At 58.4% G+C, this 57,084-nt stretch carries 55 protein-coding genes and 1 other annotated feature (2 of these 56 only partly in view); of the genes, 9 read left to right on the top strand and 46 right to left on the bottom strand.

Annotated elements, in window-relative coordinates; genetic code table 11:
* The 16 genes from metK to kdsB form a co-directional block, all read right to left on the bottom strand.
* Window positions 1–1,024, bottom strand: the 5' portion of a protein-coding gene (gene metK / locus GPICK_RS06205) for a methionine adenosyltransferase (RefSeq protein ID WP_039741384.1). It extends 146 nt beyond the left edge of the window; the window shows 1,024 of its 1,170 coding nt (coding positions 1–1,024); the start codon lies at window positions 1,022–1,024; its stop codon lies off the left edge, out of view.
* Window positions 1,025–1,123: 99 nt separating this feature from the next.
* A complete protein-coding gene (gene ptsP / locus GPICK_RS06200; protein ID WP_039741383.1) occupies window positions 1,124–2,890 on the bottom strand; it encodes a phosphoenolpyruvate--protein phosphotransferase in 1,767 nt (588 codons plus the stop codon).
* The gene (locus GPICK_RS06195) at window positions 2,871–3,137 is read right to left on the bottom strand and encodes an HPr family phosphocarrier protein (protein ID WP_039741381.1); all 267 of its coding nucleotides are present in this window, start codon (window positions 3,135–3,137) and stop codon (window positions 2,871–2,873) included. The genes ptsP and GPICK_RS06195 overlap by 20 nt, the downstream gene beginning before the upstream one ends.
* 19 nt (window positions 3,138–3,156) lie before the next feature.
* Window positions 3,157–3,549 (bottom strand): PTS sugar transporter subunit IIA, encoded by a 393-nt coding sequence (locus GPICK_RS06190; protein ID WP_039741379.1) that lies wholly within the window; start codon window positions 3,547–3,549, stop codon window positions 3,157–3,159.
* 2 nt (window positions 3,550–3,551) lie between these two features.
* Entirely contained in the window at window positions 3,552–4,409 is an 858-nt protein-coding gene (gene rapZ / locus GPICK_RS06185) for an RNase adapter RapZ (protein ID WP_039741377.1), read from the bottom strand.
* 3 nt (window positions 4,410–4,412) lie between these two features.
* On the bottom strand, window positions 4,413–5,372 hold the full coding sequence (gene hprK / locus GPICK_RS06180) for an HPr(Ser) kinase/phosphatase (RefSeq protein ID WP_039741375.1): 960 nt from the start codon (window positions 5,370–5,372) through the stop codon (window positions 4,413–4,415).
* A gap of 88 nt (window positions 5,373–5,460) precedes the next feature.
* Window positions 5,461–6,006 carry a ribosome hibernation-promoting factor, HPF/YfiA family gene (gene hpf, locus GPICK_RS06175; protein ID WP_039741374.1) on the bottom strand — a complete coding sequence of 182 codons (546 nt, stop codon included), beginning with the start codon at window positions 6,004–6,006 and terminating at the stop codon, window positions 5,461–5,463.
* A 116-nt stretch (window positions 6,007–6,122) separates the two neighbouring features.
* On the bottom strand, window positions 6,123–7,574 hold the full coding sequence (gene rpoN, locus GPICK_RS06170) for an RNA polymerase factor sigma-54 (RefSeq protein ID WP_039741372.1): 1,452 nt from the start codon (window positions 7,572–7,574) through the stop codon (window positions 6,123–6,125).
* 79 nt (window positions 7,575–7,653) lie between these two features.
* The gene (lptB, locus tag GPICK_RS06165; RefSeq protein WP_039741370.1) at window positions 7,654–8,394 is read right to left on the bottom strand and encodes an LPS export ABC transporter ATP-binding protein; all 741 of its coding nucleotides are present in this window, start codon (window positions 8,392–8,394) and stop codon (window positions 7,654–7,656) included.
* Window positions 8,375–8,878, bottom strand: coding sequence for a lipopolysaccharide transport periplasmic protein LptA (gene lptA, locus GPICK_RS06160; RefSeq protein ID WP_039741368.1), 504 nt, complete (start codon window positions 8,876–8,878; stop codon window positions 8,375–8,377). Before lptA ends, lptB begins: the two co-directional genes overlap by 20 nt.
* 1 nt (window position 8,879) lies before the next feature.
* Window positions 8,880–9,455: an LPS export ABC transporter periplasmic protein LptC gene (gene lptC / locus GPICK_RS06155; RefSeq protein WP_039741366.1), complete on the bottom strand. Its 576-nt coding sequence runs from the start codon at window positions 9,453–9,455 to the stop codon at window positions 8,880–8,882.
* A 281-nt stretch (window positions 9,456–9,736) separates the two neighbouring features.
* On the bottom strand, window positions 9,737–10,252 hold the full coding sequence (locus GPICK_RS06150) for a KdsC family phosphatase (RefSeq protein WP_039741364.1): 516 nt from the start codon (window positions 10,250–10,252) through the stop codon (window positions 9,737–9,739).
* Complete coding sequence (locus GPICK_RS06145; protein ID WP_039741363.1) at window positions 10,252–11,217, bottom strand: KpsF/GutQ family sugar-phosphate isomerase; 966 nt, start codon at window positions 11,215–11,217, stop codon at window positions 10,252–10,254. The genes GPICK_RS06150 and GPICK_RS06145 overlap by 1 nt, the downstream gene beginning before the upstream one ends.
* A 65-nt stretch (window positions 11,218–11,282) precedes the next feature.
* A complete protein-coding gene (gene kdsA / locus GPICK_RS06140; RefSeq protein WP_039745404.1) occupies window positions 11,283–12,101 on the bottom strand; it encodes a 3-deoxy-8-phosphooctulonate synthase in 819 nt (272 codons plus the stop codon).
* 25 nt (window positions 12,102–12,126) lie between these two features.
* Entirely contained in the window at window positions 12,127–13,737 is a 1,611-nt protein-coding gene (locus tag GPICK_RS06135) for a CTP synthase (protein WP_039741361.1), read from the bottom strand.
* Window positions 13,738–13,741: 4 nt separating this feature from the next.
* Window positions 13,742–14,500, bottom strand: coding sequence for a 3-deoxy-manno-octulosonate cytidylyltransferase (gene kdsB / locus GPICK_RS06130; protein WP_039741360.1), 759 nt, complete (start codon window positions 14,498–14,500; stop codon window positions 13,742–13,744).
* 273 nt (window positions 14,501–14,773) lie between these two features.
* Between kdsB and GPICK_RS06125 the strand changes: the two genes are divergently transcribed.
* A complete protein-coding gene (locus tag GPICK_RS06125; protein WP_039741358.1) occupies window positions 14,774–15,541 on the top strand; it encodes a phosphorylase family protein in 768 nt (255 codons plus the stop codon).
* A gap of 7 nt (window positions 15,542–15,548) precedes the next feature.
* On the opposite strand, the gene GPICK_RS06120 is transcribed toward GPICK_RS06125, so the two are convergent.
* The 6 genes from GPICK_RS06120 to GPICK_RS06095 all read right to left on the bottom strand — a co-directional run bounded on the left by GPICK_RS06120 (window position 15,549) and on the right by GPICK_RS06095 (window position 21,938).
* Window positions 15,549–16,415 carry a carotenoid biosynthesis protein gene (locus GPICK_RS06120; RefSeq protein WP_039741356.1) on the bottom strand — a complete coding sequence of 289 codons (867 nt, stop codon included), beginning with the start codon at window positions 16,413–16,415 and terminating at the stop codon, window positions 15,549–15,551.
* A gap of 89 nt (window positions 16,416–16,504) precedes the next feature.
* A complete protein-coding gene (locus GPICK_RS06115; protein ID WP_039741354.1) occupies window positions 16,505–17,554 on the bottom strand; it encodes an MlaD family protein in 1,050 nt (349 codons plus the stop codon).
* Between the two features lie 58 nt (window positions 17,555–17,612).
* On the bottom strand, window positions 17,613–18,386 hold the full coding sequence (locus tag GPICK_RS06110; RefSeq protein WP_039741352.1) for an MlaE family ABC transporter permease: 774 nt from the start codon (window positions 18,384–18,386) through the stop codon (window positions 17,613–17,615).
* Window positions 18,386–19,891 (bottom strand): hypothetical protein, encoded by a 1,506-nt coding sequence (locus GPICK_RS06105; protein ID WP_179944515.1) that lies wholly within the window; start codon window positions 19,889–19,891, stop codon window positions 18,386–18,388. The genes GPICK_RS06110 and GPICK_RS06105 overlap by 1 nt, the downstream gene beginning before the upstream one ends.
* A 186-nt stretch (window positions 19,892–20,077) precedes the next feature.
* A complete protein-coding gene (locus tag GPICK_RS06100; protein ID WP_039741351.1) occupies window positions 20,078–20,605 on the bottom strand; it encodes a 3-isopropylmalate dehydratase small subunit in 528 nt (175 codons plus the stop codon).
* Window positions 20,606–20,654: 49 nt separating this feature from the next.
* Window positions 20,655–21,938: a 3-isopropylmalate dehydratase large subunit gene (locus GPICK_RS06095; protein ID WP_039741349.1), complete on the bottom strand. Its 1,284-nt coding sequence runs from the start codon at window positions 21,936–21,938 to the stop codon at window positions 20,655–20,657.
* Between the two features lie 161 nt (window positions 21,939–22,099).
* On the opposite strand from GPICK_RS06095, the gene GPICK_RS06090 reads away from it, so the two are divergent.
* Both GPICK_RS06090 and GPICK_RS06085 read left to right on the top strand, forming a co-directional pair.
* The gene (locus GPICK_RS06090) at window positions 22,100–23,128 is read left to right on the top strand and encodes an LOG family protein (RefSeq protein WP_039741347.1); all 1,029 of its coding nucleotides are present in this window, start codon (window positions 22,100–22,102) and stop codon (window positions 23,126–23,128) included.
* Between the two features lie 218 nt (window positions 23,129–23,346).
* Window positions 23,347–23,547: a cold-shock protein gene (locus GPICK_RS06085; protein ID WP_039741345.1), complete on the top strand. Its 201-nt coding sequence runs from the start codon at window positions 23,347–23,349 to the stop codon at window positions 23,545–23,547.
* A 108-nt stretch (window positions 23,548–23,655) separates the two neighbouring features.
* Here the strand turns inward: GPICK_RS06085 and GPICK_RS06080 are convergent, their stop codons facing one another.
* The 16 genes from GPICK_RS06080 to rpsB all read right to left on the bottom strand — a co-directional run bounded on the left by GPICK_RS06080 (window position 23,656) and on the right by rpsB (window position 40,013).
* Complete coding sequence (locus tag GPICK_RS06080) at window positions 23,656–25,194, bottom strand: 2-isopropylmalate synthase (protein ID WP_039741343.1); 1,539 nt, start codon at window positions 25,192–25,194, stop codon at window positions 23,656–23,658.
* A 104-nt stretch (window positions 25,195–25,298) separates the two neighbouring features.
* Window positions 25,299–25,550, bottom strand: a binding site (T-box leader).
* Window positions 25,551–25,674: 124 nt separating this feature from the next.
* The gene (pssA, locus tag GPICK_RS06075; protein WP_039741342.1) at window positions 25,675–26,454 is read right to left on the bottom strand and encodes a CDP-diacylglycerol--serine O-phosphatidyltransferase; all 780 of its coding nucleotides are present in this window, start codon (window positions 26,452–26,454) and stop codon (window positions 25,675–25,677) included.
* Entirely contained in the window at window positions 26,451–27,107 is a 657-nt protein-coding gene (locus GPICK_RS06070; RefSeq protein ID WP_039741340.1) for a phosphatidylserine decarboxylase family protein, read from the bottom strand. Before GPICK_RS06070 ends, pssA begins: the two co-directional genes overlap by 4 nt.
* A gap of 148 nt (window positions 27,108–27,255) precedes the next feature.
* Window positions 27,256–28,272, bottom strand: coding sequence for a ketol-acid reductoisomerase (gene ilvC / locus GPICK_RS06065; RefSeq protein WP_039741338.1), 1,017 nt, complete (start codon window positions 28,270–28,272; stop codon window positions 27,256–27,258).
* A gap of 68 nt (window positions 28,273–28,340) precedes the next feature.
* Window positions 28,341–28,832 (bottom strand): acetolactate synthase small subunit, encoded by a 492-nt coding sequence (gene ilvN / locus GPICK_RS06060; protein ID WP_039741337.1) that lies wholly within the window; start codon window positions 28,830–28,832, stop codon window positions 28,341–28,343.
* A 38-nt stretch (window positions 28,833–28,870) separates the two neighbouring features.
* On the bottom strand, window positions 28,871–30,571 hold the full coding sequence (ilvB, locus tag GPICK_RS06055) for a biosynthetic-type acetolactate synthase large subunit (protein WP_039741334.1): 1,701 nt from the start codon (window positions 30,569–30,571) through the stop codon (window positions 28,871–28,873).
* 38 nt (window positions 30,572–30,609) lie between these two features.
* Window positions 30,610–32,271 carry a dihydroxy-acid dehydratase gene (gene ilvD, locus GPICK_RS06050; protein ID WP_039741332.1) on the bottom strand — a complete coding sequence of 554 codons (1,662 nt, stop codon included), beginning with the start codon at window positions 32,269–32,271 and terminating at the stop codon, window positions 30,610–30,612.
* Between the two features lie 178 nt (window positions 32,272–32,449).
* Window positions 32,450–33,142 (bottom strand): tRNA (adenosine(37)-N6)-threonylcarbamoyltransferase complex dimerization subunit type 1 TsaB, encoded by a 693-nt coding sequence (gene tsaB / locus GPICK_RS06045; RefSeq protein ID WP_039741330.1) that lies wholly within the window; start codon window positions 33,140–33,142, stop codon window positions 32,450–32,452.
* A 1-nt stretch (window position 33,143) separates the two neighbouring features.
* Entirely contained in the window at window positions 33,144–34,211 is a 1,068-nt protein-coding gene (gene rseP, locus GPICK_RS06040) for an RIP metalloprotease RseP (protein ID WP_039741327.1), read from the bottom strand.
* 45 nt (window positions 34,212–34,256) lie between these two features.
* Window positions 34,257–35,411, bottom strand: coding sequence for a 1-deoxy-D-xylulose-5-phosphate reductoisomerase (locus GPICK_RS06035; protein ID WP_039741325.1), 1,155 nt, complete (start codon window positions 35,409–35,411; stop codon window positions 34,257–34,259).
* Window positions 35,412–35,430: 19 nt separating this feature from the next.
* Complete coding sequence (locus GPICK_RS06030) at window positions 35,431–36,237, bottom strand: phosphatidate cytidylyltransferase (RefSeq protein WP_236685663.1); 807 nt, start codon at window positions 36,235–36,237, stop codon at window positions 35,431–35,433.
* Window positions 36,238–36,263: 26 nt separating this feature from the next.
* Complete coding sequence (locus tag GPICK_RS06025; protein WP_039741321.1) at window positions 36,264–37,004, bottom strand: isoprenyl transferase; 741 nt, start codon at window positions 37,002–37,004, stop codon at window positions 36,264–36,266.
* A 124-nt stretch (window positions 37,005–37,128) separates the two neighbouring features.
* Window positions 37,129–37,686 carry a ribosome recycling factor gene (frr, locus tag GPICK_RS06020; RefSeq protein WP_039741319.1) on the bottom strand — a complete coding sequence of 186 codons (558 nt, stop codon included), beginning with the start codon at window positions 37,684–37,686 and terminating at the stop codon, window positions 37,129–37,131.
* A 1-nt stretch (window position 37,687) separates the two neighbouring features.
* Window positions 37,688–38,407, bottom strand: coding sequence for a UMP kinase (pyrH, locus tag GPICK_RS06015; RefSeq protein WP_039741317.1), 720 nt, complete (start codon window positions 38,405–38,407; stop codon window positions 37,688–37,690).
* 97 nt (window positions 38,408–38,504) lie between these two features.
* Window positions 38,505–39,155: a translation elongation factor Ts gene (tsf, locus tag GPICK_RS06010; RefSeq protein ID WP_039741315.1), complete on the bottom strand. Its 651-nt coding sequence runs from the start codon at window positions 39,153–39,155 to the stop codon at window positions 38,505–38,507.
* A 93-nt stretch (window positions 39,156–39,248) separates the two neighbouring features.
* Window positions 39,249–40,013 (bottom strand): 30S ribosomal protein S2, encoded by a 765-nt coding sequence (gene rpsB, locus GPICK_RS06005; protein WP_039741313.1) that lies wholly within the window; start codon window positions 40,011–40,013, stop codon window positions 39,249–39,251.
* A gap of 207 nt (window positions 40,014–40,220) precedes the next feature.
* Here rpsB and lptF point away from each other — a divergent pair, with 207 nt between their 5' ends.
* The 3 genes from lptF to GPICK_RS05990 all read left to right on the top strand — a co-directional run bounded on the left by lptF (window position 40,221) and on the right by GPICK_RS05990 (window position 43,509).
* Window positions 40,221–41,393: an LPS export ABC transporter permease LptF gene (gene lptF / locus GPICK_RS06000; RefSeq protein WP_039745399.1), complete on the top strand. Its 1,173-nt coding sequence runs from the start codon at window positions 40,221–40,223 to the stop codon at window positions 41,391–41,393.
* On the top strand, window positions 41,390–42,469 hold the full coding sequence (gene lptG, locus GPICK_RS05995) for an LPS export ABC transporter permease LptG (RefSeq protein ID WP_039741312.1): 1,080 nt from the start codon (window positions 41,390–41,392) through the stop codon (window positions 42,467–42,469). The genes lptF and lptG overlap by 4 nt, the downstream gene beginning before the upstream one ends.
* A gap of 77 nt (window positions 42,470–42,546) precedes the next feature.
* Window positions 42,547–43,509: an IPT/TIG domain-containing protein gene (locus tag GPICK_RS05990; RefSeq protein WP_039741311.1), complete on the top strand. Its 963-nt coding sequence runs from the start codon at window positions 42,547–42,549 to the stop codon at window positions 43,507–43,509.
* 81 nt (window positions 43,510–43,590) lie between these two features.
* On the opposite strand, the gene gptM is transcribed toward GPICK_RS05990, so the two are convergent.
* From gptM to GPICK_RS05980, 3 genes are all read right to left on the bottom strand, one after another.
* A complete protein-coding gene (gptM, locus tag GPICK_RS05985; protein WP_039741309.1) occupies window positions 43,591–44,895 on the bottom strand; it encodes a geopeptide radical SAM maturase in 1,305 nt (434 codons plus the stop codon).
* A 132-nt stretch (window positions 44,896–45,027) separates the two neighbouring features.
* Complete coding sequence (locus GPICK_RS18015; protein ID WP_269078673.1) at window positions 45,028–45,150, bottom strand: hypothetical protein; 123 nt, start codon at window positions 45,148–45,150, stop codon at window positions 45,028–45,030.
* A gap of 139 nt (window positions 45,151–45,289) precedes the next feature.
* Window positions 45,290–47,089: a TonB-dependent receptor plug domain-containing protein gene (locus tag GPICK_RS05980; protein ID WP_052263318.1), complete on the bottom strand. Its 1,800-nt coding sequence runs from the start codon at window positions 47,087–47,089 to the stop codon at window positions 45,290–45,292.
* A gap of 566 nt (window positions 47,090–47,655) precedes the next feature.
* Between GPICK_RS05980 and GPICK_RS05975 the strand changes: the two genes are divergently transcribed.
* Together GPICK_RS05975 and GPICK_RS05970 are read left to right on the top strand one after the other, a co-directional pair.
* Window positions 47,656–48,552, top strand: a complete 897-nt coding sequence (locus GPICK_RS05975) for an ABC transporter substrate-binding protein (RefSeq protein WP_039741307.1) — start codon at window positions 47,656–47,658, stop codon at window positions 48,550–48,552.
* A 3-nt stretch (window positions 48,553–48,555) separates the two neighbouring features.
* Window positions 48,556–50,526, top strand: a complete 1,971-nt coding sequence (locus tag GPICK_RS05970; RefSeq protein WP_236685662.1) for an ATP-binding protein — start codon at window positions 48,556–48,558, stop codon at window positions 50,524–50,526.
* 331 nt (window positions 50,527–50,857) lie between these two features.
* On the opposite strand, the gene GPICK_RS05965 is transcribed toward GPICK_RS05970, so the two are convergent.
* From GPICK_RS05965 to malQ, 3 genes are all read right to left on the bottom strand, one after another.
* On the bottom strand, window positions 50,858–51,436 hold the full coding sequence (locus GPICK_RS05965) for an acyl carrier protein phosphodiesterase (RefSeq protein ID WP_039741305.1): 579 nt from the start codon (window positions 51,434–51,436) through the stop codon (window positions 50,858–50,860).
* A 123-nt stretch (window positions 51,437–51,559) separates the two neighbouring features.
* On the bottom strand, window positions 51,560–52,846 hold the full coding sequence (locus tag GPICK_RS05960) for an O-acetylhomoserine aminocarboxypropyltransferase/cysteine synthase family protein (RefSeq protein WP_039741304.1): 1,287 nt from the start codon (window positions 52,844–52,846) through the stop codon (window positions 51,560–51,562).
* Between the two features lie 131 nt (window positions 52,847–52,977).
* Complete coding sequence (gene malQ / locus GPICK_RS05955) at window positions 52,978–54,456, bottom strand: 4-alpha-glucanotransferase (protein WP_039741303.1); 1,479 nt, start codon at window positions 54,454–54,456, stop codon at window positions 52,978–52,980.
* 160 nt (window positions 54,457–54,616) lie between these two features.
* On the opposite strand from malQ, the gene GPICK_RS17550 reads away from it, so the two are divergent.
* The gene (locus GPICK_RS17550) at window positions 54,617–54,781 is read left to right on the top strand and encodes a hypothetical protein (protein ID WP_144400049.1); all 165 of its coding nucleotides are present in this window, start codon (window positions 54,617–54,619) and stop codon (window positions 54,779–54,781) included.
* On the opposite strand, the gene ftsH is transcribed toward GPICK_RS17550, so the two are convergent.
* Entirely contained in the window at window positions 54,778–56,631 is a 1,854-nt protein-coding gene (gene ftsH / locus GPICK_RS05950) for an ATP-dependent zinc metalloprotease FtsH (protein ID WP_039741301.1), read from the bottom strand. The two genes, GPICK_RS17550 and ftsH, sit on opposite strands and share 4 nt — an antisense overlap.
* Window positions 56,632–56,732: 101 nt before the next feature.
* Window positions 56,733–57,084, bottom strand: the end of a protein-coding gene (cas6, locus tag GPICK_RS05945) for a CRISPR system precrRNA processing endoribonuclease RAMP protein Cas6 (protein ID WP_158414158.1). The gene runs 545 nt beyond the window's last position; only the last 352 of its 897 coding nucleotides appear in the window; its start codon lies beyond the right edge, outside the window; its stop codon occupies window positions 56,733–56,735.

Below are 57,084 nucleotides of genomic sequence, written 5' to 3'. Positions count from 1 at the left end.
GGCGCAGGTCGAAGACTTCGCGAACGATCTCGGCGATGCGCTGCGAAGGAATCTTGCCCGTTCCCGAGGTGTCGACCATGACCGACACCGGCTCGGCCACGCCGATGGCGTACGCCACCTGAACTTCGCACTTCTCGCAGAGGCCGGCGGCCACGAGGTTCTTGGCAACGTAGCGCCCCATGTAGGCGGCGGAACGGTCGACCTTGGAGGGATCCTTGCCGGAAAACGCACCGCCACCGTGGGCACCGTGCCCACCGTAGCTGTCGACGATGATCTTGCGCCCGGTGAGTCCGCAGTCTCCCATGGGGCCGCCGACGACGAACCGTCCGGTGGGGTTGATGAGGAAGCGGGTCTTCTCGTCCAGGAGCTCGGCAGGAATGATCTTCTTGATTACTTCCTCGACGATCCCTTCCCTGATCGCCTCATGGGAGGCTTCCGGCGAATGCTGCGAGGAGATGACCACCGTATCGACCCGGACCGGTTTGTCGTTCACATACTGGATGGATACCTGGGACTTGGAGTCGGGACGGAGGAAGGGGAGCACCCCGTTTTTCCTGACTTCGGCCAGCTTCTGGGTCAGCTTGTGCGCATAGATGATGGACATCGGCATCAGTTCCGGGGTCTCGGTGCAGGCATAGCCGAACATGAGCCCCTGGTCGCCCGCCCCCTGCTCCTTGTAAAGCCCTTCTCCCTCGGTGACCCCTTGGGAGATGTCGGGGGACTGCTTGTCAATGGATGTCAGGACGGCACAGGTCTCCCAATCGAAACCCATGGCGGAATCGTTGTAGCCGATCTCCTTGATGGTTTCCCGCGCGATCTTCGGATAGTCGACCACGGCAGTCGTGGTGATCTCGCCGGCGATTACCGCCATTCCGGTGGTCACGAGCGTTTCGCAGGCAACGCGGGCCCGCGGGTCCTGGGCGAGAATCGCATCGAGAATCGCATCGGAGATCTGGTCGGCAACTTTGTCAGGGTGCCCCTCCGACACCGATTCGGAAGTAAAAATGTAATCTTTCATCTCCATCGTCTTCTGTTCCTCCTCATGCGGATGGTGAATGCTTCGTAAAAATTTGAATTGTAAGGTCCGGACAAAGGGTTTGTCAAGGAAAAGGGGAGCGTAAACTCAGTCGAAACTCTCCGAAAAGCGGGCCGAAATTTCGCCTTTGAGAAAGTTCTCCACCTCGGCCGCGGTGGAATAAGAGAGGGCGCGGGCAACCAGGCGTCCGGCGTCTGCCCGGGACGCGCGCCGGAGGATCTTCTTCACCCGCGGGATGGAGACCGAAGTCATGGAAAGCTCATCGAAACCGAGGCCAAGAAGCACCGGAAGATAGGCCGCCTCGCCCGCCATCTCGCCGCACATGCAGACCCTGATGCCGGCTGCGTGGGCAGCATCGACCACCATCTTGAGGGAACGGAGGATGGCGGGATGGAGAGGCTGGTAGAGATGGGCCAGGTGTTCGTTGGTCCGGTCGATGGCGAGGGAGTACTGAATCAGGTCGTTGGTGCCGATACTGAAAAAGTCCACCTCACGGGCCAGCAGATCCGCAATGACGACCGCCGAGGGGATCTCGATCATGATCCCGACCTCGATCCCGTCATCGAAGGGAAGCCCGGCCTGCCGGAGCTCCTCCTTCGCCTCGTCGAGGAGCCGCCGGGCGCTCCGCACCTCCTCAATGCCAGAAATCATCGGGAAGAATAGCCTCACCCTGCCCCGGACGCTCGCCCGCAGAATTGCCCGGAGCTGCGTCTTGAACACTTCAGGCTTGCGGAGCGAGAGGCGAATGGCGCGCAGCCCCAAGGCGGGGTTCATCTCGTCTTCGAGATGAAGGTCGGCGGCAAACTTATCTCCCCCCACGTCCAGGGTCCGGATGGTGACCGGCAATGGCGCCATCTTCTCGACGATGGCGGAATAAACGAGATACTGCTCTTCCTCATCGGGAAGTCCCTGCCGGTTCATGTACAGCATCTCGGTCCGGTAGAGGCCGACCCCCTCCCCTCCGTGCCCTTTCAGCGAAGGGATCTCCTCGATAAACTCCACGTTCCCCATCAGGGCGATGCGGTGACCGTCCGGGGTCTCAGCAGGCATGTCGCGGAGCTTCAGGAACTCCCGCTCAAGATATTCATAATGTTGCTTGCGTCTGAGATAGTCGCGGAAGGTCTCCTGGTCGGGATTGACGACCACGGTTCCGGCGGTGCCGTCGACGATGACCGGGAGACCGTCGATCTCTTCGGCGGTGACCGTTTCCAGACCGACGACGGCCGGGATCTCCAGCGCCCGCGCCAGGATGGAGGTGTGGGAGGTTTTTCCCCCGAGGTCGGTGACAAAGCCAACAACCTTACTCTTGTCGATCTGGAGGACATCGGTCGGGGAGAGGTCATGGGCGATGACGACCATCTTCCCCCCCTCGATGCTTGCGATCGGTTCATGGCGGGTGCCGATCATATTCCGGAGCAGGCGCTCGGCGACGGTTTCGATATCACCACACCGCTCCCGGAGATACTCGTCCTCGATCCCTGAAAAAAACTCTTTGAATTTTAGGATGTTGCGCTTGAGTGCAGCCTCGGCATTGATTCGCTCCCGTTCGATCAGCTCGACGGTCCCCTGGATGAGCATGCCGTCTTCCAGGATGAGGAGGTGGGTGTCGATTACGTAGAGATGCTCAGGCCCATGGGTGGAGGCGAACTGCTGCTTGAGGGACGAAAGATCGGCGCGGGCCTTCGAGAGGGCTGCGGTAAAGCGCTCGACCTCATGGGGGACCTCTTCGGGGGCAATGGCCGTCTCAGCCACCACCACCCTCCCCCGGTCGGTCATCCGCACCGTTCCAATGGCAATGCCGGGAGAAGCCCCTATGCCGCGGAATATTCTGCTGTCACTCCTCACCGAATCCATTGGTTATGATGTCCGATAGGGCCGCCATGGCCTCCGCTTCGTCGCCGCCGTCAACAGTGACGGTGATGGTGGTCCCCTTGGCGGCAGCAAGCATCATGATCCCCATGATGCTCTTGCCGTTGACCTCGATCCCTTCGCGGCCAATCTTGATTTCGGCGCTGAAGCGGCTGGCGGTCTTGACAAGAAGGGCCGATGCGCGGGCGTGAAGCCCCAGTTTGTTGACGATGGTGAATTCCTGTACGAGCATTACGGTCAAGTCCTTGAGGTTATTTCAGATAATCACCGGCAACGGTGATGCCGTCCCGCCCGCAATCCCTGATGGATCCGGCAAGGTCGGAGACGGAGGCGTTGGCACGTTCCGTGGCGAACTTGATGATCATCGGCAGATTGACGCCGGTCAGCACCTCGATCCTGCCGCTTTCGAGGTAGGAGAGGCTCATGTTTGAGGGGGTCCCGCCAAACATGTCGGTCATGATGACCGCTCCCCCCTCTGAGATCCGCTTGACCGCCCCCGCAATATCGGCCATTACCTTTTCGGCCGGGTCACCCGGCTGGATTCCAACGGCCTCCGCACGGTCGATGGGACCGACGATCATTTCTGCGGCACGGAGAAGCTCGGCGGCAAGGCCGGCATGGGTCACGAGAACCAGTCCGATCATTTCTATCCCTTCTCTATATCCCGATGGGTTGTTTTGACTGCGAACCCCTTGTCGGCAAAGAAGCGGCCGAGTTCCTCCACAAGTGCGACCGACCGGTGCCTCCCCCCCGTGCAACCGATGGAGACGGTGAGGTACGACTTCCCTTCCCGTCGGTAGGACGGAACGAGAAAGCCGAGCAGGTCCGTGAAGCTCTTCAGGAACTCCGCGGTTTCAGGCTTTTCCAGAACGTAGGCGCGAACGGAGGCGTCAAGTCCGGTGAACGGCTTGAGTTCGGGTACGAAGTGTGGATTGGGAAGAAACCGGACATCCATCACCAGGTCGGACTCGAGGGGAATTCCGTAGCGGTAGCCGAACGACTGGAGCTGGATCGTCATCCGCCGGGGGCCCGATTCCCCTTTCACCTTGGCGGTGAAAAGCTCCTTCAGCTGATGCACGTTAAGCTCCGAGGTATCGATCACCAGCGTGGCCTGGCGGCGCAACCCGGCCAACTGGTCGCGCTCGTACCGTATCCCTTCGGGCACCGACCCACTCTCAAGGGCGGGATGGCGCCGGCGCGTCTCGGAAAAGCGCCGGATCAGGACCTCGTCGGTGGCGTCGAAGAAGACAATCTCGATGGTGTTGCCGGCCTCGCGGATTTCCTGGAAGACCCGCTCGTACCCTTTCAGGAAATCGCGGCCCCGGATATCCATGACCAGCGCGACCCCCGGCACCTTCTCCTCGGCCTTTCGGACCAGATCGATGATGGTGGGAAACAACTGGACCGGCAAATTGTCGATGCAGAAAAAACCCTCATCCTCGAGAACGCGCACTGCCGTCGACTTGCCGGAGCCTGAAAGTCCGCTGATGACGAGTATCCGCATCCGTTACTCCACTTCGTCCCCGAGGGGGCGAACCTCCATCCGCGCCATGAGCTTTTCCTGCAGTTCACGGGCCGAATGGTATCCCATCCCCTTGAGGAGATGATTTCGTGCCGCCACCTCGATGATGGAGGTGAGGTTGCGCCCCGGGCGCACCGGAATCCTGATATAGGGGAGCTCGATATCGAGGATGCGGTAGAACTCGTCGTCGATCCCGAGACGGTCGTACTCGTGGTCCGGGTCCCACTCCACCAGCTCGATCACCATGTCGATGATCTTCTTCTCTCGGATGGAGGAAACGCCGAAGAGGTTCTTGATATTGATGATGCCAAGGCCGCGAATTTCGACGTGGTACTGGATCGCTTCGGCCGCCTGGCCGACCAGTGCCGCCGGCATCTTTTTCTTGACGTAGACCACATCATCCGCCACGAGCCGGTGACCGCGGATGACGAGGTCGAGGGCGCACTCGCTCTTTCCGATGCCGCTCTTGCCCAGGAGCAGCACCCCGACACCGAGCACATCCACGAGCACCCCGTGGATATGGGTGGTGGGGAGCAGCCGCTCTTCCAGAAACTTGGTGATCAGGGAAATGAACGTCGACGATTGGTGGGGCGACACAAGGAGCGGAATCCCCGCCTTTTCCGTCTCGTCACGAAGGATGTCGGGAGGCTCCAATCCCTTGGTGATGATGAAGCACGAGATGGGATACTGGCAGAGCTTGGCGATATTGATCGCCGCCTGGGCCCCGGGAATCTGCCGCAGGTAGGAAATTTCGGTATTGCCCAGAACCTGCACGCGGTCGGGATGGAGATGCTCCGTATACCCCGTCAGCGCCAGTCCCGGCTTTTGAATGCGGGAGCTGTGCACCCGGTGGTCCACACCCCGCTCCCCCGCATGCAGGACAAGGTCCAGCCCGTACTCCGTATCGTTGAGGAGGTCAGCGATTGAAAGACTGATGCTGTTCAAAGGTGGATATCCTCGATGTGGGTGGAGGGGGGCAGCGGCTTCCGTCGGGTAAGGAGCCGCGCCGCACGAGGCGGCGCGGCTTAATGCCTTACTTGGGAGTGGGCTCGATCAGGCCGTAGTTGCCATCCTTGCGCCGGTAGACGACGTTGATCGCTTCGGTGGACGAATCGGTGAAGACGAGAAAATCCTTATGCAGAAGATCCATCTGCATAACGGCCTCATCAACCGACATCGGCTTGATGGAAATGGTCTTGCTCGGAATGATGACCGGCTGTTTCTGCTGCTCAATGCTCTCTGCGGTCACGATGCTCTTCTGGACTTCGATAGCACGGGTATCGGCAGCGGGTTTGTGCTCCTTGAGGCGCTCTTTGTAACGCCGCAGCTGCCGCTCGATCTTGTCCACCACCGCATCGAGGGCGGCATACATATCGTTGGTTTCTTCAGCGGCCTTGATGATGACCCCTTTGGCGGTCAGGGTGACCTCGGCCGCATGCCGGATCTTCTCGACCGTAAAGAAGACTTGGGCGGTGACGGGTTCGTCGATATATTTCTTCACCCTCTCCAGTTTTTCGGCGGCATAGCTCTTGAGGGCCTCGCTCTGCTCCATGTGCCTGAACGTTGTTGTAATTTGCATAACTTCCTCCTTGCGGTGAATGCGTTCCGGACCGTGCCTCCTGATTCAAGGTAAACACGAATTTACGATCCTTCAAGCCGGAACATCGAAGATTGATAAAATAAGCTACATAGAGATCAGAAGTGACGTTTGCGCTCGGATGACGAGCCGATCCGCAGCATCTCCCGATATTTGGTAACGGTCCGCCGGGCAATGTTGATACTGTGGGCCGACAGGAGTTCGGCAATGCGTTGGTCGCTGTAGGGTTTGCGGGGATCCTCGGCGTCGACGATCTCCTTGATCTTGTTCTTGACGCTCTCGGAGGCGATGAAATCGCCCTCGGTGGTGGAGATGCCGCTATTGAAGAAGTACTTCATCTCGAAGAGCCCCTGCGGGGTCTGCATGTACTTGTTGGTGGTCACGCGGCTGATGGTCGACTCGTGCATGCCGATGTCCTCGGCAACGTCGCGAAGGACCAGCGGCCGCAGGTGCTCGATCCCCCGATCGAGGAAGTCGCGCTGAAACCGGGCGATGCTCTTCGCCACCTTGTAGATGGTACGCTGCCGCTGGTGAATGCTCTTGATGAGCCATGTCGCCGAGCGCACCTTGTCATTGATGTACTCTTCAGCCTTGGCGTCAACCTGGGGATTTGCCTTCACGTCGCCTGCGTAGAACGGATTTACCCGCAGATTGGGAAGTCCTTCGTCATTGAGAACAACGACATAATCGTCAGCGATCTTGTACACAAAGACATCGGCGGAAATGTAGTGGACATCCTCGGAACCGTAGATGCGGCCGGGCTTGGGATCAAGACTTGCGATAATCCGGGCGGCGGTCAGAATATCGTTCACGTCGACCCCGAGGGCCTTGGCGATTTGCTTGTATTTTCTGGTTTCGAGATCGTGGAGGTGGTTGAGGAGAATCCCTTCCACCACACTGCCGTTCATTCCGAGCTGATCCACCTGTATCAGGAGGCACTCGCGCAGATCCCGGGCGCCAACTCCCATCGGGTCGAACTCCTGGATCTTTTTCAGCGTGGAGTCAACGAGCTCGATGTCAGTCTGGCACGCAGCCGCAATCTCGTCAACGGTGGCCCGGAGATACCCCTCTTCGTCGATGTTACCAATGATCTCGGCCCCCACCCGGCTTTCGAAATCGGTGAGGTTGGTAAGATTCAGCTGCCACATGAGATGATCGACGAGGGTCCCTTTCCGGGTAAGAATATTCTCGTACGAAGGGCGATCCTCGTCGTCATAGTACTGCTGTTCGCCCGAGCTGTAGTTGTACCCTTCGAGGTAACTGTCCCAATCGGTATCGGTCAGGGTTTCCGTCCCGGCCTGAACCTCGTGGAACTCCTTTTCTTCACCTGCCGGTTGCTCTTCTTTCTCGGCGAGTTCCAGCTGGTCCTGCTCCTTGACCTCCTCCGCCTCGAGCGTCTCCTCCAGGACCGGATTCTCCTCCATCTCCTGGCGCACCAAATCCTGAAGCTCGAGCCGCGACAATTGCAGGAGCTTGATCGCCTGCTGCAACTGGGGCGTCATCACCAGCTGCTGGGTCAGCTTCATTTGTTGGCGCATCTCAATGGCCATAGAGAGGGTACCCTTACGTTGTTTCTTTTCTAAACCGTAGTGCGGAGGGCGGCGCTGTCCGTCACGCCCGGGACATGCCTCACAGTCTGAACTTCTCTCCCAGGTAAATTTCCCGGGCCTTCTTGCTTTCGGCAATCCTCACCGGGTCGCCGTACTCTATCACCTCGCCGGAACTCATGATATAGGCACTATCGCACACCCCGAGGGTCTCCCGAACATTGTGGTCAGATATCAGGATGCCGATGCCGCGCCGTTTCAGATCCGTGATGATTCCCTGGATATCGATGACCGCGATCGGATCGATGCCGGCAAAAGGCTCATCAAGAAGGATGTACGACGGATTGGTGGCCAAGGCCCGGGCGATCTCGACTCGTCGCCGCTCTCCGCCGGAAAGGGCGAATCCCTTGCTTCGGGCGATATGGCCGATCTTGAACTCCGCCAGTAGTTCCTCGACCCGCTCCCGCCGCTCAGACGCCGAGAGGTCCATAGTCTCCAGCACCGCCAGGATATTCTCCTCGACGGTCAGCTTGCGAAAAACCGACGGTTCCTGGGGAAGATAACTGATCCCCCGCTGCGCCCGCTGGTACATCGGGAGGGGGGTAATCTCCTCATCCCCCAGAAAGACCTCTCCCCCGTCGGGTCGGGCAAGGCCGACAACCATGTAGAAGGTGGTCGTCTTTCCGGCACCGTTGGGACCGAGGAGCCCCACCACTTCCCCCGGGGAGACCTGCAGATCGACGCCGTTTACCACGACACGACGGCCGAACCCCTTGCGGAGGCCCCGGGCTGAAAGTACCGTATCAGCGCTTTGAGCCGCCATCACCAGCCTTGTTCTTCGGGTGAATGACCGCCTCGACGCGTCCATCCGGACCGCCGGTCACGACACTTTTCTCTTCGTTCACGAAATAGGTGATCACCTTGCCCGAAACCGTATTTTCTCCCTGGAAGACCTTGGGATCACCGGAAAGGACTATCTTCTGTTCGGCACTGAGATAGACCCCCTCGCGGGCAGTGGCAAGGCGATCTCCCTGAACAATCCGCACATTGCCGATGGCGTCCACACGGTCCACATCGCCGCCTTCCTGCTTATAATGGACGACGAGCCGGTCAGCATAGATCGTCAGGTCGCCCTGGCGGGCCGTGACTTTTCCGGTAAAAGTGGCTGTCCGGCTCTTGCTGTCAGTCGAAAGCTCGTTCGACTTGATGGTGATCGGCTCTTTCCCCCGCTCGCCGGCCGGAGGCGCGGCAAGCGCCGACCCGCCCAGGACGAACAGCAGAGAGAAGGCACAAAGAAAACGCTTCATCTTATCCTTTTTTCACAGGCCGAACAACGGCCCGAACATCTTTCAATATCCGCAGATCCCGCGACTTGACCGAAAACTCCATACCGACACCGTCGACATCGAACTGCCCATCGGCGTAATGAACCCGATCATCGGTGGTAACCAGCGAACGGGCCGACTGATACGAGACATGCCCCGTCCTGAACTGCATGCCGGAAACGCTCGTGGCGACCACATTGCCGCTCAGGGTCACATCCTTTGAGGCATTGAGGTAGTCAGCCTGATCGGCACGCAAGGTTATGTCACCGGTACGCGCATCGCCAGGGAGGACAAACCGCACCTCCCTCAGACGGGTTACCTCGCGCTCCTTGTCATACTCCCCCTGCCTGGCGTAAAGGTCCCATTTCTTAACGCCATCCTTCGTTTCGGTGTAGTGAATATTCTTGAGGGAAAGTTCTACATTTCGGGGCAGAGCGGGCAACACCTTCTCTGCCTTGCGCCCCGTCCCCACATTGAGGGCAAGGGAAATCACCAGATACAGCGTGACCAAAACGATGGCGGCAGCCAGTACGTGCCTGATTTTACTTATCTTTATCATCACTGCCGGCGCAGTATACCATCTCACCCAAACACTGTAAAGGGGATTGTCGGAACAAACTGGCAATTTGGCACAAAGATTGTAGTACCACCCCTCCTGACCCGACCAGCGGGATGGATGCCTGGCGCGCAACGCGTGAATATCGTCCCACGCGCCAACTCCCGCATATGCCAACGGGGCGCCAATCGGGATCAGAAACAGAGTCTCCGCTTGGCATAAGGAGATGATGTTTTCGGAGTGAAACGCGAGGGAGCCGGAACGGCAGAAGGAATGGAGCGAGACTAGCGGAAGTAGCGGGCCGTGACTTCGTCCCACTTCCCCTGCCCGCGGAGAAGCAGATCGCAGACCTCGCGAACGGCCCCCCAACCGCCACGGTTTCTGGTGGTGAAATGGACATAGGGAAATACGTCGGAGACGGCATCGGCAGGGGCAGCGGCGAATCCGACCCGGCGCAAGACGGGAATATCGATGACATCATCCCCGACAAAGCCGATCTGTGAATCATCGAAACCGGTCTTGTCAAGAATGTCGAGATAGGGAGAGAGTTTGTCGAGAGCCTTCTGGTAGACGATGGAAATGCCGAGTTCGGCTGCCCGGTTCGTAACCACCATCGATTCCCGGCCGGAGATGATGCCGACCTGGATGCCTGCCCGCTGGATCATCTTTATTCCGTGGCCATCCTTCACATTGAAGAACTTGCTTTCGACGCCATTGGAATCGAATATGATGCGGCCGTCGGTCATCACGCCGTCAACGTCGAGAAGCAGCAGCTTGATCTTTGCGAGGCGCTCTTCCATCACGCTATTCCCACTTTCAGGAGATCGTGCAGATGGACGACACCCACCGGTCGACCGTCATTCTCGTCATCGAACACAAAGAGCGAGGTTATGGCATGCTCCTCCATCCGCTGGAGCGCCTTGGCCGCCAGTTCGCGCCGACCGATCCGCTTCGGGTTGCGGGTCATGAGCTCACGGGCCGGCAGGTGCAGGATATCGAGCCCCCGTCCCAGCGCCCGCCGAAGATCGCCATCGGTGATTACTCCGAGGAGTGCGCCGGCAACGTCGATGACTCCCACCACCCCGAGCCCCTTTGACGTCATGACGAAGAGAGCGTCCTGCATTGCCGTATCTTCTGCCACTACCGGAACGGCGCCACCGCCGTGCATGACATCCTCCACCATCAGGAGGAGTTTCTTGCCCAACGCGCCGCCGGGGTGGAACAGTGCGAAATCTTCAGGGCTGAATCCCCGCTCAACAAGAAGCGCCACGGCCAGTGCATCACCCATGGCGAGGGTGGCGGTCGTGGACGCGGTGGGAGCGAGCCCCAGGGGGCAGGCCTCCTCCTTGACCGAGATATCGAGGAATATATCCCCCGCCTTGGCAAGGGTGGAGTTCGGATTTCCCGACATGGCCACGAGGGAGGCTCCAAGCCGCTTTATCACCGGAAGGATCCGGCAGACCTCCTCGGTCTCGCCACTATTGGAGATGGCAATGACCACGTCGCCCTTCATGATCATTCCGAGATCGCCGTGGATTCCCTCGGCCGGATGGAGGAAAAAAGCCGGCGTTCCAGTGGATGCCATGGTGGAGGCTATTTTCTGGCCGATGAGCCCCGATTTCCCCATGCCGGTCACCACCACCCGCCCCTTGGTGGCAAGGATAAGGCGAACGGCACGTTCAAACTCGCCGTTGATGGTTTCGGCGAGGGCCAGCAGTGCCTCGGCCTCGATACGGATAACGTTGCGCGCTTCTTCGAGAATCAATGGGAACTCCGCAAGAAACAAGGGATAAGGAGCGACGATGCGCCCCGCTCCTCACTCCCTCTCTTTCATTTTACGATGGCGTCGATTGCCTTCAGCTTCTTGAGCAGCGCCGGCAGGTCGTCGAGCTTGACCGAGTTAGGGCCGTCACAGAGGGCCTTGTCCGGCTCCTCGTGAACCTCCATGAAGATGCCGTCGATGCCAGTGGCTACGGCGGCACGGGAGAGATATTCGACAAATTGCCGCTGCCCCCCCGAGGAGCCCCCCTGTCCGCCGGGGAGCTGAACGCTGTGGGTGGCGTCGAACACCACGGGGAAGCCGAATCCACGCATGATCGGCAGACTTCGCATATCGGAGACGAGATTGTTGTAACCGAACGATGCCCCGCGCTCCGTGAGGACGACCTTCTCGTTGCCGCTGGCGACCAGCTTCCCCACCACGTTCTCCATGTCCCACGGGGCCAGGAACTGCCCTTTTTTGACGTTCACCACGCACCCGCTGCGGGCAGCTTCCACCAGCAGGTCGGTCTGGCGGCAGAGAAAGGCAGGAATCTGCATGACGTCGAGGACCTCGGCCGCCGGCTGCACCTGCTCGATGGAGTGGATATCCGACAGCACCGGAATCCCCAGCGACTCCTTCACTTTTTTCAGGATCCGCAACCCTTCCTTGATGCCGGGGCCGCGAAAGGAGGTGACGGAAGTCCGGTTCGCCTTGTCGTAGGACGCCTTGAAGATGAGCGGTATGGCAACGCCATTCACAAGGGTCATGAGACGCTCGGCGCAGCGCAGCGTCGCCGCCTCGTTCTCAATGACGCAAGGCCCGGCGATCAGCACCAGCGGCCGATTGCCGCCAATCTTGACATTTCCGATTGCAATCTCTCTTACCACGATGGCTCCCAATGTGAGGGGCAGACTATCCCCTCACCTTCCTGTGCTCGAGGGCGGCAGCGACGAACGCCCGGAAGAGCGGGTGCGGATTGAGCGGTTTCGACTTGAACTCGGGGTGGAACTGGCAGCCAAGGAACCAGGGATGGTCGGCGACCTCGATGATCTCCACCAGATCGCCCTCCTTGTAAACGCCCGAGATCACCAGCCCATTGGAAGAGAGGTTCTCCCGGAAGGCATTATTGAACTCGTAACGATGGCGGTGGCGCTCTGATATCTCCAGGGAACCGTATGCCTTCTGGGCAAACGAGCCCTTCGCAAGCGTACAGGGGTATGCGCCAAGTCTCATAGTCCCCCCTTTGCGCTCGACTCCTTTCTGCTCCTCCATCAGGTTGATGATGGGATTGGCGCAGTCGGGACGGAATTCGCTGGAAAAGGCGTCATCGAGACCGCAGACATTGCGGGCGTATTCCACGGCAGCCATCTGCATCCCGAGGCAGATTCCGAAGAAGGGGATCTTCCGCGTCCTGACGTACTCGATCGACTTGATCTTCCCCTCGGTTCCCCGCTCTCCGAATCCTCCGGGAACGAGCACCGCATCGACGTCGTCCAGAAGGGTGCCGAGCCCCTCGTTCTCGATCTTCTCCGAATCAAGATACTTGAGGAAAACCCGGCAGTCATTGGCGATCCCGCCGTGGGTCAGAGCCTCGGCCAGCGACTTGTAGGACTCGGTGAGGTTGACGTACTTGCCGACGATGGCGATGTGGACCTCTCCCTTGAGGGGGTTGCGAAGCTTTTCCACAACGCTCTCCCACGGGGCGAGATCGGGGGCCTTGGTCCAGATGTTGAGTTTCTCCACCACCTGCTCGTCGAGCCCCTGCCGGTGGAGAGCCAACGGCACCGCATAGATGTGCTCGGCATCGGCCGAGGTAATGACCGCTTTCTCCTCCACGTTGCAGAACAGGGCGATCTTCGCCTTCATGTCGTGAGGAAGATCCTTTTCGCAGCGGCAGAGGAGGATATCGGGCTGGATGCCGATCTCCCTCAGTTCCTTGACCGAATGCTGCGTCGGTTTGGTCTTCAGCTCACCGGCCGTCTTGATGTACGGAACGAGGGTCACGTGAAGATAGAGGACGTTCGACGCCCCACGGTCGGCCTTGAACTGACGGATCGCCTCCAGGAACGGCAGGGACTCGATGTCTCCGACGGTGCCGCCCACCTCGACGATGGCGACGTCCGCCCCTTTGGCGTTTTCGATGATCTTGTGCTTGATCTCGTCGGTGATGTGGGGAATGACCTGAACGGTACCGCCGAGATAGTCGCCGCGGCGCTCCTTCTCGATGACCGAGAAATAGACCTGGCCGGTGGTGAAGTTGCTCCGCTTCGAGAGCCGGGCCGACGTGTACCGCTCGTAGTGGCCCAGGTCCAGATCGGTTTCAGCGCCATCGTCAGTGACGAAGACTTCACCATGCTGGAACGGAGACATGGTCCCCGGGTCGACGTTGATGTACGGGTCAAGCTTCTGCATGGTGACCCGCAGTCCCCGGGCCTCGAGAAGCGCCCCGAGCGATGCCGAGGCGAGCCCTTTGCCGATGGACGAAACAACGCCGCCGGTCACAAAGATGAATTTGGTTTTCATGTCATTACACCTTTTTCAGTTTTTCGATTACTTTTTCCAGATCGGCCGGCGTGTCAACGCCGATCGACTCATACTCGGTCTCCACCACCCGGATCCGGCAGCCGTTCTCCAGGGCGCGAAGCTGCTCGAGCTTCTCGGACTGCTCCAGCGGCGTGGGCGCCATTCGCGCGAATTCCAGAAGAAAATCGCGGCGATAGACGTAGAGCCCCACATGCTTGTGGCAGAGGAGTCGCCCCGTAACGAACGCCTCATCTTTCAGGTCATTCCATTTGTCGCGAAAATTGGGGAGGGGCGACCGTGAAAAATAGAGCGCAAATCCTTGGGTGTCGGTAACCACTTTGACAACATTGGGGCTGAGAAAATCGTGCAGCGTCCTGATCCGGCTCTTCAGAGTCCCCATCCGGATGGCGCCGTCCGTCGCAAGAGGAGCGATCGCCTCGTCGATCATTGCCGGCTCGATGAGCGGTTCATCCCCCTGAACATTGACAACGAGATCGGCATCGATACGGGTTGCTACCTCCGCCAACCGATCGGTCCCGGTCTCATGCTCCTTTGCAGTCATCTCGACCCGTCCGCCGAAGGCGCGAACGGCATCGGCAACCCGTTCGTCGTCGGTGGCGACAATGACCTCGGACACGAGTCCGGCACGGGATGTCCGTTCATACACGTGCTGCACCATCGGCTTCCCCATGATCTCGGCAAGGGCTTTGCCGGGAAAACGGGTCGACGCGAAACGGGCGGGGATGATGGCTGTTATCTTCATAGACGGTCCCGAAGCCTGCACACAACAAAACGACAGCACACGGAAGCGCCGCGCATTTCTTAATGCGGTTACCGTGATTATAACCAGTTACAGATACCGACGTTGATTGTCCGAATGAAGGCAAGAGATTTGGTGCTGGATGCGTGTCCCGTTGGCAGGTGGGACGTTCTACGCTACCGCAAAGGTCGTGGCCTGTCAAGGAGTGAAATGCGTTGCCCCGCGGCACCCCGCTCTGATAGAGTTCCGGAAATGCATTCGCGAAGGAGAGGAATCATGCCGGCAAAAACCATCGGTCTCATAGCGGCGATGCCCGACGAAGTGCGCCCCTTGCTGCGGCGGGTCGGACCGGTCGAAAAACACCGGGAAGGCCATTTCACCCGGTACCGTTTCGTCCTCCATGATGTCGGCGTCACCCTCATCGAATCGGGGATGGGCCCCCTCCGCGCCGCCCAGGCCGCCGAGGCACTCGCCGAGACATCGCCCGCGGCCATCGTTTCGTTCGGGTTCGGCGGTGCGGTCCTTCCCGGGCTTGAAGCAGGCGACCTTGTGGTCGGCACGGGATGCTGGCGTGCCGTCGACGGCGGACTTCGCCCCCAGGGGGGCGTTGACCGGAGCTTGGCGGCAGAAGTCCTGGACGGTATCGGCGCATCCCTCAACCGGGTGACGCCGGGCGAAATCATCACCTCGGAAAAGATCCTGACAAAACGGAGCTTCGCGCCGCTGCTCCCCCCGGACCTGCATGCGCCGGTCCTCGACATGGAAACGGCGGCCGTGGCCGAGACAACGGCCCGCTACGGCATTCCACTCGTGGCACTTCGTGCCGTAAGCGACGGCGCCCGGGAGGAGCTCTCCTTCACCCTCGACGAATTCACCGACCACGACATGAACATCCGCCTGACGAAGGTTCTCGCCACCATCCTCCGGAAACCCCGGATCGTCCCGCAGCTCATCCGTCTCGCCCGCAATACCCGCTTGGCCGGTGCCGCCCTTGCCACGGCCGTCCTGGCAACGACAAACATTCTCGTCACCCGCCCCGAGTAGCTCCCTCCTATCCCTTTCTGGCTGCCGCGGCCGACCACGGGAAATCCTTCAGATGGTCGGAAAGCTCTTCCTTACGATACCGGTTGGTTCTCCGGATGATGGTAACCGCGGCAATGGCCAGCGGAAGCACGAAAATGAGGAACCCCGTCAAGGCCATGAGGCGTTCGCCGATCCAGAGGGTCACCCCCAGGTTGAACGCGATCACCGAGAGATACAGCACCGGCCCATAAAGCGAACGGAATGGGAGGTTGGCCACGCCGGCCGGTCTCTTCCCCGGCCGCTCCCACCCGCGGTCGATCATCTGCATGATGAAGATCATGAGAGCGCTCACGAGCCACCAGCCTCCGTAATTCGAGAGCGGAACGCCATAATGGATCCCTGTTTCGCGATAACCGTAGATCTGCCCCAAAAACCAGCGTCGTCCCTGGAGTGCCACCGGATCGGTGATGATATCGAGAAAGACTTGAAAAAGTGATCCGAGGAAGAGCACCGACAGGGAACGTCTGATGGCGTGGGTCTCCAAGGTCACCAGTTCCCACCGCCACGCCTTTACCGGCGAGACCACGAAAAGAGCCGTGGCATAGCTGCAGTAGGCAAGGAACACGTAGGAGAGCGAATCGAAGAACGGCACCCCCGCTATCCACAGTTCGCGGGCGCTGGTGGCGTCGATGTAGTAATACCAGCCGTAGGGGATGCCGGTATTGATGGAGCTGACCTCCGAGATGAACGAGGTCAGATACCCTGCGACCGTGAACAGAGCGATCTTTCGCCACCCAAGATGCGGCACCGCCGCCACCAGGTAGGCGGCGAAAAAGGCAAAGACGTAGGGCCGCATCGTGACGGTCCCCACCGCGATTCCAAGCATATCCCCCATGGTTCCTCCTGACGCGCAAAAGCGCGGAGACCATCCGGCGGCCTCCGCGCCCTTCACATCGAGTCGTTGTTGTCCGCTGCCTTCTACCGCTAGAACAGAGTGCCGATCACACTCCCGAGGACCGAAATCGGCCCGCTGTCGCCGAGCCCCTCAGCCGCCTTCTCCACCTTCTTCATGGCAGCTGTGGTGTCGCGGTAGAGGGTATCCTCGTTCACGAGCTTGCCGAGCGTCCCCTGGCCATCGTTGATCTTCTTGGCAACGGCGCCGATGTTCTTCGACGCGTCCCGCAGCTCATTGTACAGCGTCTCGTCGTTCACCAGCTTGCCGACACTTCCTTCGCCGCGGTTGATCTTCGCCGCGATCTCCTTGATATCCTTGGAACCGTCGTTCAGGTTCGCCAGGGCCCCTTTCGCATCGCGGTACAGTGCGTCGTCGTTCACGAGCTTGCCGAGGGTCCCTTCGCCCCGCTCGATCTTGGTGCTGACGGTCCGCAGGCTCGCCGCCAGATCGGTCGTGTTGCGGTAGAGGGCCTTGTCGTTCAAGAGCATGGCCAGTGACCCCTCGCCCCGGTCCATCTTGGTGGTGATGCTGTTCAGATTCGTGACCGCTCCGCGCAGGTTTCCCCGGTTCTCATCCAGCATGGCGGAGATCTTCGTGAGCACCTCCCGCTGGTTGGTATTCAGATCATTAATGAAACTCTTGGCGTCCTTGGTCAAGTCGCTCACGTTGTCCACGATCACGTCGATATTGGCGATATCGCGGCTCTTCACCTCGCTCCCCGGCGGCAGGACCGTAGCAGCCGGCGAACCGAACGAGATCCCGAGGAACTGGCCACCCAGCAGGTTCGTGAGTCGAATGGTGGCGACCGAATCGGTTTTGATGGTGGTCCCCGGCTTCACCTCGAAATCGACCCGGACACGGCTGTCGCTGATGCCGATTTTCGTGATCTTGCCGACCTCAACCCCGGCCAGTCGCACCGGATCCCCGAGTTTGAGGCCGGTCGTGCTCGCAAGATAGGTCAAATAGTGGAGATTCTTCTCAAAGGGATTCCACCGTTCGCCAAACTCCAGCATTACCGCCAGGAGCGTCAGTCCCGCCATGAAGAATATTCCGACCTTTTTTTCCGTTGTAAGCGCCATGGCTCACTGCCTCCCGTCATTACTGCACGCGGCCCGGAACAAACCCGGCCGCCTTCCGTCACATGAGCAACCTGGTAAGAAAGTAGTCGGCAACCAAAATCAGCATGAACGACATGACCACTGCCCGGGTCGTGGACTGGGCGATCCCACGGGCACCGCCGCTGGTTTTGAAACCGGTATAGCAGGCGACGAGGGCGATGATCCCCCCGAACGTGGTCGCCTTGATCAGTCCCGCCCCCACCTCTTTAAACTTGAGGGCCGTTTTGAGGCTGTCATAGTAGGTTGAGTAGGAGATAAAAATCTTCGGGTGAAGATGACTCATGAACGCACCGCCGAGCACCCCGACGAAGTTCGCGTAGATGACAAGCGCCGGGACGCAGATCAGGCAGGCGATGAGCCGGGGCATGGCGAGGTAGCGAACGGGGTTGATGTCGAGGGTTTTCAGGGCGTCGATCTCCTCGTACACCTTCATGACCCCGATCTCCGCCGCCATGGCGGAGCCGGCACGTCCCGCCACGAGAAAACTGGTCATGACCGGTCCAAGCTCCCGCACCATCGACAGGCCGACGATACCGCCGATGATGTTCTGGGTCCCGTACTTCTGGAGTTCGACCCCGGTCTGGAGAGCAAGGACCATCCCGACGAAAAACGCCATCACCGACGCAATGGGCAACGTCTCGTAGCCGATGATCGCCATCTGGGTAAAGACGCTCTGGAGGTTGCGTGGTGCCTCGCGGAAAAACCAGACCGTCTGGCCGAGGAGCATCAGCATCTCCCCTACGATCTCGTTGAATGCGAGAACCCGCTTGCCTACCCGTTCGAAGGCGCCCATTACGGTTCGAACCTCGCTCTGCTCATGATAAAGTCGCTCCCGCTCTCTCCCACCGGCGTTGCCGGTTCGTCTTCCCGCCAACTGATCCCGAAGGGAAGCCATAAAAAACTGAGGGTTTTCATCCCGCCCTGTTCCTTGTAGCGGACAAGCCCCTTAAGGATGGCAACATCGGTTATGGTCTTTTCGAAGCGGTACGAAACAACCGGGAAAAACTCGCAGGCAAACTCCTCACCCCGGCGCTCATGCCAATAGAGGTTCCAGAGGAAGGAGGCTGCCGAATCGCCGGCATCGTTCCACCGTTGGACGTAAATCCTCCAAAGGGGCGACCAGCTTCGTTCGATACCCTCCCGGTTAAGGATCGGTTCGACCGGTGCCGGGAAGGAAAAGCTCTTCACGCCGCGCACGTCACGGTTGTAGACGAACAGCGGCCAGAGAGCCGTCCGCCGGCGCTCAGCGCCATCCGTCGGCCACCACTCCCGGCTGTCCGAAAAGAGGAAATAGAGCACCCGATCCCGGTCCTGACCGAAGGTGGCGCTGGATATTTCGTCGTGGCGGTAGAGTGGCCAGAGATACCAGCGCTTGAGTGTTTCCCTCCCCCGCTCTTCGTCGTAGAACGGGAGATAGCGGTCCACCGTGCGCCCCTCGCCTCGAGCCGTCATCACGAAAGGCCAGAGGTAATACGTTTCCGAGATTTTCCGCTCCCGATCGTCCACCCAGCCGAAAAAAGGCCACAGGTAGTGTCGGCTGCTCTTCTTGGGCGAATCGGTTGCCGAGTACAGCGGCAGAATCTGGAACCGGCGGGTGGGATTCTCCGTATCGAGCCCCGTCTCCGCCTCGTCGTAGAACGGCCAGAGTGCGAACCGCTTTCGATACACCCCTTCTTTGGACGACTGGCCGTAGAGAGGCCAGACCGCAAAACCGCTCTCCCCCTCTCCCTCCACAGTGGAAAACACCGGATAGAGATAGTTGCGCGTCGTCGTCCCCCCCTTAACCGTCCGACCGTACAACGGGAACAGGAGGTAGTGGTATTCGTCCCGCCAGAAACGCTCGTAGATATCGCCGTAAAAGGGGAACACCGATGTGTACGGGCCGTATTTCTTGGACTCACCGGTGATGTAGAAGGGGAAAAACATGGTCCCCTTCTCGGCCTGCTCCGGGTCGGCACGGCGAAAGATGTTCTTCTGGTAAAGCTTCAGCACCTGGAAGGTGGAGACATCGGGCGAGGACTCGGAGGAGGCCAGAGGATAGAGGTAGTCGGTCGCCGCGCTCTCAGGGCTCACATGGGAATCGCGATAAAACAGGGGACGCATGGCGGTCACCGTCTCCCCCTTCCGCTCCTGCACCTTGACCAGCGGTCCCAGAAGTGAAAGATTGCTGAACCCCTCCTCGGGACTCTCACGGTAATCAATGAGAGGCCAGAGGGTAAATATCGTTCCCCGCGCTTCGCCCACCCCCTTGTCGGCTCCCCCTGCCGGGGTCCCTGCAAGGGCTAGTGCAAGCAACATAAGGGCTATGCGGATACGCATGAAAAAACAGTCCACATTCAGAATTTGCCAAATTTATACGTTAATAATCACAGGAACCAGGGAGAGTCAACCAAAAACGCGGCATTCCCATTCCCAAAGACGAAAGGCCTGCGTGTCGAGCAGGCCTTTCTCAAATCAGGAGTAACGGCGCGAAACGCCCAGAATTCAGTACTTCTGATCGGCGTAATCGACCCACCCACCGGCAAGCACCAGGGCCTTATCGAAGGGAGAGATGTCAAAGGAAATGGTTTCCTCTTTCCCCGCCCCCCGCACGGTCAGGGTCTGGGTTTCAACATCAAGTGAAATGGCGGTCTCCGCTGTGCCGGCATAGGCGAACAGCGCGTCGATCTTCTCCTTTGGGAGTTCGATGGCTGCCATGCCGCAGTTGAACATGTTCTGCCTGAAGATCCGGGCGAAGGACTCCGCAATGACTGCGGTGATGCCGTTCACCTCAAAAACCCACGGCGCATGCTCGCGGGAAGAGCCGCACCCGAAATTCGCCCGGGAGACTACGACCCGTGCAGCCTTCGTCTTCTCCCCTTTGGGATCGAAACCGGGGAGTTTGAGGTCTTCGAGAATATACGGTTGGAGATCTTCCTTCGTGATTTCGGTCAGGTACTTGGCCGGGATAATCTCGTCGGTATTAATATCGGAGCGGTCGAGAAAGAGAACGGATCCGCCGAATGCTTTCATTGGTCAACTCCTTGAAAAATGATGTAGTGCTCCCCCGTCTGCCAGGGAATCAGAGATATTTCCGGGGGTCGGCGATCTTCCCCTCGATGGCGGTCGCCGCGCTGGTGGCCGGGGACATGAGGTGGACCATCCCACCCTTCCCCATGCGCCCCATGAAGTTGCGGTTGGTGGTCGACGCGCAGACTTCCCCCTCCGCAAGAACGCCGTTACTCATACCGAGACAGGCGCCGCAGGTGGGGTTCGTCACGCAGAAACCGGCCTCCATGAAGATGTCGATGATCCCTTCGGCCATGGCATCCTGATAAATTTTCGGCGTGGCCGGCGAAAGAATGCCGCGAACCGTCGGCGCGATCTTTCTCCCCTTGAGAATCTCTGCCGCAACCCGCAGGTCCTCAAGCCGGCCGTTGGTGCAGGAACCGAGATACACCTGGTCCACCGCCGTTCCGGCAAGCTCCGTTGCCGGCTTTACCTGGTCCGGCTTGTACCCGAAGGTGACGATCGGCTCAAGATTCGACAGGTCGAAATCCAGCACCCGCTCATACTGCGCATCATCGTCGGACCGCCACTGACTGAACGCGGCAAGGGCGGCCTCCTTGGACGAATATTCGTTCTGGATGAACGGCCAGAGGTACTCGACCGTCACCATGTCGGGCATGCAGATGCCGGAGGTCCCCCCTGCCTCGATCGCCATATTGCTCAGGGTCATTCGCGATTCCATGGTCATGGCGTCAACCACCGGACCGCGGAACTCAAGCACCCGGTCGGTGGCGCCGTTGACGCCCAGCTGTCCGATTACATAAAGAATCGCGTCCTTTGCATAGACCCCCTTGGGAAGCGTTCCGTTCAGGTTGACCCGAATGGTCTTCGGCTCGCGAAACGCACACACCCCCTTGAGAATTCCCACTTCAAGATCGGTGGTTCCGACGCCGGCGGCAAAGGCGCCGAAGGCACCGTGCGTGCAGGTATGGGAGTCCCCCATGATCACCGTATAACCGGGCCGGATGAACCCCTTCTCGGGAAACAGGGCGTGGCAGACACCGTTTGCCCCCACATCGAAGAAATCCTTGATATCGTGGCGACGGGCCCACTCCCGAAGCATCTTTGCCTGGGTAGCCGTCTTAGAATCCTTGCTCGGGGTGACGTGATCGATCACCGCCTTGATTTTAGTCGCATCGAAGACCCGGTCCTTCCCCCGCGCCACGAGATCGGCGATGGCGATGGGAGTGGTAATCTCGTGACACATAACCACGTCGAGCCGCAAGACCTTTGTCCCCGTGAACGGCTCATCGACCAAATGACTCGCAAAAATCTTTTCTGCTGTGGTCTTCCCCATGAAACGTGCACCTCGCGAATAAATGTTGAAATGTTGCGTCACTGTAGCCAAAGAAACGCGACAAATCAATGTAATATTTGTTCGATCCAGTTTAACATTTGCTTCGATTTTCCGTCCAATGCTATAGTGTATAAATTTTACAGAGGAAGGCACCAACACCCATGGAATTGAGTTTTTCCCGTACCAATGGAATCATCGACACCCTCATCGAGAGCCTTCTGGCCGAGGTCGGCACCATTCACCACCCCGAGCTTATCCGGGAGATGATCATATCTGCCCTCAAGTCGGGGATCGAATGCAATTATCTCGCTGACCTGAAGCTTCTCAATAACACTATGAAGGAGATGCGTTACACCACCAACGTCTTCGCACCGTACCGGCCCAAAAAGAAAGTCACGATTTTCGGATCTGCCCGTACCGAGCCCCACGAGCAGATTTACCAGACCTGCGTCACGTTCAGCCGCAAACTCGCCGAGAAAGGTTTCATGATCATCACCGGAGGCGGTCCGGGGATCATGCAGGCCGGCAACGAAGGCGCAGGAAGCGAGAATTCCTTTGCCGTCAACATCCGCCTCCCCTTCGAGCAGCAGCCGAATCCGGTCATGCTCCAGAATCCCCGGCTCATCAATTACAAATACTTCTTCAACCGCAAGGTCGCTTTTGTCAAGGAGTCGAGCGCGCTTGCCGTTTTTCCCGGCGGGTTCGGCACCCTTGACGAAGCCATGGAGGTATTCACCCTCATCCAAACCGGCAAGACCTCACCGAAGCCGCTCGTCCTGATAGACGACAATGACGGCTACTGGGACCGCTGGTTCGAATTTGTCAAAACCTGCATTCTCGGCAAGGGATTCATTTCGGCGGAGGATTTCTCGATATTCACCATCACCCGCGATGTGGACGAAGCCATCCAGATAATCGAGCAGTTCTACCGCACCTACCATTCGCTGCGCTTCTTCGAAGAACGTCTCATCATTCGCCTCAACAAGGAACTTACCCAGGCCCAGGTAGAGGAACTCGAAAACGAATTTCCCGAGATTCGTCGTGACGGATCCCGAATCACCCGGTGCGCCCCACTTCCCGAGGAAGCCGATGAACCCGACCTTCTCAGACTCCCCCGGATTTCGCTGCAGTTCAACCACCAACACTACGGCTTGCTTATGGCCTTCATTGGCAGGATAAATTCCTTCTAATTGCAAACTCTCCGACAGCGGCTCAATTATTGCTTGACACGCGTAATTACACGATGCTAATTTATCATGAGCAGCAAGTTTCGGAAGCTTTACGCAGCACTTGAAAACTGAACAAAGATCACCTGACTTTGTAGTTTTCCTGCCTCAAGACTCCGGAAACTTAAGCAGCATTCCACGAAGTCCGGAACTAATCCGGAGGCACCAAAGGAGGTAGGAAAATGGCACAAGGCAAGGTTAAGTGGTTCAACGACGCCAAGGGGTTCGGATTCATCGAGCAGGACAACGGCGAAGACGTGTTCGTGCACTTCTCCGCTATTCAGTCCGAGGGATTCAAAACCTTGGCGGAAGGCGAAGCGGTAACTTTCGACGTGGTATCCGGTCCCAAGGGACTCCAGGCCGCCAACGTTCGCAAGATTTAACCCTTAGCCGCACACTCTCACAGAGAAAGCCCGCTGGGGAATCCCGGCGGACTTTTTTGTTTAACAACTCGGAAACGTGCCCGGGGGAGAGTCCTCCGGGCACGTCTGTTACAGGCACTCGTGAATGCGCTCTTTCTTGAAGTGGAGGCGGTTCAACGCATTGATGTAGGCCTTGGCTGATGCCTCGATGATATCGGTCGAAGAGCCACGCCCAATCACTGTTTCATCGCCGTCGCTAACACGAACCGTTACCTCTCCCTGGGCATCGGTACCGCCGGTGATGGAACCGACATTGTACTGCTGGAGCTTGGCCTTCGTCTTGGTCAGTTTCTTGATTGCCTTCAGGGTCGCGTCAACCGGTCCGTCGCCAAGCTCTGCAGTCCGCACCGGTTCGCCATCAATCTCCAACTGAACGGTGGAGGTTGCAACGGCAAAAGAACCGCAGGTTACCGTGATGTGAGAAAGGCGGTACTTCTCGGCCGGCCGCATCACTTCCTCCGCAACGATTGCGTCAATATCCTCGTCATACACTTCCTTCTTGAGGTCAGCCAAGGCCTTGAACCGATCAAAGGCACGATTCAGATCGTCTTCGGACAGCTCATAGCCAAGCTCCGTCAAGCGCTTTTTGAAGGCATGGCGACCGGAGTGCTTGCCGAGCACAAGAACGTTCGCTTTGAGTCCCACCGACTCGGGAGTCATGATCTCGTAGGTCGACTTCTCCATCAGAACCCCGTGCTGATGAATTCCTGACTCATGGGCAAACGCATTGGCACCGACAACCGCCTTGTTGGGCTGCACACCAATGCCGGTAATGGTCGACAGGAGGCGGCTCGACGGAACGATCTGCTCCGTTGCCACGTTCGTCCTGAAGGGAAGTATGTCACGCCGTGTTCGCATCGCCATGACGAACTCCTCAAGCGAGCAGTTCCCGGCTCGTTCACCAATCCCGTTAATGGTGCACTCGACCTGCCCTGCTCCCGCCTGCACCGCGGCGATGGAGTTGGCCACCGCAAGACCGAGATCGTTGTGACAGTGAACCGAAATCACCGCCTGCTCGATATTGGAAACATTTTCCTTCAAATGCCGGATGATATTGAAGTATTCGAACGGAATCGTGTATCCAACGGTATCGGGGATGTTGACCGTCGTCGCGCCGGCATCGATCACCGCCGCCACCACCTCCGCAAGGAACTTGAGATCGGTTCGAACCGCATCCTCGCAGGAAAACTCCACATTGGGCGTGTAAGACTTTGCCCGCTTCACCGCCTTCACCGCCGCCTCCAGAACCTTTGCCGGTTCCATCTTCAGCTTGTACTTCATGTGGATATCCGAAGTGGCAATGAAGGTATGAATCCTCCCCTTTTCTCCCGCATACTTCAGAGCTTCCCACGCACGATCGATATCCTTGTCATTGGCACGACACAGACCGGCAATTTCCGGTCCCTTGATGGACTGAGCAACCCGTTTTACCGCCTCGAAATCCCCTTCCGATGCGATGGGAAATCCCGCCTCGATGACATCGACGTTCAACTTTTGAAGTTGTTTTGCCACCCTCAATTTTTCGTCGATATTCATACTGTTCCCTGGGGATTGCTCACCGTCCCGAAGGGTCGTATCGAAAATCTTGATTGTGTTCATCTCCGCCATTTGCCGCCTCCTTATTCGTGTTGATTTCCCATACCGCCACCAAGGAAGATAGACAGCCCTATCATCTCCCCCTCGACAAAGGACAAAAAAAGCCTTCACCCCAACAAAGGGGCGAAGGCTTGTGCTCCGCGGTACCACCCTTTTTCGTCCACCCGCAGGCGGACCTCGTTTATCCCTTTACGCGGGAAACGACTTCGGCTGGCAGAACATCAAAATGTTCCATTCACCGAAGCGGCTCCGAGGCGAGTTCATCCATTCCTTGTACCGGTTCACACCACCCACCGGCTCTCTGAGCATCTCCCTTTCTGGAGGGCACTACAAGGATCAGGACTACTACTCCTCTTCTTTGCCTTTAAACTTTTGGACATACTAGAGAATGATCATCACTGGTGTCAAGACAAAACTCTTGCATTCCAGGATGTTCCACCTCGACGGACAGAGTTTGATTTCACCAAACCCGCTCGCCTCTGGCGTCCGCATTTACTGCTCATCCCGTGCATGCTTATTGTGAATGGCCTTTTCAAGCCGCCGCCTTCGCGGCCACGTCATAAGGAAACCGATAATCCCCGAGAATGTGTAGCAGATGAAGATCACAAAGAGCATCACCAGCGGTTCCGCAGCGATAACGATGAAAAGCAGCACCGCCAGCACTAGGAATGCAAAGGGTTGCCGTTTGATCAGCTCGGGATCCTTGAAGGAATAATAGCGGAAGCTGGAGACCATCAAAAACGCGAGGAGATAGATGAGAACGAGGATCGCCACCTTCTTGTACGAACTGGGCCACCCGAAGTGATAAAAGAGGAGGACGGTCGCCGACACCATGCTCGCTGCCGCAGGGATCGGAAGGCCCACAAATCGCTTGTTTTCGACGGTATTGACCTGGACATTGAACCGTGCCAGCCGCAGGGCGCCACAGACCACGAACAGAAATGCCGCAAGCCAGCCAAGCCTCCCGAACGGCTGGAGAGCCCACTTATACATAAGAAGCCCCGGGGCCACCCCAAACGAGACCAGATCGGCCAGGGAATCGTACTCGACACCAAACTTGCTCGATGTCCCGGTCAGCCTCGCCACCTTCCCATCGAGGCCATCGAAAATCGAGGACGCCAGGATCCAAAGGGCCGCACTCTTGAAGTCACCATTCATGGTGGCAACCATACCGTAAAAACCGGCGAAAAGGCTGCCGGTCGTAAAGAGATTCGGAAGGATGTAAATCCCCTTCCTCATACTCTCGGACATATCGATTTTTTCACCATTCATTGGAGCATCCCCAGGATGGTTTCTCCTGCTACCGTCTTGTCACCAAGTTTCACCCTGGTTTCGGAATTCCTCGGCAGATAGACGTCAAGACGTGATCCGAATCGAATCAATCCATAGCGTTTACCCCGCTCCAGCAGGTCTCCCTTCCGAGCATAGCAGACAATCCGCCGGGCAATGAGACCGGCTACCTGAACGACGACCATCTTCACACCGGAAGCGCTCTCCAGAACGAGTCCCGCCTGTTCGTTCTCAAAGGTAGCACGCTCATCGCGCACATCGAGGAACTTTCCCTTCGTATAAAACGTATCGATCACCCGTGCCGTCATGGGTACCCGGTTTATATGGACATTGAAGACCGACATGAAGATGCTGATCTTAAGCATCTCGTCACCCAGATGCTCTTCGCGGGAAGGTCCGAGATAGATAACGACACCGTCTGCCGGAGCAACGACGGCATTTTCAATGGCGGGGGGAACTCTGCGGGGATTGCGGAAAAAAAAGCAGATAAAAAGCGTCACCGCCAGAGCCAACAACGCCAAGGGAGCCGCGACAATGAACTTGGCAGAAAGCAGCCCCGAAATGATGGTTACAGCTCCAGCCGCCGCAATGAACGGGAACCCTTCCGCGGCGATGGGGGTATGAGTATTGCGCATTCAACGTACCTCGAAGATTGGGGGAGATTATACACGGACAGGAAAATAATTACACGATTTTCCGCCATTAACCGAAAAGAGGCCGGGTTTCGAAGCGGCGAACAACCCGCTCTTCATACCCGGCCTCCGTGTTCCGTCTGATTGCTGTTTAATTCTTGGACTTGTCGACGATCTTTGAAGCACCGATCCATGACATCATGGAGCGAAGACGTGCCCCGACTTCCTCGATCTGGTGCTCGGCACCTTTGCGGCGCAGGGCGCTGAAGACCGGCTTGTTGGCTTTGTTCTCCAGCATCCACTCTTTCGCAAACTCGCCGTCCTGAATCTCGCCGAGGATCTTCTTCATCTCCTTCTTGGTCTCACCGGTAATGACGCGGGGGCCCCGGGTAAGATCGCCATACTCTGCGGTATTGGAGATGGAGTAGCGCATGTTGGCGATGCCGCCTTCATAGATCAGGTCGACAATAAGCTTTGTCTCGTGGAGGCACTCGAAGTACGCCATCTCAGGAGCGTAGCCAGCCTCGACCAGAGTCTCGAAACCGGCCTGAATGAGAGCTGAAATCCCGCCACAGAGGACAGCCTGCTCACCAAACAGATCGGTTTCCGTTTCTTCTTTGAAAGAGGTCTCAATGATGCCGGCCCGGCCACCACCGTTGGCCGATGCATAGGCGAGAGCCACGTCACGGGAGTTTCCGGACGGATCGTGGTGGATGGCGATGAGGCTCGGCACCCCGCCCCCACGGGTATACTCATGGCGCACCAGATGCCCCGGGCCCTTGGGAGCGACCATGATGACATTGATGTCGGGACGCGGGACGATCTGGCCGAAATGGATGTTGAAGCCGTGGCTGAACGCAAGATAGGCACCTTGCTTGATGAAGGGAGCGATTTCCTCGCGATAGACATCGCCCTGAATCTCATCCGGGAGGAGGATCATGAGCACGTCGGCAATCTTGACCGCCTCGGAGGTGGGAAGCACCGTAAGTCCGGCGGCGGTAGCCTTCTTGACCGAGGCGGAGTCGGACCGAAGGCCCACCACCACATCGATTCCCGAATCCTTCAGGTTATTGGCATGGGCGTGACCCTGGGATCCGTAGCCGATAATCGCCACTTTTTTCCCTTTGAGCACGCCCAGATTACAATCCTTGTCGTAGTAAATCTTCATTTCTTCCTCCTGTCGTTCGTTGGTGCAGAGTGAATTATCAACCAAGGCGGGCGAGCACACAACCCGTTCTATCCTTTCCATCCTTTGGAGCCGCGGCCTATGGCCACCGGCCCGGTCCGAACCAGCTCCTTGAGTCCCAGTGGACGGAGTAACTCCAGAATCGCTTCGATCTTGGCTGGGGCCCCGGTCACTTCAATGGTATACGACTTTGGTGTCACGTCGATGATCTTGCCCCGGAAGATGTCGGCAATCCGCAACACCTCGGCCCGGCTCGACTCCTCGGCAGTCACCTTGATGAGTGCCATTTCCCGTTCGATCGCCTCGCCACCGGTGAAATCAATGACCTTGATGACATCGATCAGCTTGTTGAGCTGCTTGGATATCTGCTCGAGGATCTGCTCGTCGCCCCGCGTCACAATGGTCATTCGCGAGATGCTCTCGTCGTTGGTGGGGGCCACCGACAGAGAGTCGATATTGAAGCCACGGCCAGAAAAGAGCCCGGCAACACGGGAAAGCACGCCGAATTCGTTCTCCACCAGCACGGTAATCGTATGTCTCATGCAGGAAACCTCCTGAAGTCGTACAAAATCACAAACAATTAGGCGTTGAGTACCATTTCGTTGAGCGACGCCCCCGCGGGAACCATCGGGAGCACCTTCTCTTCACGGGCGATCTTGAACTCCATGATGACCGGTCCCGGCGTTTCGAATGCTTTCTTGATGGTTGTCTCCACCTCATCGGGTTTGGTCGCCTGGAACCCTTTGGCGCCAAAGGCCTCAGCAAGCTTGATAAAGTCGATGGGGAGCTCCATGCAGGTCTGTGAATAGCGCTTTTCGAAGAAGAGCTCCTGCCATTGACGCACCATGCCGAGGAAATTGTTGTTGAGGATACAGATCTTGACCGGCAGCCGGTTTTGCACGAGCGTCGCCAGTTCCTGCATGTTCATCTGGAATCCGCCGTCACCACAGATGGCAATCACCTGACGACCGGGGTATGCAGCCTGGGCTCCCATGGCGGCCGGGAGGCCGAACCCCATGGTGCCGAGCCCCCCCGAGGAGAGGAGGGTCCGGGGTTTCGTGAAGGTGAAGAACTGGGCAGTCCACATCTGGTGCTGTCCCACATCAGTGGCGATGATGGCGTCAGGCTCGGAAAGCTCCCGCAGTTTCTGGATGACAAACTGGGGCTTGATGGTTGACGACGTCTGCTTGTAGGTGATCGGATGCTTTTCCTTCCACCCAGAGATCTCGGCCAGCCACGGTTCCACGTTCTTCCGGGACTCGCTCACGTTGGCACTCTGCCCTTCGGCAACCTTCAGCATCTTGGCCAGAACATCCTTGACTTCACCGACTATCGGAAGGTCAACGCGGACATTCTTGCGAATGGAGGTCGGATCAACGTCAACATGAATAATCTTCGCATGGGGAGCAAAGGTGGCTATCTTGCCGGTGACCCGGTCATCGAAACGGGCACCGACTGCCACAAGGAGATCGCAGTTGGTGACGGCCATGTTCGCGAAGTAGGTCCCATGCATTCCCAACAGTCTGAGGGCAAGGGGATCATCCTCGGGAAACGCTCCAAGTCCCATGAGCGTGGTGGTCACCGGCACATTGAGCATTTTTGCCAGGGCCTGCAGTTCCCCGGCAGCATCTCCCAGGATAACGCCTCCCCCAACGTAGATTACCGGCTTTTTCGCCGACAGCAGCATCGAAACGGCCTTTTCCACCTGCTTCGGATGCCCTTCGACGGTAGGCTTATAGCTTCGCAACTCAATGGTGTCAGGATAGCTGAATTCAGTCGTTGCGATCTGAACATCCTTCGGGAGGTCAACGAGGACCGGGCCGGGGCGCCCCGTCCGGGCGATGTAAAACGCCTTCTTGATGATCGTGGCGATTTCCTTGACATCCTTGATAAGAAAGTTGTGTTTCGTACACGGGCGGGTAATGCCGATAATATCCACTTCCTGAAAGGCATCGTTACCGATGAGTGCCGTCGGCACCTGCCCCGTGATCACCACGAGCGGAATGGAATCCATGTACGCGGTTGCGATCCCCGTGATGGTATTGGTGGCGCCAGGACCGGAGGTCGCGATGGCGACGCCGACCCGGCCGGTGGCGCGGGCGTACCCGTCAGCCGCATGGACCCCGGCCTGCTCGTGCCGGGGAAGGATGTGGCGAATATCCTTGAAGCTGAAAAGCTCATCGTAGAGGTTGATCACCGTGCCGCCGGGGTAACCGAAGACCGTATCGACCCCTTCCTGCTTGAGACATTCGAGAAGTATCCGTGCACCGGTCATTTTCATAAAAAGCCTCCCGTGAGGGAAATGGTAATGAACATCTGTTAATCGGCGCTCGTCACGGCGCCGGTGTAGGCCGAAGTCACCACTTTGGCGTAGCGGGCGAGCCAGCCGCTCCTGATCTTGGGCTCGGGGGCAAGCCAGCGGCTGCGACGCTCGGACAGGACCGATTCAGCGACGAGCAGTTCGAGCTTGCGGTTCGGAATATCGAGAAGAATCCGGTCCCCTTCTTCAACAAGCGCAATGGGTCCGCCTTCGGCGGCCTCGGGCGAGATGTGACCGATACAGGGCCCACGGGTCCCGCCGGAAAACCGTCCGTCGGTGATGAGCGCCACCGAGTCGCCCAGCCCCAACCCCATGAGGGTTGCCGTCGGCGCCAGCATCTCCCGCATCCCCGGCCCCCCCTTGGGACCTTCATAGCGGATGACCACCACGTCCCCGGATCCTATTTTTCCTCCCATGAGGGCAGCCATGGCCGCCTCCTCGGAGTCGAAACAGCGTGCCGTCCCTTCAAAGTGCATCATGGCGGCGGATACGCCGGACTGTTTGACCACCGCCCCCTTCGGGGCCAGGCTGCCGAAAAGGACCGCAATACCACCTTCCGGCTTGACCGGATCGGAGACCGGACGTATGACCCGCTCGTCCACCGCCTCTACGGTGGAGACAAGTTCACGTGTGGAGAGCCCCATTACGGTGGGGTTGTCCTTGATTTTGGCCTCCAGCTGTTTCAGAACGCCCATCACTCCGCCAGCGGCATCCAGGTCTTCCATGAAGTACTCCCCCGCCGGGTTCATCGAAGAGAGCTGCGGAGTCTCCTTGGCCAGAATATCGAAGGTCTCCAGCGGAAGATCAACCCCCGCCTCCCGTGCTATGGCAAGCAGGTGCAGAACCGTATTGGATGAACCACCGAGGGCCAGGTCGACCCGAATGGCATTTTCGAAGGCTGCTCTCGTAAGGATCTGCCGCGGAGTGATATTGGCGTGGACAAGGTCTACGATCCGCTCACCGGAGGCAAAAGCAATCCGCCGCTTGAGGGCGGACACTGCCAGCGCGGTGCCACACCGGGGAAGGCTCATGCCGAGGGTCTCGGTCAGGATAGCCATCGTATTGGCGGTGAAGAGCCCCTGACACGATCCCATGCCGGGACAGGCGTTGTCTTCGCAGACCTGCAGCTCCTTGTCGTCGATGACGCCGGCCTTGTAGCGAGCCATCGCCTCGAAGGTATCGGTAACGAACGAGAAGCGCCGTCCGTCCGACCCCCGTCCGGCCATCATGGGGCCGGCCGTCACCACGATGGTAGGGATGTCGAGCCGAGCTGCCGCCATCAGCATGCCGGGAGTGATCTTGTCGCAGTTGGTCAGCAAGACGAGTCCGTCGAGCCGATGGGCCTCGGCCACAGACTCCACCATATCGGCGATGAGTTCACGCGTCGGAAGCGAGTAATGCATCCCCTTGTGCCCCATGGCGATACCGTCACAGACCCCGGGGATTCCAAAGAAGAAGGCGTAGCCCCCCCCCGAGTGGATACCCTTTTCAATGAATCGCTCAAGATCCCGCATCCCCACATGGCCGGGAATGAGATCGGTAAAGCTGGTGGCGACGCCGATGAATGGCTTGTCCATCGCACTTTGAGGAACGCCGGTCCCCTTGATGAGGGCACGGTGCGGGGTACGCTCAAGCCCCTTCTTGATGGTGTCGCTGCGCATGGTAGTAAACCTCGTATCAAAAAATAGAACTGACTGAACGTCAATTGACTTGTGCATCGCCGGACGGTTCAGTCATAATTACCAGAAATTTGACAATTTCAAACAGGCAACTATCATAAGATGAAAGTGCAAATAATACATAATCGGGGCTATTGCTGTCAACTGCTATAGAATAGCGTTATAGTGTTTCGCGACGAATCTTTGCCAATTCGGCTTCCGAGGGACGGATGTAGGTGGGGTTCAGCAGCGCCAGAGGAGTCCCCTCCCCTGACATCAGAAGTTTCTGGGCGAGCAGGGCGCCGGCCCCCGCCCGGGGGAGATGACAATGGGAAGGTGCGAAGATCGCCCGATCACCGAGGGTCGCCTCGATCAACTCTCGATAGCGAAGCGCTCCATCGCCAACAAAGATAACGGTCCCCTCCAGCTCGGCAAGGAGTTGTTGCGGAGGGAGCACCCGATCGGTCATCAAGGGCTCGGGAGCGGCTTCACAGCGATAGAGACCGGCATACACCTCGTTTTTTCGCGCGTCGAAAAGCGGACAGACCGGAAAGGAACTGAAGGGAAGATTGAGGGCGAGCATGGCAAGTGAAGAAAATCCCGCCACCGGTTTTCCCGTCGCAATGGCAAGTCCCTTCACCGTGGCGGCCCCGATCCTGACGCCGGTGAACGCGCCGGGACCAAGGGCGACCCCGAAGCCGTCAAGCCCTGCCACGTCGAGCCCACCATCGGCGAGCACCGATTCGATGGCCCCCAGGAGGCGCTCCGTAAGGGTTCGACCACCGTCCACCAGATGCTCGGCCACAAGCCTGCCGTCACGGGTCAGCGCAACGCTGCAGGCGGAGGTCGATGTATCGACGGTCAGCAGTTTCACGCTATCCCTGCCCCACGATGTAGCGGGCAATATCGTTGTAAAAGGCAAGCACCATCAGTCCGATCAGCAAGGCAAGCCCGATCTGCTGGGCAATCTCTCGGGCCCGCGGGCTGACGGGACGACGGAAGACCAGCTCCCATAAGTAGAAGACCAGGTGGCCGCCGTCGAGAATGGGGATCGGCAGGAGGTTCAGCACGCCGAGGTTGACGGAAAGAAGTGCCATGAAGGCGAGGAAGCTGACCCCTCCCGCTTCCGCCTGCTGTCCCGCCATCTTGGCGATCATGATCGGGCCGCCGATGGTATCGAGCGGAACGGCGCGCTCGACGATCTTGACCAGGGAGAGCGCCGTAAGCTTGACGACATTCCATGCCTGCGCGCTCCCCTTGACGAACGCCTCTCCCGGACCAAACCGGTCGATGACCGTTTCGGACGAGGCGACGACACCGATGACCGGCGATGTCACCGTCTCGCCGAAGAGATTCTTGCCGGTCCGCGTCTCGGGCATCAGACGAAAGGTCTTGACCGCATCGCCCCGCTTTATTTCAATGACAAGGGACGCGCCTTTGGAAGCGGCAATCTGGGCGGCCATTTCCTCCCACCGCGTAACATTTTTGCCGTTCACCGATGTTATCACATCGCCGGCTGCGATACCTGCCCGGGCTGCCGGCTTGTCCTTCACAACCTCGCCGATTTTTGTGGTGGCCGACGGAACCCCGACCATGAACACAACGATGAAGACAAACCAGGCGAAGAGAAGATTGAATGAAGGACCGGCAGCCACAATGGCGATTCTCTGGAGGGGATGTTTCTCGGCAAAGGAACGGGCTTTCTCCTCCTCGGACAGCTCACTATCCGCCCCCTCCCCCACCATCTTGACGTATCCCCCCAGCGGGAAGGCGGAAATCAGGTACTCAGTCTCGCCGATCTGCTTTCCCAGGAGTTTCGGGCCGAAACCGAGGGAAAACTTCTCAACGCCGACCCGGAACAGCTTGGCAAAAATGAAATGGCCGAGTTCGTGGACGAAAATCAGGATCCCAAGGACGACAATTGCGGAAAGAATGCTGAGCATGTGATCCCTCTCAATACTTGACAGGATGCGGTCGAAGTGAATCTCCTAGGCAATCCCCAGCAGTTCACGCGACTTGTTCCGCGCCCAGAGGTCGACGGAGAGAACCTCGTCAATGGAGGACAGGGTATGGGGGGAGTGAGCGTCCATGGTTCGCTCGATAGAGACAGCGATGTCGATAAAGCCGATCTTCCCCTTCAAAAAGGCCTCCACCGCAACCTCATTGGCGGCATTCATGACCGCCGGCATGCTCTCCCCATCGGCAAGCGAGCGGTAGGCAAGCTTGAGTGCCGGAAACCGACGATAGTCGGGCCGGAAAAAACTCAGCCCCGAAAGCTCCGTCAGGTCCAGGGGCTTGACCCCGGACGAGATGCGCTCGGGATAGGTGAGCGCATAGGCGATGGGCGCCTTCATGTCGGGAACGCCAAGCTGGGCCATGACACAGCCGTCCACGTATTCAACCATGGAATGAATGATGCTTTGGGGATGGATATTGACGTCAACCTGCTCGACAGGCGTATCGAAGAGCCAGCGGGCCTCGATGACCTCGAGCCCCTTGTTCATCATGGTAGCCGAATCGATGGTGATCTTCTGCCCCATGCTCCAGTTGGGATGATTGAGGGCGTCGCTGATGGAAACCTGGGCGAGGCGGTCCAACGGAAGATTGAGGAACGGACCTCCCGATGCCGTCAAAATGATACGCTTCACGTCCTTGCGGCTCTGCCCTTCCAGAGACTGGAAAACGGCGCTGTGCTCGCTGTCAACGGGATAGAGCCGAACCCGCTTCTCCTGCACCAGATCCATTATGAGGCGGCCGGCAGTGACCAGGGTCTCCTTGTTGGCAAGGGCGATATCCTTACCCGCCTTGATTGCGGCGGCCGTGGGAACGAGTCCGGCGGCACCGACAATGGCGGCGACCACCATCTCGGTCTCACCCGTGGTTGCTGCCGCGATGAGGCCGGCAACGCCATGATGAATCTCGGGCTTGTAGCCGGTCAACATCCGGTCGAGCTCAGCGGCCCGCTCGCTGGTCAGGACGCTGACGAGCTTCGGCCGGAAGGTCTCGATCTGCTGTTTCAGCAGGTCGAGATTGTTTCCTGCCGTGAGGGCAACCACTTCGAAACGGTCACGATGTGCGGCGACAATATCGAGGGTGCTTACCCCGATCGACCCTGTTGATCCGAGGATTGTCAGTCTTTTCATATTCCCTCGCAATGGAACCCTAGCGGTTCATAAAAAAGAGTACTGCGTAGTAATAGCCCGCCGGAGCGGCAAAGAGGATGCTGTCGAGGCGGTCGAGAACTCCCCCGTGGCCAGGAATTATCACGCCGGAGTCCTTGACCCCGAAACTCCGCTTGAGGAGCGACTCGAAAAGGTCTCCCACCTGTCCGAGAGGCCCCATGAGAAGTGCTGCAGCAAGACAGTCACCGGACGAGAGCTCCGGGAAAAACGTTGCCTTCACGATGAAAGCCCCCGCAATGCTGCCGCACAGCCCTCCGATGGCCCCTTCAACACTCTTGTTCGGGCTCACAACGGGATAGAGCTTGTGCTTGCCCAGACTGCTCCCCACGTAATAGGCAGCCGTATCACCGGACATGACTACCACCAGCAGGAGAAAAATCCAGTCGATGCCGTGAGGGAGGGCCCTGAGCCAGAGCAGGTGCGTGAGGAGCAGCGGCACATACAGAAGGCCGGCAACGAAAAACGCCACTTCCCCGGCGGCGAAACGGATATCGCGGAAGGAAAAAAGAACCCGGAGCGCGCATGCAACGAAGAGCGTCGTCAGGAGAGGCATCACCAGGCCGGGGACGGCCTGGGTCGCCACGACGCCGGGAGCTAGCGCGGGAAGGGTGAGAAAGAGCGGGATGCAGCCACCAGCAAGGGAAACGACGACTCCGTCGATCTTGCGCTCAGGCAGAGCCATCCGGTAGAACTCCCCCAGACCCAGCACGGTCAGGAGCACGATAAAGAGTGCAAAAAGAAAGATTCCTCCCTTGAGGACGAGAAGAATGAGGAGCGGCAGGGCCACGGCCCCGGTTATTACGCGTTTGATGGTCAGCTCCTGTTCTGCAACTGGGCGCTCGTACGACCGAAGCGCCGCTCCCTCGACTGATAATCGCGCAGGGCCGCATGGAGTTCGTTTCGGGAAAATTCGGGCCAGTTGACGTTCGAGAAATAGAGCTCGGTGTAGGCCAGTTGCCAGAGGAGGAAGTTGCTGATCCGCATCTCGCCGCTCGTCCTGATAAGGAAATCGGGATCGGGGATACTCGACGTGAACAGGTATGAGGAGAACCGTTTCTCATCAAGGGCGGCGGGGTTGAGTCCACCGGACGAGATGTCGGCCGCCATCTGGACAGCAGCCTGAATGATCTCCTGGCGGGCACCGTACGAAAGGGCAAGGGTCAGCACCATGCCGGTCTTGGCTGCCGTCCGATCGATGGCATCCTGGACGGCATCGTTCACGTCAGGGGGGAGCTCGTCACGATTGCCGATGACATTGAACCGGATATTGTTGGTGAGCATCCGGGAGACTTCGGCCTTGATGTATTTCTTGAGGAGCGCCATAAGCGCTTTCACCTCGGTCTTGGGACGGAGCCAGTTCTCGGCAGAAAACGCAAAAAGCGTGAGATAACGAATCCCAAGCTTCGAGCATTCCTCAACGATGACGCGTACCGTTTCGACTCCCCGCTGATGGCCGATGATCCGCTTCAGCATACGCTCCTGCGCCCAGCGGCCGTTGCCATCCATGATGATCGCCAGATGGCGGGGTAGCTTTTCGGTATCAAGACCGTGCATAGAGGCCCTTAAAAACAAAAAATCCCCTTTAATCCGGGGGTTAAAGGGGATTTAACCACAAAAGACTTGCTGGCGCAAGCGAAAAAAGTCTCCAGAGGTTGCATGCCGGCGCAGCGACGCGACATCAGACCTCCATCACCTCTTTCTCCTTGTGGGCAAGAACTTCGTCAATCTTGGCAACGAACGAATTCGTCACGTCCTGGACATCTTTCTCGGCGCGTTTGAGATCATCCTCGGAGATCTGCTTGTCCTTTTCCAGTTTCTTGAGGCCATCGATGGCATCGCGACGGATGTTGCGGACTGCGATCTTGGCCTCCTCAGCCAGCTTCTTGAGCATCTTCACGATATCTTTCCGACGCTCTTCCGTAAGGGGCGGCAGCGAAATCCGGATCACCTTACCGTCGTTAGCGGGGGTGAACCCGAGGTTCGCGTTCATAATCGCCTTCTCAATAACCGGGATCATCTTCGCTTCCCACGGCTGGATAGTGATGGTCCGCGGTTCGGGAATAGCCAGAGTCGCTACCTGGTTCAGAAGGGAAGGATTGCCGTAGTATTCAACTTTTATCTCGTCGAGGAGACCGGTGCTTGCCCTGCCGGTGCGTACCTTCTGATACTCGCGCCGGAGAGATTCCACCGATTTCTCCATATGGTTCTTCATGTCAGCAATGACTTCCTTCGTCATGCTACTCTCCTTTCACAATGGTGCCGATTTCCTCTCCGCATACCACCTTGTTGATATTCCCGTGACTGGTGATGTCGAACACGATGATGGGAAGGTTGTTGTCCATGCAGAGAGATGTTGCCGTGGCGTCCATGACCTGAAGCCCCTTTTTGAGGACCTCGATGTAGGTGAGCGTCGGGTACTTGACCGCTGTGGGATCCTTCTTGGGGTCGGCCGAATAGACACCGTCGACCTTCGTTCCCTTCAGAATCACATCAGCACCGATTTCCATGGCCCGCAGACTGGCTGCCGTATCGGTGGTGAAGTAGGGATTCCCCGTGCCGGCACCGAAGATGACGACACGCCCCTTTTCCAGATGGCGGATGGCACGGCGGCGGATGTAAGGTTCCGCAACCTCCTGCATGGCAATGGCAGACTGGACCCGCGTATCCACGCCGATCTTCTCCAGGGCGTCCTGCATCGCCAGGGAGTTTATCATGGTTGCCAGCATCCCCATGTAGTCGGCGCTGGCCCGATCCATCCCCTTGGAAGATGCGGCGAGACCGCGGAAGATGTTACCGCCGCCGATTACCAGAGCCAGCTGGGCGCCGGTGGCCACGACCTCCTTGATCTCCGCCGCGATGGCGGTGATGATCAACGGATCGATGCCATACCCCTGCTCGCCGGCCAGTGCCTCACCGGAAAGTTTCAGCAGAACTCGTTTGTAATGTGGTTTCGCCATGCCTGTGTCCGCCTCCGTCGCCGATACACCCCTATGCCGGCCTCATGCTGCGCATACAAAAAAGGCCGGCCATGGGAATGACCGGCCCTTGTCGTTCTTACAGCCCTGCCGCTGCGGCAACCTCTGCAGCGAAGTCCGTCTCCTTCTTGGTAAGCCCCTCGCCAAGAGCGTAGCGGGTAAAGCGCCGAACCGAGATATTCTCGCCGATGCCGGAAATAGTCTCGTTCAGAAACTGCTGGACGCTCTTGTCCGAATCCTTGACGTAGGGTTGCTCGAGGAGGCAGATGTCAGCGTAGAATTTGTTTACCTGCCCTTCGATGATCTTTTCGATGATGTTTTCCGGCTTGCCGGTTTCGCGGGCCTTGGCGCGGTAAATCTCCTTCTCGCGCTCAACAACCTCCGTCGGAACTTCTTCGCGGCGGACAAACTGCGGCGCGGCCGCGGCGATATGCATAGCGATATCCTTGACGAAGACCTGGAAGTTCTCGTTGCGGGCAACGAAATCGGTCTCGCAGTTAATTTCGACCAGAACGCCGATTTTGCCGCCAGCATGGATGTAGGAGCCGACGAGCCCCTCCGTTGCGGCACGGCCAGCCTTCTTGGAAGCGGCGGCAAGCCCCTTCGTCCTTAGGTAATCGACTGCCTTCTCGTGGTCGCCCCCCGTTTCGGAAAGAGCCTTCTTGCAATCCATGAGCCCCGCGCCGGTGGCCTTCCGCAACTCGTTAACCTGTGCAGCTGTAATGCTCACTGTATCCTCCAGATGGGTTCGGCTTCATGCCGCCCCCCTAATTATAGATAACGTTTCCGTACTGTTCGATCCAAAGCAGCGACAAACGCCAGCCTACTCGCCGGCCTCTTCGGCCCCGGCGGCTGCCGCCTCGCCGGCCTCCTCACCTTCGGTGTCAGCCCGAAGGGCCACTTCGCGAACCTGGGCCCCTTCAAGAACCGCATCGGCCATTTTTGCAGAGAGAAGACGGATCGCACGGATGGCATCGTCATTGCCGGGGATCACGTAATCGATCGGATCGGGATCGCAGTTGGTGTCGACAACGGCAACTACAGGAATCCCGAGCTTCTTCGCTTCGCTGATTGCAATGGTTTCATTCTTCGGATCGACAACAAAGAGGGCGCCGGGAAGCTTGCCCATCCCCTTGATCCCGCCGAGGGTCTTCTCAAGCTTCTGGCGCTCCTTCTCAAGCTGGAGTGCCTCTTTCTTGGTGTACGCCTCGATGGTGCCGTCGGCAAACATGGCATCGAGGCGCTTGAGGCGGTCAATGCTCTGCTTCACCGTTGCAAAGTTGGTCAGCATGCCGCCGAGCCAACGCTGGTTTACGAAAAACATGCCGCAACGCTGTGCTTCTTCGCCGATCGAATCCTGTGCCTGCTTCTTGGTGCCTACGAAGAGGATGGTCTCCCCCGCCTGGGCATTCTCGCGTACGAAGCTGTACGCGTTCTTGAAGAGGCGGACGGTCTTCTGCAGATCGATGATGTAAATTCCGTTCCGCGCTCCGAAGATGTACGGCTTCATCTTCGGGTTCCATCTCTTGGTCTGGTGACCGAAGTGGACGCCGGCCTCCAGAAGCTCCTTCATGGTGATGTTCGACATGTGCTTTCTCCTTTTGGTTTGTGCCTCCGCTTTCCCCGAGAGCCGGAATCCGTAATCAACGGACACCACCGGCCCGACAGAAAGCGTGCGTAATGTAAGCAGCGGATTCATATACCACAGAGCGCCCGACTTGGCAAGGACAATGTGTGCTCCCCGAGGGGCTGCCTTATTTACATCGCCCCCCCCTTCATGTATCATAGCGCGCTCATGACCAGGATCCTTTACCGATATATCTTCAGGGAAACTGCCGTCCCCTTTGTGCTGGGAATGGCCGTCTTCACCTTTGTACTGCTCATGGGGCGGCTCCTCAAGCTTGCAGAGATGGTCTTCGCCAAGGGAGTGCCTTTTGCCGATGTCTGCAGGCTGATTCTCTTCATGCTCCCCTCGTTCTTTCTCGTGACGATTCCCATGGCTTTCCTGCTGGCGGTGCTTCTCGCCTTCGGGAGGCTCTCATCCGACAGTGAAATAACCGCCATGAAGGCAAGCGGTGTGGGTGTCGGCTCCCTCCTGCCGCCGGTTCTCATCTTCGCAGTCCTGACCTACCTTGCCACCACCTTCGTCACGGTCTACGCCCTGCCCTGGGGAAACACCTCCTTCAAGAGATTTCTCTACGAGGTGGTGGAGACACGGGCCGCCACGAGCATCCGCGAAAAGGTATTCAACGATGACTTCCCCGGCCTCGTCATCTATGTGGACGACTACGACCAGATAAACCATGACATCTTCGGCATCCTGATCCAGGACGAACGCAACCCTGACGAGCATGCGACGATTTTCGCCACGGCAGGCAAGATCGTCGCCAATCCCGAGTCAAAAACCATACGGCTTCACCTTGAAGATGGAGGAATTCACCGCCTGGCAGGCAAGGAAGGCTACCGCTTCGTCGAGTTCGCAAGTTACGACCTGAACGTCAACCTCCAGCAGCAGTCGAAAAAGGACTACCGCGACGAGCAGGATATGACCCTGAGCGAGCTATTGACGCTTCTCCGGACCCCGCAGGAAGAGACAAAACTCCTGAGCGATGCACGAATCGAACTCCACAAACGCTTTGCCCTGCCGTTCGCCTGCATCGTCTTCGCCATCATCGGCATCCCCCTTGGCATCCACAACCAGCGGGCGGGGCGGGCCGGCGGCTTCTCGGCGGGGATCTTTCTCCTGCTGGGCTACTACATCCTCATGTCGGGTGCAAAGGCCATCTGCGAAAAAGGGATTCTCCCTCCCGCCATCGCCATGTGGATTCCGAACATCCTCCTGACCGGCATCGGCATCAACCTTCTCCTGCGGGCCGCCAGCGAACGGCCGCTCCCCTTTGCGGGGACCATCAGAGAACTTTCGCATCGGATTCGGGAGCGCTTCGGAAAGGTGACGAAATCATCGTGAGCATCCTCACCCGCTACATAGCCGCCGCATATCTGCGCATCTTCGGTCTCTGCCTGGCAGCATTCATCGCGATTTACCTGGTGATCGACTTTCTGGAAAAGATCGGCCGGCTCCTTCGCTTCCAGCCCCGCTGGGCCGACCTCATCCATTTTTTCCTGCTCAAGATTCCCGAAATATTCACGCAGGTGGTACCGCTTGCCGTCCTGATGGCAACGCTGCTCACCCTCGGGCTGCTCTCCCGCAACAGCGAAATCACCGCCATGCGTGGCTGCGGCATAAGCCTGGCGAGAATCAGCACGCCGATTCTCGTGATCGCCTGCGGCGTGAGCTTCCTCACCATTATCGCCAACGAATTCGTGCTTCCTGAGACCTACCAGAAGATGCGCTACATCGAAGAGGTCCTGATCCGGAAGAAGAGCTACAACACCTTCTTCCGCCAGAACAACATCTGGCACAAGGACGGGAACACGATCATGATGGCCCGGCTTTTCGACCCGGCCCACCAGACGCTGGGAGGAATCACCCTCTGGAACTTCGCCGCAGGACTTCGCCCGATCAAGCGGATCGATGCCGACTCCGCCTCATGGAACGGGCGGCAGTGGGTACTGCATCGCGTCACCGCGCGAGAACTGGGGCGGGGGGGAGTCACCACCACGACCAAAGCGGAAAACCTCCCCACAACGCTCAACCTGACCGTAGAAGACCTGAAAGTGGTCGACAAGTACGCCGACAACATGGGGTTCCTCAAGCTGAGAGAGTACATACGAAAGCTGCACCGGGGAGGCTACGAGACAACACGGTACGAAGCCCAGATGCACGCCAAACTCTCTCTCCCCTTTGCCTCGCTCATCATGGCATTTCTCGGCATCCCCTTCGCCCTGCGCGGCGGGAGATCGAGCGGCATCGCCATCGGCATCGGCGCAAGCATCGCCATCGGCTTCGCCTATTTCATCATCAACTCCATACTCATCTCGTTCGGCCAGACCGGGGTCCTTCCCCCCTTCGTCTCCGCCTGGATCGCCAATCTTCTCTTTGCGCTCTCGGGCGTCTGGCTGGCCATGACCATTACCCGTTGACATCGTTGCCGACGGTGATTTAATTGCCGGAAATGCCCGATTCACCGGGGCACCGAATGAAAATATCCGGAGGTTCCATGAGATACCGCCCCGTGGCTCTCGTTCTCCTTGCTACCCTCGCCCTGGCTCAGCCGGCATGGCCTGCCGCCCAGAACGGCCGGAAGAAACCGGCAAAAAACGTTCCTGCCACCGAAAAGTCAGCCGATTCCGCACCGGCCGTGAACATCCTCAGCATCATTCCCGCCCAGGGCGAACCGAACAGCACCGTCACCCTCTCCGGCACCTCCTTTACCGGAAAAACCGTCGCGTTCCTCGGCAACACCGAAGTTCCGACCAAGGTCATCTCCTCCCAGACACTCACCTTCGACATCCCGAAACTTGCACCCGGCCTCTATGCTCTCTTTCTCAGACGTGAAGACGGCACCACGAGCAGGACGTACAATTTTTCCATTCTCCCGCCAAAGCCGATCGTTGACTCGATCTCCCCCGACAGCATCGCCGCCTGCTCCGGTGGCGCCGAACGCCGAATCATCATTTCGGGCCACAACTTCGAACCGGGAAGCAAGGTTCTCTTCGACGGTTCCATCGTCACCAGCAGTCCCGCCTCGTCGGAATCGATCTCGTTCAGCGTCCCCCCCGCCCCGGGAGGGCTTCACCAGGTACAGGTCAAGAACCCCGAAGAAACCGTCACGACCCCCATTACGCTCTCGATCCGTTCGACCCCGGAGGTATACAACGTCAGCAGGGGCGAAAATTTCGTCAACTACTACAAGCTCATTATTGAAGGGAAAAATTTCCATCCGGGATCATCACTGATGGTGGAAGAAAAAAGCTTTCAGGTGGGACTGAATGCGGGGATTGGGAAGCGTATAACCGCGGGGGCAATAAGCAGCGGCGAACGGGAATCCGTCATCTTCGTAGACTGTTCAAAGCTCATCTATCAACGTTTTCCGGCAGACCCGACGGAAAAGGACCTGCGGATTCAGATCATCAATCCGAACGGCGAGGTGAGCTCGGTGGTGCAGGTAACGGCGCCGTGATAACTGCCGGGCGCTCCTCACGGAACGTCATTGCCACTCTCTCCGCCGTCGACTCGCCCCAGGAGGAATCGGCAATCGCCTTCACGTTCCCGAATGGCGAAACCGATAGGCCATGTCCTGTTTAAGACAAGGGCCCAAAATGGCATCGTAAAAGTCGCGATGGCAATTGATCGCATCGACGCGCCCCTCTTGAAGGAGACTGAGATAGCGGCAGCCGCCGAAACAGAGGGGGAGATAGGAGCAATCGAGACATTCGTCGTTCTGCCATAGGCCACTGCCGTGCGCGGCACGGTAGTCAGTCACGCCTCTGTTGACATCGCCGACCTCAAGCCCCTCGACCCCGATCAACGCCGGGCATTTGTAAAAGCTCCCATCGTAATTGACCACCAGATTGTCATCCGTTTCCACAGCACAGATATGGGGTTCCATCTTGGGAGGATCAAACCCTCGCCGCAGAAGCTCCTCTCTGAGAAAGAGGATCGCCTCGGCAACCCACGGCTCGCTGGCGGATACGCAGCCACCGGTAAATTCCGGCAAGGCGCGGCCTGACAGCGACGTCATGACGGGACTGAACTGCATCGGGCCAAGACGGTCGGGAGTCAACCCTTCGGCCACGAGGACATCGAAGAGGCGCGGGAATGCCCGGTAATTGTCCCGGGTGAAGTTGCCGCCGATCTGGAGTGAAATCAGCCCGGCAACCTCCTTGATATTGCCCATGATGACGTCGAAGCTCCCCCGGCCGTCGGTGAACGGACGAGCGGCATCGTGGATTTCCCGGGGCCCGTCCAGGGTCACAGTGGCCCCTTTCAAGCCGAAGGGAAGAAGCTCTTCCACCCTCCGGCGGGTCAGGAGTGTGCCGTTGGTCATCAGGCTGAAGCCGAATGAAAGCCCTCGTTCAGCCGCAAGAGTCTGGATTTGTCCGGCTATCCTTTTAATCAGGGGAACGCTGAGGAGCGGTTCGCCACCGTAGAAATTGAGGGAGATCTCCTTGTCCTGGGCAATCGGTCCGCTGGCAATAACTTCAATCAGCCGATCGGCGGTATCCTCGGCCATGAAGTGCTTCCCCTTCAGTGCCCCCTCGAAACAGTAGGCGCAGCCAAGGTTACAGTCCAGGTTCAGCACCACCAGGCAAGAGAAGCGCTGCTGGCGCCGTTTCATCTCCTCAAGCACCCCCAGCATCTGCCGGCGCTCCGCTGCAGGATCGGCGACGATAAAGCCGAGTCCGGCCAGGGTCTCTTCATCGGCGGGATCGAGCCCCCCTCCGTCGATCTCCGGGACCAGTTCCGCAGGGACCAGCACGCTCGCCCCTGTTCTGGCGGCGAAGAGGATGCACTCCCCCTCCCGATCCTCACAGGGAAACACCTTCGTATAGCGGGATAGTCTCACCGTACTCTCCGTCTCCTCTCGCGAACGCACAGCCGCCCTTCAGCGTGTGGCACAGACCACCCGCTCCGTGGCGACAACGGCATCGTAAGGCACAAAAAAGGGGAGAAAATCTCCCCTTTTTGGCTAGGTTGACTAGATATAAATCCTGAAAATTGGGACCATGCAATACTTCGGGTAAGGCGACTTGGCGTTCCCCTCGTCGAGGACGAGGATACGTGCTGAGGACTTCGGTGCGGTGACGTGCGCGTTCTTCATGGTGGGCCTCCTGCCGGGGATTTGACCTGCACTTAATGAGCTAGAACACTATTCTAATAATTTCAAAAAGTCAATGCCATTGCGGTGAATATTGAGTAATGATTCCGTCACACCATTGATTCACCTTAACGAGGGAAGATCAGAAGCTGAACCGCACCCCCCCCTCGATCCAGCGGCGGGGGTTTTTCAGGCTGTCTGCGAGATACTGGGAACCGTTGAAGAGGTTGTGGGCGGTGACGAACGCCTCTACGGCGATCCGCTCACCCGCAAAGAATCGCTTCGCGAGATTGAGGTCCCAGATGACCGGCGTGTATCTCCCCTGGTTGATGCTTGCGGCGTTCCACCAGATGTAGTGGCCGGCCAGGTTCCCCCGGAGTCCGCGCCGGTCGTCGTATTGGAGGGCGAGGTTCCAGGTGTGGCGCGCCACATTGGAGAGTCGCTCACCGCTGTCGCGACCGCGGGCGTCGACATAGGCATAGCCGGCCACGAAGGTGGTATCAAAGACGGGAACGGTCTTCACCTCCACCTCCACCCCCTCGCGGCGTTGCCGGTTCTGGTTGAGAAACTGGGCCTGTCCGTTAGCGAGAAGTATCGGAACGATGGCATCGGAGACATCGTGTCGAAAAAAGGTTGTCTTGAGCCAAAAATACCGAAACAGAGATGTCTCGAACCCCGCCTGGTAGGAGAGGACCTTCTCAACCTTGAGATTGGGACTCGGCGCCGTCGTGAGGCCGTCGCCGGAGGTGAAGACGAGCGGAGGGATGTTGAATCCCCGGGCCACTGCTCCCCGCAGGACGGTATGCTCTCCCAATCCGTAGGTGATCCCGAGGCTTGGGCTTGCAAAGTCGCCGTTGGTGTTGGTGTGATCGTAGCGGATGCCAGGAATGACAGTCAGACTGCCGAGGGCGATGGTATCATTGGCGAAGAGAGCCCATTTCGTGAGGCGAGGCTTCACGACGGCCACAGGATTCCCGATCGCCGACGTTGTCTCCCTGACGTCACCGTGATCGAAATCGGTGCCGATGGCAAGGTGATGCACTTGCTCCCGCCAAGTCAACTTTGCACTCCCTCCATAGGTTAGCTCTTCTATTGAGAGTTGCGACTGCTCAACGCCAGTACTTAATTGTGAGTCATACCGGTCGAGATGCTTCAAGGACGTGTGGAGTGAGAGGTCAAAATCGACCCGTTCGGTGACGGGGTAGGCAAAGGAAAGCGTTGAGAAGAGGTTGTCGAAACGGTTTTTACTTGTCAGATCGGCGCGGGGGTCTTCCTGGTCTCCCCGGGAGCCGCCGCTGTAACCGAGGGTCCACTGGAGGGTACCCCCCTCCCCAATTTCCCCCTGGAGCTTGCCATAGGCCCTGTTCCCGTCGAACTGGTTATTGGCAAGGAGACCGTCCGAATGGAGCTTGCCTGCATGAAGGTAGTAGCCGAGTCCCCCAACCGTCCCGGAGAGCTCTCCCCGGTGGTCGCCGGAGAAGCGCTCGCCGAACGATGTGGAGACGAGTCCGGTGGCGGCGCGATCTTCATTGGGAGATTTGGTGATGACGTTGACGATTCCGCCCAGTGAAGAGCCCCATGATGATGACGCCGGCCCCTTGATGATCTCGATCCGTTCGATCTGCTGGACCGGAATAGCGCCGACGTCGGCCGAGTTGTTGACGAGGAAGTTCTGGGCCACTCCGTCGATCATGACGAGGACATGGAGAGGATCCGACCCCTGGATGGCGGGAGTCGACTGGGTACCGGGGCCACCCCGCAGATCGATCTGAACGCCGGTAACCGTATAGAGGACATCCGCCAGGGTATGGGCGTTGATCGCCTCGATCTCCCGGGCAGTAACAACCGTGATGTTTTCCGCCACCTGGGAAATCGGCTTCGGATCACGGGAAGGGGTCATGACCAGATCTTTATCCTCATAAAACATCTCGAGGACCTTCATATCCCTTTCCTGCTGGGCACCTGCCGTGGATACGGCAGCCGAGATACCGCTGGCGACCCCCAGAGCAATGACGACACCACGTACTATTCGTTTATTCGCCCCCATGTTCCCATCCCCAAAGGTTCATTTCAGTTGTCGCCCCGTTTGCGTCAGTCATTTCAAGGTGATTGACCGTTCATCGGCAATTTATGAAACGGGTGTTATGCAAAAAAAATTCCCCCTACAGCAAGTTTTAAATTTTCACGCGTGAAGATGTCATCCTTAAAGGGACAACTCGCCACAGTTAGCAGCAATTACGGCCAGTTATATGAACGCACGCACTATCCCCTGTCTCTCTTTTCTCCATGCAGATGGCATCAAAATAGCAATCCTGTTTGGCCATCTTTGGAAGTTATGGCGAACAGAACGCTACGTGTGGCATTTTTTCATTAACAATCAATGGGTTTACTTAAAAAACCGTCAAACCGGTCAAGTCAATTCAACAACTTACACAACCATTTTTTGACACCACTCATACAAAAAAACGTCACCGGACAAGAACGGCAGCCAGGAACCGCTCGTACCTTATGAAACGCACCCTGTACCTCATAACAGCTTTGTTGATGATCCTTACCGGAACGGTCGAGGCGGCGCAGGGTATCCTCGTGCTCCAGGGCATGCGAGTGGCACCGTATGAAGAGGCACTGAAGGGGATTCGAAGCATTGCGGGCGGAAGTATCAAGAAACTGATTCTTTCGGAAATGGAAGGGGTCGACATTGTCCGGACGGTGCGAGAGGAACGCCCTGCCGTGATTGTGGCGATCGGTGCAGAGGCGCTGACGAAGGTAAAGAAGATTAAAGACACCCCCATTGTCTACCTGATGGTCCTCGACCCGTTGAATGCGCTTACGTCCGGAGAAAATATCACCGGCGTCAATCTTTCCGTCTCGCCGGAGCGGCAACTGACGGCACTGCAGCGGGTGGCTCCGAGTCTCAAGAAAATCGGGCTCATCTACAATCCCGCGCACACCGGCCCCCTCGTCCGAAAAGCCCTGGCTGCGGCCAAAGGAGCCGGTCTCGAACTGGTCGTGCGGGAAGCTAAAAGCCCGCGGGAGATCCCGCGTCTCCTGGAGGGGATGCGGAGCGAGATCGACGGGTTCTGGATGATTCCCGACACGACCGTCGTCACCGCTGAAACCGTTGAATACCTGCTGCTTACCTGCCTCAACCAGCGGATTCCGGTCCTTACCTTCTCGGACAAGTACGTGGAAATGGGAGGGCTCCTGGCCCTCGATGTCGAGCCGTACGACCTCGGCCGTCAAGCGGGTGAGATCGTACGCAAGGTTCTGGCCGGCACGGCGATCGGAAGCATCCCCCATGCGGTTCCACGGAGCACGGTACTGACCATCAACAGCAAGATTGCCCGCAAACTCGGAATTACCCTCAACGAAGAGGCCATGGGCCGGGCTCGGATCATTCGATAGGAAATGGCTATGGCGCTCTTCACCGAATTCTCGAAAAAGCGAAACACCTTCGGGCTGAAATTCTTCGTTCTGTTCACGGTGTTCACCGCCTGCGTTGCGCTTTCGTTCACGCTCCTCTTCTTTCACTCCCAACGCAGAGTCCTTGAAGAGAACATGACCGGTGAAGGCCATTTACTGGCGCGACTTCTGGCGCACAGTGTCAGGCTCGGCGTATTTACCGAGAACAGTGAACTCCTCAAGGATCCCATCGAGGGAATCCTTTCGCACGAAGGAGTCCTCTTCGTCTCCATACTCTCCGGAGAGGGGAATCTGCTGCGTGAGCAGCCCAGCTCCTCCATGCTCAACACTCCTGAACGGGGGTTCCCCCATTGGAGCACCAGATTCGAGCAGATCAGAAGATCCCAGGCGTCCCCGGTTTTCGAGGGGGACACGTTCTACGAATTCTGGTCGCCGGTGGCCTCCACGCCCCAACTTGCCTCGACGGAATCTCTGTATCTCGCGGGTCCCTCCCACGAAACTGCGAAAATAATAGGCTTCGTCCGGATCATCGTCGACAAGGAGCCGCTGCGGAAAAAGCTCGAGGCACTGCTCGCTAAGAGCATCTCTCTCGCCCTGCTCTTCCTGGCTCTGGGGACGATCATCATCTACGCGATTGTCCAGAGAATTACGCAACCACTCAACAGGCTCACCGAAGGACTCCAGAAACTGGAGCGCGGCGAGACATTCGAGCCGCTCCGCGTGGAAAGCAAGGATGAAGTCGGACGGCTTGCAGCGGCGTTCAACCATCTCGTTGAGACGCTTCGGACCCGCGAAGCGGAAAAGGAATGCCTGGCGGAGGAACTTCGTCACGCCCAGAAGATGGAGGCGGTCGGAACCCTTGCCGGTGGCGTTGCCCATGACTTCAACAACATCCTCACTGCCATCGTCGGGTTCGGCACGCTCCTGCAACGGAGCCTGAAGAACGACAACCCCTTCCGGATCTATGTCGATCAGATCCTGATCGCGTCGGACCGCGCGACAACCCTGGTGAAGCGGTTGCTGGCCTTTGGCAGGAAACAGGTGATCAACCCCAAACCGGCAAATCTGAACGATATCGTCAAGAGCATCGAAAAACTCCTCGCCCGCCTCATCAGTGAGGATATCGATTTCAGGCTGGTATTAGTCGACGAACCGCTCATCTGCCAGGTCGATACGGGACAGATCGATCAAATTCTGATCAACCTCGTGACCAATGCCCGGGATGCCATGCCCGGCGGCGGCTCTCTCACCATCACCACCGGCAGTGAATACCTCGACGAGGATTTTTTCAGTCCCATCGAAAAGGGGAAGCCGGGACGCTACGGGGTCATCAGCATTGCCGACAGCGGCATGGGGATGGATGAACAGACCAAGGAGCGGATTTTCGACCCATTTTTCACCACCAAGGAGGTCGGGAAGGGGACCGGGCTCGGGCTCTCGATGGCATACGGCATCATCAAGCAACACGAAGGCTTTGTCGCCGTCGAGTCCTTTCCGGACGAAGGAACGACCTTCCGTGTCTACCTCCCCCTGGTCCAGACGGCCGCGACCGCCGATTCCCCCGAGCGCCTTCATGTGCAGCGCGGGAATCGGGAAACGATCCTGGTGGCGGAAGATGACAAGGCCGTCCGCAAGCTCGCCAGGCACGTGCTTGAACGAAGCGGCTACGAGGTCATCGAGGCGGTCGACGGAACCGAGGCGGTCAGAAGGTTCCAGGAATACGCAAACAGGATCGACATGGTGCTGCTCGACGTGGTCATGCCGAAGAAGAATGGTCAGGCGGCCTACGAGGAGATGAAACTGGCGAACCCGAATCTGAGGGCGCTCTACATAAGCGGCTATACCCAGGACATCATCAACCGTAAGGGCGTTCTCGACGAAGGGATCAATTTCATTGCCAAACCGGTCAAGCCGGACGAGTTGCTGGCAAAAGTCCAGGAAGTGCTGAGACAGTGAGCAGGCAACCGGTGGCCCCCGTCTCCGGCTTCATCCACATCGCAATCTTTGACAGAATTCCCTCTGCGAGTGTATGATGAAAGTAGAAGGAAGGTGAAAATTCTGTGCTGCGTGAGACGACGCTGAAGACGCTGTCTCGATTCCATCCGCCAGGAGCGTGGAAACCTCCAGAAAAAGGGGAAAGTGAGCGGTTTCCGACCATCATGGTCCCGCAAGGAGCGTGATGGCAAGGCACGCAAGCTCTTCACCGACGGATTGGGAAAAAGTGCCTCGACGCAGCACATGAGCAGTGAAAAGCCCGGTAATTCCGGGCTTTTCCTTTATCCGTCGTTCACCTCCCGATGAGCGTCGCGACATATCCTTTGGCATCCGGAAGGAACTGAAAAAAGTCGCTCCTCAATTCCCCGTAATGTCTCACCAGTTCATCGCCCCCCGCGCCAAGCGGATTCGGGCGCCCGACGCGCCCTGCCATGCGGCGCAGCACCGTGGCAACACCATCCACGTTACGATACGAAGGAAGCCATTCGGTGAAGATGTCAGGAAGCCTTGTCCTCAGGCGCTCCGGGAGTATCCCGGCATGCTCCTCCATGGTCTGCCGCGCCGTCGCGATGAAGCGCTCAAACGGCTCCTCGGCAAAACGGTCCCACTCCACTGCCAAAAAGTGGTCGTAATACAGATCAACGAGCACAGCCCGATAATGACCATACTCAGGGGAGATACGTCTCTTGCTCGCCAGAAAGGACGGATGGCGGCCGGCGAAGGAGTCGATCAGGCGGTGGAGTTCAAGCCCCCTGGTGATGCGGGGAGGGTAGCTGTCGTCCAGCACCCCCTTGACGAAGTCTCCCATCATGTTCCCCACGAGGATTTCGGGGTCGTTACCGGACAGATAGAGATGGGCGAGAAAGTTCACGATGCTCCCCTCCTCAGGCGACGAATCGCGAGTGGTCTCCGCCGGGCGGCAGCAACTCCATGCAGCGGCAGAAAAAAAGGCGACCCCTGCGGGTCGCCTTCTGCTTGCGCCGGAAGAAACGAATCACACTTGGGAGGCCGCAAGGGCCTGATCGATATCGGCGATGATGTCGGTGGCATCTTCAATTCCGACAGAGAGCCTGATGAAGTCCGCCGTGACGCCGGTGGAGCGCTGTTCCTCCTCGCTCAGTTGCTGATGGGTGGTCGACGCGGGGTGGATGACCAGCGACTTGGCATCGCCGATATTGGCGAGGTGGGAAAGGAGCTTCACATTGTCGATGAAGCGCTTGCCAGCCTCCAGTCCCCCCCTGATGCCGAAACCGATGATCGCCCCCGCCCCCTTCGGCAGGTATTTCTTCGCCCGACCGTGATCGTTGTGGCTTGCCAGACCGGGATAGTTGACCCACGAAACCAGGGGGTGATTCTCGAGCCACTCGGCCACCTTCTGGGCATTCTCCACATGCCGGGCCATCCGGACCGGCAGGGTCTCGAGCCCCTGGAGGAAAAGGAAGCTGTTGAACGGCGAGAGGCACGCTCCCATATCCCGCAGGAGGGTTACTCTCATTTTGAGGATGTAGGAAAGATTGCCGAGGGCCTCCCAGAATTTCAGGCCATGATACGAGGGGTCGGGCTCGGTGAACTCGGGGAATTTCCCGTTGTTCCACGGAAAGGTCCCCCCATCCACCACCGCCCCGCCGATGCTCGTCCCGTGGCCGCAAATGAATTTGGTAAGGGAATAGACCACGATGTCGGCCCCGTGCTCCAGCGGCTTGAACAGGTACGGCGTCGTCACCGTGTTGTCCACGACAAAGGGAATTCCTGCCTCGTGGGCGATCGTGGCAATGGCCTCGAAGTCATCGACGTTATTTTTGGGGTTGCCGACCGACTCGGAATAGACGAGGCGGGTGTTCCCGTCAATGGCGCGCCGGACGTTCTCGGGGTCGGAAGTATCGACGAACTTCACCTCGATGCCGAGCTTCGGAAGCGTGTAGTGGAACAGGTTATAGGTCCCCCCGTAGAGATAGCTCGTGGAGACGATGTTCTGGCCGGCCTGGGCGATGTTGAGCACCGCATAGGTAATGGCCGCCTGTCCCGAGGCGACGGTCAGGGCTCCCACTCCGCCGTCAAGTTCGGCGAGCCGTTTTTCCAGCACGTCGCTGGTCGGGTTCATGATCCGCGTGTAGATATTGCCGAACTCCTTGAGCCCGAAGAGGTTGGCGGCGTGCTCCGAGCTCGTGAAGACATAGGAGGAGGTCTGGTAGATGGGAACCGCCCGGGAAAGCGTTGCGGAGTCGGGAACCTGTCCCGCGTGGAGGGCGAGGGTATCGAAGTTCTGCTTGTGGTCTGCCATGGCAATCTCCTCTCATCGATAGCAAGCGGCTGTTGTTGGTAATACCGGTAAAGAATGCACGGGAACATCCTATTTAAAACCCAGTCAAACTGTCAAGTTCAATCCATGAACTGCATCTCCTCTGGGGGGGACTATTTTCTGCCGAACAGCGCCGTCAATTCATGCAGACGCGCGGCAAGCCGGTCAGTGAGAAGACCGGGGGGGAATCGCCACGACCAGTTCCCCCGCGGGGTGCCGGGGAGGTTCATCCGGCAGGAACCGTCACAGCCGAGGATATCCTGAAGCGGAAAAATGGCCATGCCGGCCACCGACGAGAGGCCGAGCCGGATCAGCTCCCACGCAATGTCCCGACCACCGGTTCCGGTATACGCAAGAACGAGTTCCCGCTGGTGCGGAGAAAGGGCGTGAAACCATCCTACCGTCGTATCGTTGTCGTGAGTGCCGGAATAAACGACGCAATCCGGCGTGTAGTTGTGGGGGAGATAAGGGTTGCCGCCGCCGGAATCGAAGGCGAACTGCAGTATCTTCATGCCGGGGAAGCGGTAGCGGTCGCGCAGGGACTCCACCTCAGGGGTAATGACCCCCAGGTCTTCGGCGATGATCGGGAGCTGTCCGAAGACACCGACAAGGGTATCGAAGAGCGCGGCTCCCGGCCCCGGCACCCAGCGCCCCTTCACGGCAGTTTTTTCCCGGGCGGGGATCTCCCAATACCCTTCGAAACCGCGGAAATGGTCGATCCGAACCACATCGTGCAAAGCAAACGAATTGCGGAACCGCTCGATCCACCACCCGTACCCGCGCTCCGCCATGACGTCCCAGTTATAGAGGGGGTTACCCCATCTCTGGCCGCTCTTGCTGAAATAGTCAGGCGGCACTCCGGCCACGACGGTGGGTTTCCCCTTCTCATCGAGGTAGAAGAGCTCGGGACTGACCCAGACGTCGGCAGAATCGAAGGCGACGAAGATCGGGATGTCGCCGACGATGGCGATCCCCTTCCCGTTGGCGTACTCCCTGATCCGGTACCACTGGCGGAAGAATTGCCACTGGATGTATTTCTGCTCGCCAATGGCGGTGCCAAGTTTGACCGAATACTTTTCCAGCGCCGCCGGCTCCCGTCGGGCGATCTCACGGGGCCAGTCATTCCAGCTTTTCCCCCTGAAATGCTCCTTGAGCGCCATGAACAATGCGTAATCGTGGAGCCAGGGAGTGGTATCGCAGAAATGCCAGAACTCCTCCTTGCGTTCCCGTTCCGCCTGGGTGTGGAAATGGGTGGCGGCCTCCTTGAGCCTCCTCGTCTTATGGCTCTCAACCACGGCAAAATCGACGTAATCAACGGGAAACTCCAGCGACTCTCCACCGGCGAGGTCCCCCTCCTCCGCAAGGGTGGGGAGATCGATGAAGAGAGGATTCCCGGCAAAGGCCGAATAGCACGAGTAGGGTGAGTTCCCGTAGGCCGCCGGCCCGAGCGGAAGCACCTGCCAGAGGCTCTGGCCGGCGGCCTCGAGAAAGTCGAGGAAATGGCGGCACTCTCTGCCCAGGGAGCCAATCCCATCGGGTCCCGGAAGCGAGGTGGGGTGAAGAAGGATGCCGCTCTTGCGTTTGCGGTGCATGAATCCCCCGTATCCCGATCCGTGTCAGGGAGGTCGGGTCAGTGACAAAATGAGTTGCCAGGGAAGAAGCGATTCCTGTATACCAAAAAGCGGCCGGGTGCCGGTCGATCTCTTCCCCCGTCGGACTTCCGAACAATACCACAGCCGGAGGCGAGTAGCCATGGAGACTATTAAGACCGCTCTTTTTGAAACCCTTGTGGAGAGCGCCGTACCCGATGGGGAGGGAGGATATTCCTTCACCCTCGAAGGAAAGACCTACCGGATCAAGGACACTCTGGAGATCTCCAGAATCGCCCAGGACCACGGATACATCATCATTTACTAACCGACGCCCGACAGCACCTCGTCGATGCGCTTTCCGTCCAGGGTCTCCTCGTAGAGAAGAACCTCGACGAGGGCATCGAGCTTATCACGGTTACAGCCGATTACCTCCTCGGCCTTCAGCTCCGCTTCCTTGATGAACGCGGCGATCTCCTGGTCGATGAGCCACGCCATCTGTTCGGAAAAAATCTTTTCCTCCGCGAGCTTGCGCCCCAGGAACGGATGCTCCTCCCCTCGCCGGAACGTCATCGCCCCGATTCGGTCGCTCATCCCCCACTGGCAGATCATCTTCTCGGCCAGGTCATTGACCACCTTGAGGTCGTTCTGGGCCCCCGTCGACAGGTCGCCAAACACGACCCGCTCCGCCACCCTCCCACCGAGGGCCACGGCGAGGCGGTTCATCAGGTATTTCTTCGAATAGTGGTAACGGTCGTCTTCGGGGAGCTGCTGGGTCACGCCAAGCGCCTGTCCCCGGGGTATGATGGTGACCTTGTGGACCGGGTCGGTCCCGGGGAGCATCTTCGCCACAAGCGTATGACCGGCTTCGTGGTATGCGGTTATCCGCTTTTCCTGCTCGGAGATGAACATCTTCCGTTCCCCCCCCATGAGCACCTTGTCCTTGGCGCGCTCCATCTGCTCCATCGTCACCGTAGAGGCGTTTTCTCGCGCCGCAAGGATCGCCGCTTCGTTGACGAGACTTTCCAGATCGGCGCCGGTCATCCCGGGAGTTCCGCGGGCAATGACGGAGAGGTCCACATCCTTGTCGAGGGGGATCTTGCGGGTATGGACCTGGAGTATCTTCTCGCGATCGCGCCAGTCAGGACGGTCGATCACCACATGCCGATCGAAGCGGCCGGGACGGAGCAGGGCCTGGTCGAGGACATCCGGCCTGTTGGTGGCCGCCATGACGATCACCTCGTCGTGGGGATCAAAGCCGTCCATTTCCGACAAAAGCTGGTTAAGGGTCTGTTCGCGCTCGTCGTGCCCCCCTCCGAGGCCTGCGCCACGGCTCCTCCCCACGGCATCGATCTCGTCGATGAAGATGATGCTCGGGGCCGATTTCTTTGCCGTTGCGAAAAGATCTCTCACCCTCCCCGCACCCACGCCAACAAACATTTCAATGAACTGGGACGCCGAGATGCTGAGGAACGTAACCCCCGCCTCTCCCGCCACGGCCCGGGCCAGGAGCGTCTTGCCCGTCCCCGGCGGCCCGACGAGGAGAACCCCCTTCGGCACCTTGCCGCCGATCCGCTGAAACTTTTTCGGATCCTGGAGGTACTCGACGATTTCACGAAGTTCCAGCTTGGCGCTTTCCATGCCGGCCACGTCCTCGAACGTCACCCTCCCCCGGTCGCTCACGGCATAGGTCTTGGCCCCCGACTTGGCAAAACCGCCCATCATGGCGCCGGGCCCCTGCCCCTTCACCCCGCGCATCGCAAGCCACCAGATGCCGATGATCAGCACCCATGGCAGAAGGTAGAGCAGCCCACTCACCACCGGTGATGTCTCGGTGGTGAGCGCCGTGACCTCCACCTTCTTCGCCTGGAGTTCCGCCATGAGATCCAGGTCCTCGATGCCCGGCTTGACGGTAGTGAACTTGGTAACATCGCGCTGTCCACGCTGTCCGGACGTGGTATCGGCAATCGACACCTTGCGCCGGAACTCGCCGCTGATGGCATTCCCCTTGATGGTGATCTTCCCGATATTATCGGCAGCCAGCTCATCCTTGAAACGGCTGTAGGATATGACGGCGCCACTCTCCACACCCTGCCGGGCCACATAGGCATAGAAAAAGTTGAATCCCACAAGCAGGATCAGCATCCACAACATCGGTTTCCAGACCGATTGGCCCATTCACGGCTCCTCTCTTTCGGCAAGCGGTGCAGAAACGATGCGGCACCGGCGCATTTCATGTCAGTTAATTCGTAGCATACCCCCCCTGAATTGCAAGGGATTCACGGGAATTGGGGCCGAACGGCAAACTGCCCGAGCCCAAACGCCGCCCCTTTCCCGAGATTGAGGTACTGACCGAACAGAAGAAACGGCAGGAACTCCTCCCGTACACCGGAGAGAACCGCTTCGCCCACCATCCCAGCGATCGTCCCGCGACGCCACGCGACCCACTCCATGCTGCCACCAACCGACACCCTCTCGCACTCGCTGGAAAGCCAGCGGAAATCGCCCGTGACGTCACCTTCGCCATAGGAGGCAGCAAGAGAGGTGACACGCCTCTGGAGCGGACGGAAAAACTTCGGAAAGGAGAAACTCCGCTGTGGCCTCCCCTCCTGCAGGAGCTTGAGCGGGGTA

The sequence above is a fragment of the Geobacter pickeringii genome (assembly GCF_000817955.1).
Classification (GTDB): domain Bacteria; phylum Desulfobacterota; class Desulfuromonadia; order Geobacterales; family Geobacteraceae; genus Geobacter; species Geobacter pickeringii.
Note: the sequence above shows the minus strand (reverse complement) of the source record. Positions and strands in the feature narration are given on the sequence as shown.

Excerpts from the sequence above, each read along its gene's own strand:
- GPICK_RS06105 (WP_179944515.1), bottom strand. The coding sequence starts at position 19,891 with ATGTTGCTTGCACTAGCCCTTGCAGGGACCCCGGCAGGGGGAGCCGAC.
- GPICK_RS05960 (WP_039741304.1), bottom strand. The coding sequence starts at position 52,846 with ATGGCAGACCACAAGCAGAACTTCGATACCCTCGCCCTCCACGCGGGA.
- lptA (WP_039741368.1), bottom strand. The coding sequence starts at position 8,878 with ATGAAGCGTTTTCTTTGTGCCTTCTCTCTGCTGTTCGTCCTGGGCGGG.
- ptsP (WP_039741383.1), bottom strand. The coding sequence starts at position 2,890 with ATGGATTCGGTGAGGAGTGACAGCAGAATATTCCGCGGCATAGGGGCT.
- ftsH (WP_039741301.1), bottom strand. The coding sequence starts at position 56,631 with ATGGGCCAATCGGTCTGGAAACCGATGTTGTGGATGCTGATCCTGCTT.
- pyrH (WP_039741317.1), bottom strand. The coding sequence starts at position 38,407 with ATGGCGAAACCACATTACAAACGAGTTCTGCTGAAACTTTCCGGTGAG.
- rpsB (WP_039741313.1), bottom strand. The coding sequence starts at position 40,013 with ATGTCGAACATCACCATGAAGGAGCTTCTGGAGGCCGGCGTCCACTTC.
- lptB (WP_039741370.1), bottom strand. The coding sequence starts at position 8,394 with ATGGCGGCTCAAAGCGCTGATACGGTACTTTCAGCCCGGGGCCTCCGC.
- GPICK_RS06195 (WP_039741381.1), bottom strand. The coding sequence starts at position 3,137 with ATGCTCGTACAGGAATTCACCATCGTCAACAAACTGGGGCTTCACGCC.
- malQ (WP_039741303.1), bottom strand. The coding sequence starts at position 54,456 with ATGCACCGCAAACGCAAGAGCGGCATCCTTCTTCACCCCACCTCGCTT.
- GPICK_RS06120 (WP_039741356.1), bottom strand. The coding sequence starts at position 16,415 with ATGGGGGATATGCTTGGAATCGCGGTGGGGACCGTCACGATGCGGCCC.
- GPICK_RS06085 (WP_039741345.1), top strand. The coding sequence starts at position 23,347 with ATGGCACAAGGCAAGGTTAAGTGGTTCAACGACGCCAAGGGGTTCGGA.
- rseP (WP_039741327.1), bottom strand. The coding sequence starts at position 34,211 with ATGCTCAGCATTCTTTCCGCAATTGTCGTCCTTGGGATCCTGATTTTC.
- lptF (WP_039745399.1), top strand. The coding sequence starts at position 40,221 with ATGACCAGGATCCTTTACCGATATATCTTCAGGGAAACTGCCGTCCCC.
- GPICK_RS06035 (WP_039741325.1), bottom strand. The coding sequence starts at position 35,411 with ATGAAAAGACTGACAATCCTCGGATCAACAGGGTCGATCGGGGTAAGC.
- kdsB (WP_039741360.1), bottom strand. The coding sequence starts at position 14,500 with ATGAAGATAACAGCCATCATCCCCGCCCGTTTCGCGTCGACCCGTTTT.
- GPICK_RS06135 (WP_039741361.1), bottom strand. The coding sequence starts at position 13,737 with ATGAAAACCAAATTCATCTTTGTGACCGGCGGCGTTGTTTCGTCCATC.
- GPICK_RS06100 (WP_039741351.1), bottom strand. The coding sequence starts at position 20,605 with ATGAAAGCATTCGGCGGATCCGTTCTCTTTCTCGACCGCTCCGATATT.
- GPICK_RS06115 (WP_039741354.1), bottom strand. The coding sequence starts at position 17,554 with ATGGCGCTTACAACGGAAAAAAAGGTCGGAATATTCTTCATGGCGGGA.
- hpf (WP_039741374.1), bottom strand. The coding sequence starts at position 6,006 with ATGCAAATTACAACAACGTTCAGGCACATGGAGCAGAGCGAGGCCCTC.
- GPICK_RS06150 (WP_039741364.1), bottom strand. The coding sequence starts at position 10,252 with ATGGAAGAGCGCCTCGCAAAGATCAAGCTGCTGCTTCTCGACGTTGAC.
- lptC (WP_039741366.1), bottom strand. The coding sequence starts at position 9,455 with ATGATAAAGATAAGTAAAATCAGGCACGTACTGGCTGCCGCCATCGTT.
- rpoN (WP_039741372.1), bottom strand. The coding sequence starts at position 7,574 with ATGGCCATTGAGATGCGCCAACAAATGAAGCTGACCCAGCAGCTGGTG.
- GPICK_RS05980 (WP_052263318.1), bottom strand. The coding sequence starts at position 47,089 with ATGAAGGTCCTCGAGATGTTTTATGAGGATAAAGATCTGGTCATGACC.
- GPICK_RS06110 (WP_039741352.1), bottom strand. The coding sequence starts at position 18,386 with ATGGGCGCCTTCGAACGGGTAGGCAAGCGGGTTCTCGCATTCAACGAG.
- GPICK_RS06095 (WP_039741349.1), bottom strand. The coding sequence starts at position 21,938 with ATGGGGAAGACCACAGCAGAAAAGATTTTTGCGAGTCATTTGGTCGAT.
- ilvN (WP_039741337.1), bottom strand. The coding sequence starts at position 28,832 with ATGAGACATACGATTACCGTGCTGGTGGAGAACGAATTCGGCGTGCTT.
- GPICK_RS06025 (WP_039741321.1), bottom strand. The coding sequence starts at position 37,004 with ATGCACGGTCTTGATACCGAAAAGCTACCCCGCCATCTGGCGATCATC.
- GPICK_RS18015 (WP_269078673.1), bottom strand. The coding sequence starts at position 45,150 with ATGAAGAACGCGCACGTCACCGCACCGAAGTCCTCAGCACGTATCCTC.
- GPICK_RS06125 (WP_039741358.1), top strand. The coding sequence starts at position 14,774 with ATGCCGGCAAAAACCATCGGTCTCATAGCGGCGATGCCCGACGAAGTG.
- rapZ (WP_039741377.1), bottom strand. The coding sequence starts at position 4,409 with ATGCGGATACTCGTCATCAGCGGACTTTCAGGCTCCGGCAAGTCGACG.
- pssA (WP_039741342.1), bottom strand. The coding sequence starts at position 26,454 with ATGAATGGTGAAAAAATCGATATGTCCGAGAGTATGAGGAAGGGGATT.
- ilvB (WP_039741334.1), bottom strand. The coding sequence starts at position 30,571 with ATGAAAATGACCGGTGCACGGATACTTCTCGAATGTCTCAAGCAGGAA.
- frr (WP_039741319.1), bottom strand. The coding sequence starts at position 37,686 with ATGACGAAGGAAGTCATTGCTGACATGAAGAACCATATGGAGAAATCG.
- GPICK_RS06190 (WP_039741379.1), bottom strand. The coding sequence starts at position 3,549 with ATGATCGGACTGGTTCTCGTGACCCATGCCGGCCTTGCCGCCGAGCTT.
- ilvC (WP_039741338.1), bottom strand. The coding sequence starts at position 28,272 with ATGAAGATTTACTACGACAAGGATTGTAATCTGGGCGTGCTCAAAGGG.
- ilvD (WP_039741332.1), bottom strand. The coding sequence starts at position 32,271 with ATGCGCAGCGACACCATCAAGAAGGGGCTTGAGCGTACCCCGCACCGT.
- GPICK_RS05990 (WP_039741311.1), top strand. The coding sequence starts at position 42,547 with ATGAGATACCGCCCCGTGGCTCTCGTTCTCCTTGCTACCCTCGCCCTG.
- GPICK_RS06080 (WP_039741343.1), bottom strand. The coding sequence starts at position 25,194 with ATGGCGGAGATGAACACAATCAAGATTTTCGATACGACCCTTCGGGAC.
- GPICK_RS06090 (WP_039741347.1), top strand. The coding sequence starts at position 22,100 with ATGGAATTGAGTTTTTCCCGTACCAATGGAATCATCGACACCCTCATC.
- GPICK_RS05970 (WP_236685662.1), top strand. The coding sequence starts at position 48,556 with ATGGCTATGGCGCTCTTCACCGAATTCTCGAAAAAGCGAAACACCTTC.
- GPICK_RS05975 (WP_039741307.1), top strand. The coding sequence starts at position 47,656 with ATGAAACGCACCCTGTACCTCATAACAGCTTTGTTGATGATCCTTACC.
- GPICK_RS06070 (WP_039741340.1), bottom strand. The coding sequence starts at position 27,107 with ATGCGCAATACTCATACCCCCATCGCCGCGGAAGGGTTCCCGTTCATT.
- GPICK_RS17550 (WP_144400049.1), top strand. The coding sequence starts at position 54,617 with ATGGAGACTATTAAGACCGCTCTTTTTGAAACCCTTGTGGAGAGCGCC.